This is a genomic window from Arthrobacter sp. 147(2020) (genome assembly GCF_013116715.1).
In the GTDB taxonomy this organism is placed as follows: Bacteria; Actinomycetota; Actinomycetes; order Actinomycetales; family Micrococcaceae; genus Arthrobacter_D.
This window is the reverse complement of sequence record NZ_JABFOM010000003.1, coordinates 57277-113988: the sequence shown is the minus strand read 5'-3', so window position 1 is coordinate 113988 and position 56712 is coordinate 57277. Positions and strand designations below refer to the sequence as shown.

Annotated in this window: 55 protein-coding genes (2 of these 55 cut by a window edge); 28 read left to right on the top strand and 27 right to left on the bottom strand. The window is 65.3% G+C overall.

Annotated elements, in window-relative coordinates; translation table 11 throughout:
* Window positions 1-669, bottom strand: the 5' portion of a protein-coding gene (locus HMI58_RS03985) for a glutamate--cysteine ligase (protein WP_171618228.1). It extends 471 nt beyond the left edge of the window; only the first 669 of its 1140 coding nucleotides appear in the window; the start codon lies at window positions 667-669; its stop codon lies off the left edge, out of view.
* Between the two features lie 109 nt (window positions 670-778).
* Here HMI58_RS03985 and HMI58_RS03980 point away from each other — a divergent pair, with 109 nt between their 5' ends.
* Window positions 779-2488 carry a glycoside hydrolase family 3 N-terminal domain-containing protein gene (locus HMI58_RS03980; protein ID WP_318779121.1) on the top strand — a complete coding sequence of 570 codons (1710 nt, stop codon included), beginning with the start codon at window positions 779-781 and terminating at the stop codon, window positions 2486-2488.
* Between the two features lie 37 nt (window positions 2489-2525).
* Complete coding sequence (locus HMI58_RS03975) at window positions 2526-3323, top strand: alpha/beta hydrolase (RefSeq protein ID WP_171618227.1); 798 nt, start codon at window positions 2526-2528, stop codon at window positions 3321-3323.
* A 71-nt stretch (window positions 3324-3394) separates the two neighbouring features.
* Here HMI58_RS03975 and HMI58_RS03970 read toward each other — a convergent pair whose 3' ends face one another.
* The 4 genes from HMI58_RS03970 to HMI58_RS03955 all read right to left on the bottom strand — a co-directional run bounded on the left by HMI58_RS03970 (window position 3395) and on the right by HMI58_RS03955 (window position 8706).
* On the bottom strand, window positions 3395-4726 hold the full coding sequence (locus tag HMI58_RS03970) for an extracellular solute-binding protein (protein WP_171618226.1): 1332 nt from the start codon (window positions 4724-4726) through the stop codon (window positions 3395-3397).
* Window positions 4727-4806: 80 nt separating this feature from the next.
* Window positions 4807-5742: a carbohydrate ABC transporter permease gene (locus tag HMI58_RS03965; protein WP_318779122.1), complete on the bottom strand. Its 936-nt coding sequence runs from the start codon at window positions 5740-5742 to the stop codon at window positions 4807-4809.
* Entirely contained in the window at window positions 5739-6674 is a 936-nt protein-coding gene (locus HMI58_RS03960; RefSeq protein ID WP_171583955.1) for a sugar ABC transporter permease, read from the bottom strand. Before HMI58_RS03960 ends, HMI58_RS03965 begins: the two co-directional genes overlap by 4 nt.
* Entirely contained in the window at window positions 6652-8706 is a 2055-nt protein-coding gene (locus HMI58_RS03955) for a beta-galactosidase (protein WP_171618277.1), read from the bottom strand. Before HMI58_RS03955 ends, HMI58_RS03960 begins: the two co-directional genes overlap by 23 nt.
* 250 nt (window positions 8707-8956) lie before the next feature.
* Between HMI58_RS03955 and HMI58_RS03950 the strand changes: the two genes are divergently transcribed.
* Window positions 8957-9973, top strand: coding sequence for a LacI family DNA-binding transcriptional regulator (locus tag HMI58_RS03950; RefSeq protein WP_171618225.1), 1017 nt, complete (start codon window positions 8957-8959; stop codon window positions 9971-9973).
* 21 nt (window positions 9974-9994) lie between these two features.
* Here the strand turns inward: HMI58_RS03950 and HMI58_RS03945 are convergent, their stop codons facing one another.
* From HMI58_RS03945 to HMI58_RS14800, 4 genes are all read right to left on the bottom strand, one after another.
* Complete coding sequence (locus tag HMI58_RS03945; protein ID WP_171618224.1) at window positions 9995-10432, bottom strand: hypothetical protein; 438 nt, start codon at window positions 10430-10432, stop codon at window positions 9995-9997.
* Window positions 10433-10633: 201 nt separating this feature from the next.
* The gene (locus HMI58_RS03940) at window positions 10634-11887 is read right to left on the bottom strand and encodes a methyltransferase domain-containing protein (protein ID WP_171618223.1); all 1254 of its coding nucleotides are present in this window, start codon (window positions 11885-11887) and stop codon (window positions 10634-10636) included.
* Window position 11888: 1 nt separating this feature from the next.
* Entirely contained in the window at window positions 11889-13514 is a 1626-nt protein-coding gene (locus HMI58_RS03935; protein ID WP_171583959.1) for a peptide chain release factor 3, read from the bottom strand.
* A gap of 89 nt (window positions 13515-13603) precedes the next feature.
* A complete protein-coding gene (locus tag HMI58_RS14800) occupies window positions 13604-13732 on the bottom strand; it encodes a hypothetical protein (RefSeq protein WP_275690914.1) in 129 nt (42 codons plus the stop codon).
* 226 nt (window positions 13733-13958) lie between these two features.
* On the opposite strand from HMI58_RS14800, the gene groES reads away from it, so the two are divergent.
* From groES to HMI58_RS03910, 5 genes are all read left to right on the top strand, one after another.
* Window positions 13959-14255 carry a co-chaperone GroES gene (groES, locus tag HMI58_RS03930; RefSeq protein ID WP_019481570.1) on the top strand — a complete coding sequence of 99 codons (297 nt, stop codon included), beginning with the start codon at window positions 13959-13961 and terminating at the stop codon, window positions 14253-14255.
* Window positions 14256-14390: 135 nt separating this feature from the next.
* Window positions 14391-16004: a chaperonin GroEL gene (gene groL, locus HMI58_RS03925; RefSeq protein WP_171618222.1), complete on the top strand. Its 1614-nt coding sequence runs from the start codon at window positions 14391-14393 to the stop codon at window positions 16002-16004.
* 135 nt (window positions 16005-16139) lie between these two features.
* Window positions 16140-16505 carry a hypothetical protein gene (locus tag HMI58_RS03920; protein WP_171618221.1) on the top strand — a complete coding sequence of 122 codons (366 nt, stop codon included), beginning with the start codon at window positions 16140-16142 and terminating at the stop codon, window positions 16503-16505.
* 132 nt (window positions 16506-16637) lie between these two features.
* Window positions 16638-18164, top strand: coding sequence for an IMP dehydrogenase (gene guaB / locus HMI58_RS03915; protein WP_171583963.1), 1527 nt, complete (start codon window positions 16638-16640; stop codon window positions 18162-18164).
* Window positions 18165-18283: 119 nt separating this feature from the next.
* On the top strand, window positions 18284-20179 hold the full coding sequence (locus tag HMI58_RS03910) for an ABC transporter ATP-binding protein (protein WP_171618220.1): 1896 nt from the start codon (window positions 18284-18286) through the stop codon (window positions 20177-20179).
* A gap of 9 nt (window positions 20180-20188) precedes the next feature.
* Here HMI58_RS03910 and HMI58_RS03905 read toward each other — a convergent pair whose 3' ends face one another.
* Complete coding sequence (locus HMI58_RS03905; RefSeq protein ID WP_225667875.1) at window positions 20189-20509, bottom strand: hypothetical protein; 321 nt, start codon at window positions 20507-20509, stop codon at window positions 20189-20191.
* A gap of 70 nt (window positions 20510-20579) precedes the next feature.
* Window positions 20580-21095, bottom strand: coding sequence for a MarR family winged helix-turn-helix transcriptional regulator (locus tag HMI58_RS03900; RefSeq protein WP_318779123.1), 516 nt, complete (start codon window positions 21093-21095; stop codon window positions 20580-20582).
* A gap of 176 nt (window positions 21096-21271) precedes the next feature.
* Here HMI58_RS03900 and HMI58_RS03895 point away from each other — a divergent pair, with 176 nt between their 5' ends.
* The 3 genes from HMI58_RS03895 to HMI58_RS03885 are packed head-to-tail and all read left to right on the top strand — an operon-like array spanning window position 21272 to window position 24732.
* Window positions 21272-22411 (top strand): GuaB3 family IMP dehydrogenase-related protein, encoded by a 1140-nt coding sequence (locus HMI58_RS03895; RefSeq protein WP_171583965.1) that lies wholly within the window; start codon window positions 21272-21274, stop codon window positions 22409-22411.
* Between the two features lie 49 nt (window positions 22412-22460).
* Window positions 22461-24185, top strand: coding sequence for a glycerol-3-phosphate dehydrogenase/oxidase (locus HMI58_RS03890; protein WP_171618219.1), 1725 nt, complete (start codon window positions 22461-22463; stop codon window positions 24183-24185).
* A 55-nt stretch (window positions 24186-24240) separates the two neighbouring features.
* The gene (locus HMI58_RS03885) at window positions 24241-24732 is read left to right on the top strand and encodes a PTS sugar transporter subunit IIA (protein ID WP_171583967.1); all 492 of its coding nucleotides are present in this window, start codon (window positions 24241-24243) and stop codon (window positions 24730-24732) included.
* A 17-nt stretch (window positions 24733-24749) separates the two neighbouring features.
* On the opposite strand, the gene HMI58_RS03880 is transcribed toward HMI58_RS03885, so the two are convergent.
* From HMI58_RS03880 to HMI58_RS03860, 5 genes are all read right to left on the bottom strand, one after another.
* On the bottom strand, window positions 24750-25433 hold the full coding sequence (locus HMI58_RS03880) for a DUF3887 domain-containing protein (RefSeq protein ID WP_171618218.1): 684 nt from the start codon (window positions 25431-25433) through the stop codon (window positions 24750-24752).
* A gap of 5 nt (window positions 25434-25438) precedes the next feature.
* Window positions 25439-25792, bottom strand: coding sequence for a hypothetical protein (locus HMI58_RS03875; protein ID WP_171618217.1), 354 nt, complete (start codon window positions 25790-25792; stop codon window positions 25439-25441).
* Window positions 25789-26865, bottom strand: coding sequence for a serine hydrolase domain-containing protein (locus HMI58_RS03870; protein WP_171618216.1), 1077 nt, complete (start codon window positions 26863-26865; stop codon window positions 25789-25791). Before HMI58_RS03870 ends, HMI58_RS03875 begins: the two co-directional genes overlap by 4 nt.
* Before the next feature lie 78 nt (window positions 26866-26943).
* Complete coding sequence (locus tag HMI58_RS03865) at window positions 26944-28725, bottom strand: ABC transporter ATP-binding protein (protein WP_171583971.1); 1782 nt, start codon at window positions 28723-28725, stop codon at window positions 26944-26946.
* On the bottom strand, window positions 28703-30424 hold the full coding sequence (locus HMI58_RS03860; RefSeq protein WP_171583972.1) for an ABC transporter ATP-binding protein: 1722 nt from the start codon (window positions 30422-30424) through the stop codon (window positions 28703-28705). Before HMI58_RS03860 ends, HMI58_RS03865 begins: the two co-directional genes overlap by 23 nt.
* Before the next feature lie 128 nt (window positions 30425-30552).
* On the opposite strand from HMI58_RS03860, the gene HMI58_RS03855 reads away from it, so the two are divergent.
* The 4 genes from HMI58_RS03855 to HMI58_RS03840 all read left to right on the top strand — a co-directional run bounded on the left by HMI58_RS03855 (window position 30553) and on the right by HMI58_RS03840 (window position 37756).
* Complete coding sequence (locus HMI58_RS03855; RefSeq protein ID WP_171618215.1) at window positions 30553-31434, top strand: SURF1 family cytochrome oxidase biogenesis protein; 882 nt, start codon at window positions 30553-30555, stop codon at window positions 31432-31434.
* A complete protein-coding gene (locus tag HMI58_RS03850) occupies window positions 31431-31925 on the top strand; it encodes a DUF3817 domain-containing protein (protein ID WP_171583974.1) in 495 nt (164 codons plus the stop codon). The genes HMI58_RS03855 and HMI58_RS03850 overlap by 4 nt, the downstream gene beginning before the upstream one ends.
* Window positions 31926-32075: 150 nt before the next feature.
* Complete coding sequence (guaA, locus tag HMI58_RS03845) at window positions 32076-33626, top strand: glutamine-hydrolyzing GMP synthase (protein WP_171618276.1); 1551 nt, start codon at window positions 32076-32078, stop codon at window positions 33624-33626.
* Window positions 33627-33709: 83 nt separating this feature from the next.
* Complete coding sequence (locus tag HMI58_RS03840) at window positions 33710-37756, top strand: DUF4011 domain-containing protein (RefSeq protein WP_171618214.1); 4047 nt, start codon at window positions 33710-33712, stop codon at window positions 37754-37756.
* Window positions 37757-37767: 11 nt separating this feature from the next.
* On the opposite strand, the gene cpaB is transcribed toward HMI58_RS03840, so the two are convergent.
* From cpaB to HMI58_RS03825, 3 genes are all read right to left on the bottom strand, one after another.
* Window positions 37768-38463 (bottom strand): Flp pilus assembly protein CpaB, encoded by a 696-nt coding sequence (cpaB, locus tag HMI58_RS03835; protein ID WP_171618213.1) that lies wholly within the window; start codon window positions 38461-38463, stop codon window positions 37768-37770.
* Between the two features lie 109 nt (window positions 38464-38572).
* Window positions 38573-38920 (bottom strand): FmdB family zinc ribbon protein, encoded by a 348-nt coding sequence (locus HMI58_RS03830; protein WP_171583977.1) that lies wholly within the window; start codon window positions 38918-38920, stop codon window positions 38573-38575.
* A gap of 127 nt (window positions 38921-39047) precedes the next feature.
* Window positions 39048-39689 (bottom strand): 5-formyltetrahydrofolate cyclo-ligase, encoded by a 642-nt coding sequence (locus tag HMI58_RS03825; RefSeq protein WP_171618212.1) that lies wholly within the window; start codon window positions 39687-39689, stop codon window positions 39048-39050.
* 106 nt (window positions 39690-39795) lie between these two features.
* Here HMI58_RS03825 and galU point away from each other — a divergent pair, with 106 nt between their 5' ends.
* The 5 genes from galU (at window position 39796) to HMI58_RS03800 (ending at window position 44273) form a co-directional block, all read left to right on the top strand.
* Entirely contained in the window at window positions 39796-40692 is an 897-nt protein-coding gene (gene galU, locus HMI58_RS03820) for a UTP--glucose-1-phosphate uridylyltransferase GalU (protein WP_171583979.1), read from the top strand.
* Between the two features lie 9 nt (window positions 40693-40701).
* The gene (locus HMI58_RS03815; RefSeq protein WP_171618211.1) at window positions 40702-41373 is read left to right on the top strand and encodes a GNAT family protein; all 672 of its coding nucleotides are present in this window, start codon (window positions 40702-40704) and stop codon (window positions 41371-41373) included.
* Window positions 41374-41401: 28 nt separating this feature from the next.
* Window positions 41402-42406, top strand: coding sequence for a hypothetical protein (locus HMI58_RS03810; RefSeq protein ID WP_171618210.1), 1005 nt, complete (start codon window positions 41402-41404; stop codon window positions 42404-42406).
* Complete coding sequence (locus HMI58_RS03805; protein WP_205207869.1) at window positions 42378-43658, top strand: phosphotransferase; 1281 nt, start codon at window positions 42378-42380, stop codon at window positions 43656-43658. Before HMI58_RS03810 ends, HMI58_RS03805 begins: the two co-directional genes overlap by 29 nt.
* Window positions 43659-43760: 102 nt before the next feature.
* Entirely contained in the window at window positions 43761-44273 is a 513-nt protein-coding gene (locus tag HMI58_RS03800) for a hypothetical protein (protein ID WP_171618168.1), read from the top strand.
* 175 nt (window positions 44274-44448) lie between these two features.
* Here HMI58_RS03800 and HMI58_RS03795 read toward each other — a convergent pair whose 3' ends face one another.
* Genes HMI58_RS03795 through HMI58_RS03780 form a run of 4 tightly spaced genes read right to left on the bottom strand, consistent with a single transcriptional unit; the run spans window position 44449 to window position 47722 of the window.
* Window positions 44449-45120 (bottom strand): response regulator transcription factor, encoded by a 672-nt coding sequence (locus tag HMI58_RS03795; protein ID WP_171583982.1) that lies wholly within the window; start codon window positions 45118-45120, stop codon window positions 44449-44451.
* Window positions 45117-46778 (bottom strand): HAMP domain-containing sensor histidine kinase, encoded by a 1662-nt coding sequence (locus HMI58_RS03790; RefSeq protein ID WP_171618209.1) that lies wholly within the window; start codon window positions 46776-46778, stop codon window positions 45117-45119. The genes HMI58_RS03795 and HMI58_RS03790 overlap by 4 nt, the downstream gene beginning before the upstream one ends.
* Entirely contained in the window at window positions 46771-47199 is a 429-nt protein-coding gene (locus HMI58_RS03785; protein ID WP_171618208.1) for a hypothetical protein, read from the bottom strand. Before HMI58_RS03785 ends, HMI58_RS03790 begins: the two co-directional genes overlap by 8 nt.
* Window positions 47200-47248: 49 nt before the next feature.
* The gene (locus HMI58_RS03780; RefSeq protein WP_171583985.1) at window positions 47249-47722 is read right to left on the bottom strand and encodes an Lrp/AsnC family transcriptional regulator; all 474 of its coding nucleotides are present in this window, start codon (window positions 47720-47722) and stop codon (window positions 47249-47251) included.
* A gap of 138 nt (window positions 47723-47860) precedes the next feature.
* Between HMI58_RS03780 and HMI58_RS03775 the strand changes: the two genes are divergently transcribed.
* The 3 genes from HMI58_RS03775 to HMI58_RS03765 all read left to right on the top strand — a co-directional run bounded on the left by HMI58_RS03775 (window position 47861) and on the right by HMI58_RS03765 (window position 50064).
* The gene (locus HMI58_RS03775; RefSeq protein ID WP_171618207.1) at window positions 47861-49108 is read left to right on the top strand and encodes an MFS transporter; all 1248 of its coding nucleotides are present in this window, start codon (window positions 47861-47863) and stop codon (window positions 49106-49108) included.
* A gap of 86 nt (window positions 49109-49194) precedes the next feature.
* Window positions 49195-49833, top strand: coding sequence for a helix-turn-helix domain-containing protein (locus HMI58_RS03770; protein ID WP_171618206.1), 639 nt, complete (start codon window positions 49195-49197; stop codon window positions 49831-49833).
* 30 nt (window positions 49834-49863) lie between these two features.
* Window positions 49864-50064 carry a hypothetical protein gene (locus HMI58_RS03765; protein ID WP_171583988.1) on the top strand — a complete coding sequence of 67 codons (201 nt, stop codon included), beginning with the start codon at window positions 49864-49866 and terminating at the stop codon, window positions 50062-50064.
* 28 nt (window positions 50065-50092) lie between these two features.
* Here the strand turns inward: HMI58_RS03765 and HMI58_RS03760 are convergent, their stop codons facing one another.
* Window positions 50093-50560 (bottom strand): Lrp/AsnC family transcriptional regulator, encoded by a 468-nt coding sequence (locus tag HMI58_RS03760; RefSeq protein ID WP_171618274.1) that lies wholly within the window; start codon window positions 50558-50560, stop codon window positions 50093-50095.
* 106 nt (window positions 50561-50666) lie between these two features.
* The gene (locus HMI58_RS03755) at window positions 50667-51104 is read right to left on the bottom strand and encodes a MarR family winged helix-turn-helix transcriptional regulator (RefSeq protein WP_205207868.1); all 438 of its coding nucleotides are present in this window, start codon (window positions 51102-51104) and stop codon (window positions 50667-50669) included.
* Window positions 51105-51184: 80 nt separating this feature from the next.
* Between HMI58_RS03755 and HMI58_RS03750 the strand changes: the two genes are divergently transcribed.
* The 4 genes from HMI58_RS03750 to HMI58_RS03735 all read left to right on the top strand — a co-directional run bounded on the left by HMI58_RS03750 (window position 51185) and on the right by HMI58_RS03735 (window position 54834).
* On the top strand, window positions 51185-51616 hold the full coding sequence (locus HMI58_RS03750; RefSeq protein ID WP_171583990.1) for an NUDIX hydrolase: 432 nt from the start codon (window positions 51185-51187) through the stop codon (window positions 51614-51616).
* Between the two features lie 9 nt (window positions 51617-51625).
* Window positions 51626-52678 (top strand): ribosome small subunit-dependent GTPase A, encoded by a 1053-nt coding sequence (gene rsgA, locus HMI58_RS03745; RefSeq protein ID WP_171618205.1) that lies wholly within the window; start codon window positions 51626-51628, stop codon window positions 52676-52678.
* A 62-nt stretch (window positions 52679-52740) separates the two neighbouring features.
* Complete coding sequence (locus tag HMI58_RS03740; protein ID WP_171618204.1) at window positions 52741-53958, top strand: pyridoxal phosphate-dependent aminotransferase; 1218 nt, start codon at window positions 52741-52743, stop codon at window positions 53956-53958.
* A 21-nt stretch (window positions 53959-53979) separates the two neighbouring features.
* Window positions 53980-54834 (top strand): PPK2 family polyphosphate kinase, encoded by an 855-nt coding sequence (locus HMI58_RS03735; protein WP_171618203.1) that lies wholly within the window; start codon window positions 53980-53982, stop codon window positions 54832-54834.
* Between the two features lie 70 nt (window positions 54835-54904).
* On the opposite strand, the gene HMI58_RS03730 is transcribed toward HMI58_RS03735, so the two are convergent.
* Window positions 54905-55156, bottom strand: coding sequence for an exodeoxyribonuclease VII small subunit (locus HMI58_RS03730; RefSeq protein WP_171583994.1), 252 nt, complete (start codon window positions 55154-55156; stop codon window positions 54905-54907).
* Entirely contained in the window at window positions 55153-56505 is a 1353-nt protein-coding gene (xseA, locus tag HMI58_RS03725; protein ID WP_171618202.1) for an exodeoxyribonuclease VII large subunit, read from the bottom strand. Before xseA ends, HMI58_RS03730 begins: the two co-directional genes overlap by 4 nt.
* 181 nt (window positions 56506-56686) lie before the next feature.
* Here xseA and HMI58_RS03720 point away from each other — a divergent pair, with 181 nt between their 5' ends.
* Window positions 56687-56712: the beginning of a hypothetical protein gene (locus HMI58_RS03720; protein WP_171618201.1), read on the top strand. It continues 847 nt past the right edge of the window; the window shows 26 of its 873 coding nt (coding positions 1-26); the start codon lies at window positions 56687-56689; its stop codon lies off the right edge, out of view.

Below are 56712 nucleotides of genomic sequence, written 5' to 3'. Positions count from 1 at the left end.
GATCACACCGGTGGTGAACATGTCCTGCACGTAGGACTCGTACTCCGCCCAGGAGGGGAACTGGAAGGGAAGCCCGGCCGTGGGCAACTGCTGGAACATCAGGGAGCGCTGCGAGGCGTAGCCCGTGTCGTCGCCACCCCAGAACGGCGACGACGCCGACAGCGCCTGAAAATGCGGCACATAGTTGACGAGCCCGTCGAGCACCGGCATGGCCTTGTCCCGGCGGTCCAGTCCCACGTGGACATGCACGCCGTAGATGACCATCTGCTGGCCCCACCACTGGGTGCGGTCGATGAGTTTGAAGTAGCGTTCCTTGTCGGTGACCGGCTGCGACCTGGGCACGCTGAACGGGTGCGATCCGGCCGAGAACAGTTCCACGCCCATCGGGTCGGTCACCTCCCGGACCGCGGCCAGTGAGCGGGACAGGTCCGCCTTGGCATCGGCGACCGTGTGGCAGATCCCGGTGACCAGCTCCACCGTGTTCAGGAGCAACTCCTGCTTGATGTGCGGGTGCTCCTCATCCTCCTGGAGTTCCGGATGGTTGGCCGCCACACCCCTCAACACCTGGTTGGCCACCGACACCAGATCACCGTTGTAGCGGTCCACCAGGGCCAGCTCCCATTCCACTCCGAGGGTGGACTGTGCTGACTGCGCGAATTCGATCTTCATCTAGGTGGCTCCTGACCGGTACCGGACTGTAAGGGGAAATGTGCCTCGGTAGCGCGGCATCCGCGGAAGAGAACTGTCCCAATATTAGTGCAGGAGTAGCATCGATAGGGTGAAAAGCGCAGCCCACCGGGCGAACACTGGGGATCGGTCACACCGTCGGGGCTCACGCCAGGCGGGAATGGCGGTCCTGACCGTCCTGTTCCTATCGGCGTGCACCCCCGGTGGGGGCGGCCCCATTGCCCCCTCCGCGACAGCGCCGACGTCGTCGGGCCCGTCAGCTTCCGCAACCGTTACCCCCGGGTCCACCGCGACCGCCGGTACCCGGCTGCCCTGGGGTCCCAGTACCAAGAATTACGACGACGCCGCCGCGGCAGTTGCTGGCATGACCACCGAGGAGCTGGCCGGCCAGGTGATGGTCGGCTTCTATGCCGGCACCGACCCCGCAGGACAGGAGCAGGCGATCCGCGACCTTCACCTCGCGGGCAGCATTGTGATGGGCGACAACGTGCCGCTCACCGCCAACGGCGCGGTCGACCCGGTGGCCATGACCGCAGTGACCCGCGGTTTCACTGAGGCGGTGGCCGCGGATGGCAGGACCTGGCCAGCTGTGGTGTCGGTTGACCAGGAGGGCGGTCAGGTTGCACGGCTGGGTTCCCCGCTCACGTCCTGGCCCACCCCGATGACCTACGGCGCGGCAAATGACCCAGCCCTGCTGGAAACCTCAATGGCCGCTATGAACTCGGAACTGGCCGGTCTTGGCTTCACCATGAACCACGCCCCGTCAGTGGATGTCACCACCGGCCCCGACGACCCCACCATCGGGGCGCGGGCCTACTCGGATGACCCGGAGCTGGTGGGCGACCTGGGTCCCGCGGCCGTGACCGGGATGCTCGCAGCGGGAGTCCTGCCCAGCGTCAAGCATTTCCCCGGGCACGGCTCGGTCCCCGCCGACTCGCACCTGGAACTGCCGGTGCAGACCGCTTCGCTGGCGCAGCTCGAGGACCGCGACTGGGCACCGTTCAGGGCTGCAGCCGACGCCGGGGTGCCGGTGATGATGATGGGCCACATCGCGGTGGAAGCCCTCGACCCCGGGGTGCCGTCCTCCGTGTCGGCCCCGAACTATGATGCGCTGCGCGATCTGGGCTTCGACGGGGTGGTGGTCACCGACGCCCTTAACATGGCAGCGGTGGAGCAGCTCTACCCGGGTGGCGAGGCGGCAGCACAGGCCCTGGCGGCCGGCGCCGACCTGCTCCTGATGCCCACGGACGCCTATGCGGCCCACGCGGGGATTGTTGCAGCGATCCAGGATGGAACCCTCCCCGGCGAACGGCTGACCGAAGCCGCCACCCGGGTGGTCACCCTGATGATGTGGCAGGCCGAACTGGCCGCCGATGCCGAGACAGCCGCGCCCGGGGACCATGGACCGGCCAGCGAAAACGCATCCGCTGCTGGCATCACCGTCCTCAGCGGAGCGTGTGAGGGGGATCTGCTGAACGGGACGGCGTCAATCGTTGGGGGCACCGCCGCCGACGTCGAACGCTTCACCGCGGCAGCTGCCGAGCGCGGGGTCACCGTAGGAGCCGGCGGTACCTCAGTCGCCCTCGTGGGGGCGGATGGTGCGGGCGCCACGGCGGACCTTGCCGTGGGACTGGATGCGCCGTGGGCCCTGGATACGGTGGACGCTCCAGTGGAGATCGCCGCGTATGGAAACTCGCCGGGCGCCTTCGCCGCGGTACTGGATGTGCTCACTGGCGCGGCATCCGCTCCCGGGCGACTGCCTGTAGCAACGATGGGGTACGACGCCGGAACGGGCTGCTGAGCCGCTCGCCGGAAAGCGGCGAGCGTACCCTTGGATCATGCCAACCGATGCGCCGCCACCCGCGCGGAGAACGAAGCGGCGGCGACTCCGGCGGGTACTGACCGTGCTCGTCCTGGTGTTCCTGGCCGTGGTAGTTGCCGCAGCGGCGGTGGTGCTCACGCCGTCGCCGGCCGAGGAGACCACTGAGGCAGCGGTCCGGGCGGACCCGGCGGTCCAGGTGCTCGATCGGGACGGGTACCTTGCCGTGCTGCCGGCCGGAACAACACCGGAGACCGGAATCATTTTCTACCAGGGCGCACGGGCCACTCCCGAGGGGTACCTGGCGTCGTGGGCCCCGATCGTCGAGGCGACGGGAGTCGCTGTCTACCTGGCCGAGATGCCGTTCGGGTTCGCCTCGCTGCGCGACGACGCCGCGGCGGGGATCGTTGCCGCCGAACCGGACGTGACCTCATGGTGGATCGGCGGTCACTCCCTGGGCGGGATTACTGCGGCACACTACTTCGACACCCACCCGGAATTTAAAGGGCTGCTGCTCTGGGCCGCGTTTCCCGACGACGAGGTGGTCCTCACCGGCGCCGCCGGCCGTGAGGTACTGGCGGTCACGGGCAGCAGGGACGGCATCGTTCCCACCCAGGTGGTCAAGGAGCGACTCGCCGACGCCGGGATCAGCGCCGACGTCGTCGAAATCGAGGGCATGGAACACAGCCAGTTCGGTGCCTACCGGTCCATCTTCGGTGATGGTGACCCGACCATTTCCGACGAGGCTGCACGCCTGGCTCTCGCTCAGGTCACGACCGATTTCCTGCACGCTGCGGGCCAACACCCTGCGGGTTAACGGCGACGAGACCTGGAGCGGCATCGATCATGCCTCTCCAGGTCTCGTCCTCAGCGGTTAGCTGACCTGTGTCACTCGTTGACAGGGATTGACTGGGCCTTCAACGCGTCGATGGTTTGCTGCTGTCCTTCAGCGAGCGCATCCATCAGCGTGCCGGACCCGCCGATTGCTGCACCAAAACCGTCAGAGACGTCGGTGTAGGTCTGCGTCATGGTTGGTCCCCAGGTGAAGTCGGGATCCACATTGGCCGACGCTTCAGCGAAGACATCGTAGATTTCCTGCCCACCGTAGAACTCCACTCCACCGGCAAAGGCGTCGAGATCGGCTGCCGACTTCGCTGCCGGGTACAGCCCGCCGAGTTCGTTGGCCAGCGCGAGGGCCTCAGGGTCGGTGTTGAGCCACAGGGCGAACTGTGCGGCCTCGGCGGGGTGCTCAGAGCCCTTCAGCACTGCGGTGGAGGATCCACCCCAGTTACCGGCCTCCTGGGAGTCAGCTTCCCACTGGGGCATCGGAGCGACAGCCCACTGGCCGGCGGTGTCGGGTGCGCCGTCGGAGAGCGTTGTGGCCCCCCACACTGCGGAGACCCAGGTCCACTGCTGGCCCTCATTGAAGGACGCGTTCCACTCATCGGAGAAGGACGGCAGGGTGGAGACCAGGTCCTCGGACAGCAGGTCCTGCCAGTAGGTGGCGACCTCTTCGGACTCGGGGCCGGTCAGGTTGACGTCCCAGCTCTCGCCGTCGTTGGCGAACCACTGGCCACCGTTCTGCCAGACCATTCCCGCGAACCAGTTGACGTCGGTCTTGGGGAAGTTGGTGATGTAGGCGCCCTCGGCCTTGATCTGCTCGGCGGCGGCAGCGTATTCCTCCCAGGTGGTGGGGACCTCGATGCCTGCTTCCTCGAACAGGTTGGCGCGGTAGTACATCGCCATGGGGCCGCTGTCCTGCGGGATGGCATAGACGGAGCCTTCTTCGCCGAAGGTCACCTGGCCCCACGTCCAGTCAACAAACTGGTCCGCTGACCCTGCGACGTTCTCGCACTCGGCGATGTTCTCCAGGCCGTCCTGGACACGGAAGTTGGGCAGTGCGTCGTACTCGATCTGGCCCAGGTCGGGGGCGTTGCCCGCCTGGATCTGGTTGAAGAAGTTCTGGTAGGTGCCGGAGTTGCCGTTGGGGCCGGTCTGGACAGTGACCTGGATATCCGGGTTCTCCTCGTTCCATAGCTCGACGACCTGGTCCATTCCTGGAACCCAGGTGGTGAAGGTGAGCTCGACCGGGCCGTCGGAGGCCTCGCAGGCTGCTGCCTCGGCTCCGGCGTCGGTACTGTCCCCGCCGGCTGAACAGCCGGTGAGAGCCAGCGCAGAGATGGCAAAGGCCGCGGTGACTTTTCCGTAATGCGCGCGCATTGTCTTTCCTATCGGTGGTAGTGCAGTGCGGAAGCGGACGCTCCCGCACCAGTAGTGCTGGTCATATGAATCTGTGGGTGTTACTTCACGCCGCCCGCGCCGAGTCCGCTGCTCCAGAAACGCTGAAGCGCGAGGAACGCGATAATCAGCGGCACGATCGAGACGAGCGCTCCAACGATCACCAGGATGCGGAGTTCGGGGATCTGGCTGATCTGGCTGTTCCAGGCGTACAGGCCCAGGGTCACGGGGAAGAGTGCCTGGTCGCGAAGCATGATGAGCGGCAGGAAGAAGTTGTTCCAGATCGCGACGAACTGGAACAGGAAGATCGTCACCAGTGCCGGTGCCATCAGGCGTGTCGAGACGGTGAAGAAGGTGCGGATCTCTCCCGAACCGTCGAGCCTCGCGGCTTCGAGCAGTTCGCCGGGGACGCTGGCCGCCGCGTAGATCCGCGCCAGGTAGACCCCGAACGGGCTCACCAGGCTGGGCAGAAACACCGCCCACATGGTGTTGGTCAGGTTGGCCTGGCTGAAGATCAGGAACAGTGGCAGGGCCAGGGCGGTGGCGGGAACGAGGACACCGCTGAGCACGATGTTGAAGATCGCTTCGCGCCCCTTGAACTCGTACTTGGCGAGGGCATACCCGCACATGGCGGCAACGATCGTGCCGATCAGTGCACCGACGCCGGCGTAGATCGCCGAGTTGATGAGCCATCGACCGAAGAGCCCGTCCCCGTAGGTGAACAGCCGCGCCAGATTGTCGAAGAACGTCCCGAAGGAGTTGGCGGTGAACCACAGGGGAACGGTCGAGGTGATCTCGCTGCCCGTTTTCGTCGACGTCGTGAGCAGCCACCAGATGGGTGTCAGGAAGTACAGGGTGAAGACACCCATGACCAGCATTGCGGCGCTGCGGGACATGATGCTCTGGCGTGGCCCGCGGCCGTGGTCCACGGCCCCGTCCGGTTCGGTGGGGCCTGCTCCGCGTGGGCGCCGAGGGGCGGTGGTGGAGGAAGACATCACTGGGTAACCTTCCGCTGGGTCGACTTCAGGAAGACGAAGGAGAGGATGAACGTGGCGAGTGCCAGGACCACCGAGAACGCCGCCGCGAGGTTATAGTTCGGGACCGAAGCGGTGGTGTAGACGGCGAGGTTGGGGGTGAAGGTGCTGTTGATCGCCGAGCTGAAGCTGCGGAGGGTCTGCGGTTCGGCGAGCAACTGCAGGGTGCCGATGATCGAGAAGACGGCGGTGAGGATGATGGCCGGGACCACGAGGGGAATCTTGATGCGCCAGGCGATCTGGACGTTGTTCGCGCCGTCGAGCCGGGCTGCCTCATAGATTTCTGTCGGGATGGCGAGAAGTGAGGCGTAGATGATGAGCATGTTGTACCCGACATAGACCCAGGTGACGATATTGGCGATCGCCCACAGAACGAGTTCGGCCGAGAGGAAGTCCACGTTCGACGTCACAGCGCCGAAGGGGGACAGCGACGGTGAGTACAGGAACCCCCACATGATCGCGGCGATGACCCCGGGCACGGCGTAGGGTGCGAAGAACGCCAGCCGGAAGAACTTCTTCCCCTTCAGCAGTGGCGAATCCAGGAGCAGCGCAAACAGGAGGGCGAGACCGAGCATGATCGGCACCTGAACCGCGCCGAAAAGCAGGACCCGGCCCACTGAGGTCCAGAATGCGCTGTCCTGAAAAACCTGCTCGTACTGCACCAGGCCGCCGAAGACCTGGCGGGGGGCGCCGAACGTCCCCTCACGCTCGACGGTGAGTAGCGACTGCACGATCGCGTAGACGATCGGGATGGCGTAAAAGGCGAGGAAGAGGACCGCGAACGGCGCGATGAACAGGGCCACGGCGCGGCGCTGCGCTCCGGCCGAACGGTTCTTCCTCGCGACCGGGGGCGCCTTCGGAGCGTCGGCCGTGCTAGGGACTGTCATTGCCTGCATCCTTTCGGTCCGGGGTGGAGCCGTCGGTGTCGGGGATTTCTGGGGTGGTGCGAACGACGCGGACCGCACCGGCGGGAACGACGACGACGCCGTTCACCGGCTCAGCGGTGAGAAGTTCGACGCCGCTGACCCGGTGCTTGCGGTCCTCGGCGGAGTGATTGATCAGGAAGAGATACTCGTGGCCGTCCCCGCGGCGGGTGACCGCTTCGAGGCCCGCCTGCGCGTCGGGGAGGAGGATGCAGGCTCCCACCGCGGCGCGGAGCAGCAGGTCCTTCAGGACACCCGGGTCCAGCACTGTCGCCGCGTACCAGGCAACGCCTGCGCCGAACTGGTTGCGGGTCACCGCGGGCGTTCCCGCATGGGCGCCGGTCGCGTAGCTCAGATGTGCTTCCGCAGTGGTGAGGCGTAGCGCCTCCGACCACAGTGCGGCGGGGGAGCCGTTGTCCAGCGTGAGCGGGTGCGCCGGGTCGAGGGGAAAGAACTCTTCAGTGCGGATCCCCAGCAGGTCCCTGAAGGCGCCCGGGTAGCCGCCAGGGCGGACCCGCTCGTTCTCGTCGACGATCCCGCTGAAGAAGGTGACGACGGCGGATCCGCCGCCGTCGACGTAGTCGCTGATGACCGCCGCGTGCTCGTCGCGCACCAGGTACAGGTTGGGCACCACTACCAGCTGGTAGCCGGCGAGATCAGCGCCGGGGGCCACCACGTCGACAGTGAGTCCGGCCTCCCACAGCGCCTGGTAGACAGCGTGGACCTGATCCAGGTAACTGATGTCACCGGACGGGTGCGACTCCTGGTCGTGGGCCCACCATGCCTCCCAGCTGAAGATGATCGCGACCCCGGCGCGCACCGTGGTGCCCGCGACTTCGCGCAGCTTCCGGAGGGAAGCGCCGAGCTCGACGACGTTGCGCCAGGTCTGTGAGTCGGTGCCGGCGTGCGGCAGCATGGCCGAGTGGAACTTCTCGCTGCCCTGGAGCGACGCGCGCCACTGGAAAAAGCAGAGTCCGTCGGCGCCGCGGGCGAGGTGGGCGAGGGAATTACGCAGCATCTCCCCGGGTACTTTGGCAATGTTCCGCGGCTGCCAGTTCACCGCGCCCGTGGAATGCTCCATCAGTAGCCATGGTTTCCCCTGGGCGAGCCCCCGCGTGGTGTCGGCGGCGAAAGCCAGTTCGGCCAGAGGCGCGTCGAGCCGGTGGTCGAGGTAGTGGTCGTTGGCAATGACGTCCATCTCGGGGGCCCAAGCCCAATAGTCCTGAGTCCGGATGTGAGCGGTGACCATGAAGTTGGTGGTGACAGGGATGGAGCTGTGGCTCCGGATCATGGCGGCCTCGGCCCGGTAGTACTCGAGCAGGCTATCGGAGCTGAACCGGTGGAAATCGAGCACCTGGGTGGGGTTGTGGGCCGAGATGGTGGCTCGTGGGGGGAGGATCTGGGACCAGTCCGAGTACCGCTGGCTCCAGAAGGAAGTCCCCCAGGCCTGGTTGAGCGCCACCACGGTGGTGTAGCGGTCCTGCAGCCAGAGGCGGAACGCAGCCGCGGAGGCGTCGCAGTAGCACAGGGCGTTGTGGCAGCCGAGTTCATTCGACACGTGCCAGAGTCTGACCGCCGGGTGGTCCCCATACCGCCGTGCCACCTGTTCCACGAGTCGCAGGGCGCGCTCGCGGAACACCGGCGAGCTGGGGCACCAGGCCTGACGCCCGCCCGGCCATCGGCGGGTGCCGTCAGCCATCTGCGGGAGGATGTCCGGGTGCAGCGTGGTCAACCAGGGCGGTGGCGAGGATGTGCCGGTGCCCAAGTTCACCGAGATGCCGTTGGCGTGCAGGAGGTTGATGACCTCGTCGAGGCGGTCCACCTCGAAGCTCCCCTCGGAGGGTTCTAGCTCCGCCCAGCCGAAGATGTTGATGGCGACGAAGTTGACGCCCGCTTCTTTCATCAGTCGAACGTCCTCGACCCACACGGACGGGTCCCACTGCTCCGGATTGTAGTCACAGCCGAAGACCAGGTCTCCGGTGCCGGAGAGGTCAGTGACGGTCATCGTGCTCGGTTTCAACCCGGCTCCTCGTAGTCGTGCATGGACGTTCATGCCGAGGGCGACCGGGGTGCTGGTGAAGCGCTCTGTGAACGCTCCCAGACCCGTGCGGAAAGCTCGCCTTCGAGATTATCTGTGAACGTTCCCAGAGTAAGGCACGTCACATTTGGTTGTCAACGAAAGCTGAAGCGCCGCTGCAGCCGGGCCCCGGCTTGACGAGCCTCAGGCCAGCGGATCGCTCGGCTAAAGTACAGGTATGGAGTCAACTCGCACGCGCATCAGGAGGGCAACCATCAATGATGTTGCCTCGGCGGCGGGGCTGTCCCGTGGAACGGTGTCCCGGGTGGTCAACGGGGAACGCTATGTGTCCGAGGATGCGAAGCTTGCCGTGGAGGAAGCAATCCTGAAGGTGGGCTACGTCCGGAACTCGGTGGCCCGGAACCTGGTCCGGCAGCAGTCGGGCGCCATCGGGTTGATTATCCATGAACCCCATTCGCTCCTGTTCGAGGACCCAAATATCGGGTCAATCCTGCTGGGCGCGAACGCGGTGCTCTCGGCCGCCGACTACCAGTTGGTCACCCTGATTATCGATTCCGCGCGTGATAGCCGACGGGTTGCGGACTACCTCCAGGGCGGTTTGGTGGACGGCGCGGTGATCGTGTCGGCCAGGGAATCCGATCCGATTGCCTTGGCTGTCAAGAACCTGGGAGTGCCAGCGGCGTTTGTGGGCCACCCGCCGGGCATCCCGGATATCCCCTATGTGGCGATCGACAACGCGGCCGCAGCGGAGGCCATCACGTCCCGCCTTGTCGGGACCGGGCGAACCCGGGTGGGGATGATCGCGTGCGCGCTGGACCGGGACTCCGGCCAGGACCGCCTGGCGGGGTTCAAGGCGGCAATGGGGGAGCTGTTTGACCCGGAGCTGGTGGTGGAATACCCGCTCTACACCTACGGGTTCGGGCTGGAGGGGATGCAGGAACTGTTGCGTCGCCGCCCTGACCTGGACGGCGTGTTTGCTGCTTCGGACGCCGTGGCGGCGGGGGCGATGACTGCCCTGCAGGAAACCGGTCGCCAGGTGCCGGGGGACGTGGGAATCGTCGGTTTTGACGACAGCAGTTGGGCCTTGCGGTGTCGGCCTCAGCTCTCCACGGTCAGGCAGCCCGCCGACCTCCTGGGGGAGCGCGCGGCGGAGCTGGTACTGGCCCAGATCCGTGGCCTGCCCAGCCCGGCAGAAGTGCTCGAAACGTCAGTGATGTGGCGGGGCTCGGCCTAGATAACCGGGCATGGCCGGGCATTACCTCCGCAATCGCCGCCGGGCCTGACTGATCGCCACCGTGCACTCACGGATTTCGCAGGCACAGTAGAACATGTCGTCCGGGTACCTGTGCCGCACCCAGCGCAGCAGACGGTCGGTCAGGCTGATCTGTGTGCGCGCGTCCGCCGGATCCCGCATCAGCCACCTGTCGTTGAGGAAGTCCGGCAGGCAGAACACCAGATCGTGGGCAGTGAACAGCCGGCGGAACGCGCCGTACGGGTGGAACTCACGCTCCGCCGCGAGCAGGGTCCCAGCTGCGGTGCCCAGCACCGCGTCAGCGTCGACTGACTCCAGATAGCAGGACAGGTGCACCATCACCCGGTAATATCGGGCGCCGACGGAGGGGCTCCGGCCAGCACCGACATCCTGAAGGAAGGATCGCAGAATGACATCAATATGAGGAATGTCCGTTTCCATGCCCAACTGTCCCATCCGGTACCGACAGTTAAAGGCCACAACGATGGGCGGACTGCAGGTGTCCGGTTTGCGATCCTGCCGACTCGGTGAGCAAGCTGGACAAGAAGGGTCAACATGGGCATTGGTGAGGAAGATGTTGGACACGGATGTCCAGGTTGCCCACCAATATGACGAAGGCGGCGGCGCAGGGCTTCTGGTGGCCTACCCGGCGACGGGTTCGACCACGATGGCCACCCTGTCCTCGCCGATCCGGGTCAGCACCAGGGTGGCCTTCTTCTTGCCACCAGCTCTTGCTGACTTGCCGGATCCTGCCAGGAGCTGCTTGCGCAACTCCTCAGGGGTCACCGAGGTTCCACGTTTCTTGATGTCGAGAATACTGATGCCCTGCTCCCGCACCCAGGTCTTGAGGGCGCGGACGTTGTACGGCATCACGTCGATCACCCTGTAGGCACGGGCGAACGGCGTGTCTTGCAGGGTCGGGGCGCAGATGTAGGCGATCCGTTGATCCAACAGGTGGCCGCCTAGCTGCCTGGCGACGTCGGCCACCAGGCCCGCGCGGATCACGGCGCCGTCCGGTTCGTAGAGGTAGCCCTCGGGAGCGCCGAGGGGTGGCCGGCCGTCGTCGTCGAAATCGGAGCCGCTGGTGAGCTCGGCGGCTCCATGCGCGCTGATCACGAGCGCCGACCGGCGGACGTCCGGCCGCTTCAGGGAGTTGAACCAGAGCGCCACCTCGGTGACGTCCCCGTCCACCGACACCCACTGCGCCTCACAGCCCGCAGGCACCGCGGTGTGCGGGATGCCCGGGCCCAGCTTGACCCCAACGGCGGTGCCGCTGTCGGCCAGCCGTTCCACGAACGAGAGGGGAGGGGAGAAAGCCTCCGGGTCGAACAATCGTTTGGTGCCCGAGGTACTGGTGGTCCGGCGGGCAGGGTCCAGCCACACGCCGTCGTACCCGGAGAGGTCGAACGACTCGGCGTCGCCGCCCACCACCGTGGCATTCGGCCAGGGCATCAGGTTCATGGTGGCAGCGGCGGCGGTGGTCTCATCGATCTCGACTGCTGTCACCTGCCGGTCCAGGCTGGCGAGGGCCATCGCGTCGGCGCCGATCCCGCACCCCAGATCGGCCACGCGTTCCAGTCCGGCAGTGACGTAGCGTTCGGCGTGACGGGCGGCCACCCCGAGGCGGGTTGCCTGCTCCAGTCCCGCAGCGGTGAAGAGCATGCGGGCAGCAAAAGGACCGAATTTCGCCTCCCCCTTGGCACGGAGCCTCGACTGGGTGAGGGCGGCCGAGATGACCTCCGGATCGTGCCCGTCCCGGCGCAGGGAGGTGCTGAGGCGCAGGGTGTCGGCGTCATCGTAGGGGGCCAGTGAGTTCAGCAACTCCCACCCCTCAGGGGTCAGGAGCGGCGCGATTGGATCCGGGGAAGCGGCCGCGGCGACGGCGTCAGCGGCCATCTCAGTAGCCCCGGGCGTCCCCGGCGTCAGTGCCGATCACTGACAGGGAAATCTCCGGCGAGTTCTTCTCCACCCGGCGGAGTGCCCAGACGTCGTTGAAGAGGGCCAGATATTCGCCGTCGGACCGGATCAGCACTTCGGTGCCGCGGATGGCGCTGAGCGCGGCCTGGGCGTCGTGGGTGGTGAGCCTGGCCAGCGAATACTGCAGCGGTTCCATCCGCATGGGCGCGCTGAAGTCGTGTTCCATCCGGTCCGCGACCACTTCGAACTGCATCGGTCCGACCGCTGCCAGCACTGGCGCCTGGTCTCCCCGGAGATCAGAGCGGAGTACCTGGATGATTCCCTCGTGGCCGAGCTGTTCGATCCCGCGCCGGAACTGTTTGAAACGGCTGGGGTCCTTGGACCGGGCCACCCGGAAGTGCTCAGGGCTGAACAGGGGGATCGGTGGGTACTCGACCGGCTCCTCGACGTAGAGGCTATCGCCCATCCGCAGGGCGGAGGCGTTGACCAGCCCGACGACGTCGCCCGGCCAGGCTTCGTCGATCACCTCGCGTTCGCGGCCGAACAGCTGCTGCGCGTACTTGGTGGCGAAGGTTTTCCCCGAGTTGGCGTGGGTGACCACCATGCCGCGTTCGAAGACGCCGGAGCAGACCCTGATGAAGGCCACATGATCGCGGTGGGCGCGGTTCATGCCTGCCTGCACCTTGAAGACGAAGCCCGAGAAGGGTGCATCCACAGGGCGGGGATTGCCGTCAATGTCCTTGCGGGGTGAGGCGGCGGGCGCCAGGTCAACCAGGGTGTCGAGGATGTGCTGGACGCCGAAGTTCAGGACCGCTGACGAGAACAGCACCGGCGTCCCGGTTCCGGCGTGGAAGCTCTCCTTATCGAAGGGCTGATTCGACTCGATCACCAGCGACGCCTCGTCGAGGGCGTCGGTCCAGGCGTCGCCCTCCTGGGCAAGCGCCTCGTCAGGGGTGAGGTGCTCCTCCGTGGCGAGGGAGGCGCCAGCGTTTTTCCTGGTGAAGCGGACGAACTCGTCGCGTTTCAGGTCCCAGACACCGCGGAAGTCGCCGGCAATGCCGACGGCCCAGGTGAGGGGCATGGGGATCAAACCGGTGCGCTCGGTGATCTCGTCCATCAGGGCCAGGGTGTCGAGCCCGGGCCGGTCCCACTTGTTGATCACGGTGATGATGGGGATGTTCCGTTGACGACAGACTTCGAACAGCTTCATGGTCTGGGTTTCGAGGCCCTTGGCGGCGTCGATCAGCATGACCGCGCAGTCCACTGCCGCGAGCACCCGGTAGGTGTCCTCGGAGAAGTCGGAGTGGCCGGGGGTGTCCAGCAGGTTGATGACGGTGTCCCGGTAGGAGAACTGCAGGGCAGTGGAGCTGATCGAGATGCCGCGGTCCTTTTCCATCTGCATCCAGTCGGAGACGGTCTCCCGACGGTTCTCCTTGCCATTGGTGGCACCGGCCGTCCCGATCACCCGGGCATGCAGCGCCAGGGCCTCGGTCAGGGTCGACTTGCCGGCGTCGGGGTGCGAGATTACCGCGAAGGTCCGACGGCGGGAAGCCTCCTGGACAATGCCGCTGTTGCTCCGGGCGGTGGCCTGTACCTGCTGGGTCACGAAACTGCTTTCGAAAGAGAGTGGGATGGCCAGTAAAGGGCCAGTTGCCCAGTCTACTGGGCGGAGTCTAACGGCGTCGAAGGCAGACGTTAGGCTCCAGCCGTGGAGGACCGCGAGACGCACCAGCGCCGATCCTGCCGGAGGTCGAGGCGGTGTTTCCCCGCGATCCTCGCCGCCGTCGTCGGGATCTCCGCGGGAGTGGGCAGGGCATCGATCATCAGCAATGTGAATCCGTGAACCATCCGGACCGGAATGGGGCTGCGCTCGCAGCGCAATCTGGCACTCGCCTTGACCGAGTGCTAACCAATGCATAAAGTCAGACTTGGCACTCTCACCATGAGGGTGCTAACTCCTTCAGGGAAGCGTGAGCCGGCACCGCGACGACGGTCAGCGCCATCCGAAGGCCTTAATTCCATTTGTCACCCAAGCGAAGGAGAGGTCCGCGTGCCGGTCTCTATTAAGCCTCTTGAGGATCGTATTGTTGTCCGCCCACTGGAAGCCGAGCAGACCACTGCCTCGGGTCTGGTCATCCCGGATACTGCCAAGGAAAAGCCCCAGGAGGGCGAAGTTGTTGCAGTAGGCCCAGGTCGCGTTGACGATAACGGAAACCGCGTCCCCGTCGATGTAGCCGAAGGCGACATTGTCATCTACTCCAAGTACGGCGGAACCGAAGTCAAGCACGCCGGCGCAGAGTACCTCGTACTCTCGGCTCGCGACGTTCTGGCGATCGTCGTTAAGTAGTTTTCCCTCGAGTGGACCCCGGCCGTAAAGGCCGGGGTTCTCTCGTCAGTGCGTCATGACGCACACAGCAGCACCAGGATTTGCACACGCACAATCTGCCCACGCAGATGTGCACAATGGAAGAGGAAACACATCATGGCAAAGCAGTTGCTGTTTGACGACGCTGCACGCCGCGCGCTGGAAGCGGGAGTCAACAAGTTGGCTGACACCGTCAAGGTGACGCTCGGCCCCCGCGGCCGCAACGTCGTACTGGACAAGAAGTGGGGAGCCCCCACCATCACCAACGACGGCGTGACCATTGCCCGCGAAATCGAACTGGACGACCCGTTCGAGAACCTTGGCGCTCAGTTCGCCAAGGAAGTGGCCACCAAGACCAACGACATTGCCGGTGACGGCACCACTACTGCGACAGTTCTGGCGCAGGCACTGGTCAGCGAAGGCCTGCGCAACGTTGCAGCCGGCGCGGCCCCCTCGCAGCTCAAGCGTGGCATCGAGGTCTCCATCGAGGCCGTCGCAGCCCGCCTGCTCGAGAACGCCCGCGAAGTAGTCGGTCAGCAGACCGCCAGCGTTGCCTCCATCTCTGCCCAGTCCACCGAGGTCGGCGAGCTCATCGCTGAGGCCTTCGAGAAGGTCGGCAAGGATGGCGTCATCACCATCGAGGAATCCTCAAGCACCCAGACCGAGCTGGTCCTCACCGAGGGCATGCAGTTCGACAAGGGTTTCCTTAGCCCGTACTTCATCACCGACGCAGAGCGTCAGGAAGCAGTGCTCGAAGATGCACTCATCCTGATCAACTCCGGCAAGATCTCCTCGCTGCAGGAATTCCTGCCGCTGCTGGAGAAGGCGCTGCAGGCCGGTAAGCCCCTGTTCATCATCGCCGAGGACATTGACGGCGAAGCGCTGTCCACCCTCGTGGTGAACAAGATCCGCGGCACCCTGAATGTTGTCGCCGTCAAGGCGCCAGGCTTCGGCGACCGCCGCAAGGCCATGCTGCAGGACATCGCCACGCTGACCGGTGCGCAGGTCGTTTCGCCTGACCTCGGCCTCAAGCTGGATCAGGTGGGCCTCGAGGTGCTGGGTTCGGCTCGCCGGATCACCGTCACCAAGGACACCACCACCATCGTCGACGGCATCGGCACCGAGTCCGACGTCGCTGACCGTGTTGCCCAGATCCGCGCTGAGGTTGAGCGCACCGATTCTGACTGGGACCGTGAGAAGCTGCAGGAACGCCTGGCCAAGCTGGCAGGCGGCATCGGAGTCATCAAGGTTGGCGCAGCCACCGAGGTTGAGCTCAAGGAAAAGAAGCATCGCATCGAGGACGCCGTGTCAGCCACACGCGCGGCTCTCGACGAGGGCATCGTCGCCGGTGGCGGCGCTGCGCTGATCCACGCGTCAAAGGCGCTTGACACCGATTCAGCCGTCCTCGCCCTTGAGGGTGATGCGGCGACCGCGATCAACCTGGTGCGCCGTGCCCTGGCACAGCCGCTGCGCTGGATTGCCGAGAACGCTGGTCACGAAGGCTACGTCGTGGTGCACCGTGTCGAGGAACTCGAGCCAGGTCACGGTTTCAACGCCGTCACCGGCGACTACGAGAACCTTATCGACGCCGGCATCATCGACCCCGTCAAGGTCACCCGTTCGGCGCTGCGGAACGCGGCGTCCATCGCGGCCCTGATTCTCACCACCGAAACACTGGTGGTCGAGAAGCCTGAGAACGACGACGAAGACGGCCACGGCCACAGCCACTAGCGGCACCGGCCTTGCGTCCCCCGGACGCAGGGCCACTCAGTAACGACGACACCCCCGGTTCTTCGACCGGGGGTGTCGTCGTACGCTGGGTAGCACCAAGCGTCAGGTTCCAGTGGCAGAGGGGATTATTCACCGATGGATTTCTCTGTGGGACTCATCAGCTTCGTCGCAGGCGTGATCATGACCCTGTGCGGCGTGAACGCCTACCGTGGTCGCTGGCGGACCTGGCTGCAACCGGGTCTCATTCCGCGCGTGGACAGCTATGTTGGCCTGGGCTTGCTCTTTGGCGGGATCGGCTTTGCCCTGGCGCCGCTGGCAGCCCTTCTGGCGGATGTGAACGCCCCGCGACCGCTCACGGTTGTAGCAGTCGGGATGACCATGACCGGCATCCTGCTGTGGTTGCTGAGCACCGCCTGGCTACCGCGGTTCATGCGCCCCGCGTGGGTGAGGGCCGAACAGGATGCGCCAAGTCGTCCTCCCGGATCAGACGACCGCCCGTGAGCGACTTCACGCCCCGCCAAAGCGCCCGCGGAATAGGGTGCGCCCGGCAATGGTTTTAGGATGAGAGTCTGGCAGTCCGATCATCCGAGGGCCAGCTTCTACCAACAGACCATCTGAGAAAGAGGCGACGCAGTGAGCCACCCGTCCCCGCGTAACGAAACCCACGACCCGTTCGGATTCGTTGGCCTGACGTACGACGACGTCCTGCTCCTGCCTGGCCTCACCGACGTGATCCCTTCCGAAGCCGATACGAGTTCGCGGGTATCCAAGCGCATCACCGTCCAGACCCCCCTGCTGTCCTCGGCCATGGATACGGTCACCGAGGCGCGGATGGCCGTCGCGATGGCACGCCAGGGCGGTCTCGGGGTCATCCACCGCAACCTCTCCATTCAGGACCAGGCCGAACAGGTGGACCGGGTGAAGCGTAGCGAATCCGGAATGATCACCCACCCGGTGACCATCGGACCTGATGCCACCCTCTCCGAACTCGATGAGCTGTGCGGGCACTACCGTGTCTCAGGACTCCCCGTGGTCGACGACGCCGGCCACCTGCTGGGCATCGTCACGAACCGCGACACCCGCTTTGTCTCCGAGCACGAGTGGCCTCACCGGCTGGTCCGCGCCGTCATGACCCCCATGCCCCTCGTGACAGGTCAGGTCGGGATCAGCGGTGAGGAAGCGATTGGCCTGCTGGCCAAGAACAAGATCGAGAAACTTCCGCTGGTCGACGGCGACGGAGTCCTCCGGGGCCTCATAACCGTTAAGGACTTTACAAAGGCCGAGCAGTATCCGCTCTCCACCAAGGACGAGGAGGGCCGCCTGCGGGTCGGTGCCGCTATCGGATTCTTCGGGGACGGCTGGGAGCGAGCCATGGCCCTGGTGGACGCCGGCGTTGACGCACTGTTCGTTGACACCGCCAACGGCCACAGCGCCGGTGTACTCGACATGATCGCCAGGCTCAAGGCCGAGAAGTCACTGGCCCACGTCGACATCATTGGCGGTCAGGCCGCCACCCGTGAGGGCGCACAGGCCCTCATCGATGCCGGAGCCGACGGCATCAAGGTGGGGGTAGGCCCCGGGTCGATCTGCACAACACGTGTTGTTGCCGGGGTTGGAGTTCCCCAGGTGACCGCCATCTACGAATCCGCGAAGGCAGCCATTCCAGCGGGGGTGCCAGTCATTGCCGACGGCGGCCTGCAGTACTCGGGCGACATCGGGAAGGCCCTTGTTGCTGGTGCCGACACCGTCATGCTCGGGTCGCTGCTGGCGGGCTCCGCCGAAGCGCCGGGCGAGCTGATCTTCGTGAACGGCAAGCAGTACAAGACCTACCGGGGGATGGGGTCCCTGGGCGCCATGCAGACCCGCGGGAAAAACACCTCCTATTCAAAGGACCGCTACTTCCAGGCGGATGTCACGGGCGATGACAAGCTGATCCCTGAGGGGGTGGAGGGGCGGGTTGCCTACCGCGGCCCGCTGGCCTCTGTCGCCTACCAGCTGGTCGGGGGCCTCCGCCAGACGATGTTCTACACGGGCGCTCGCACCATCGACGAGCTGAAGGCGAAGGGCAAGTTTGTCCGCATCACTTCGGCTGGCCTGAAAGAGTCACACCCGCACGATATCCAAATGACCGTCGAGGCGCCGAACTACGGCACCAAGTAGCCAGCACGTCCCGCTGGAAGGAAGTAGCGGGCCTCCGTGACTGATTCGGGCCGTGCTGGCCAATGGCCACGATGGACTGTGCGCAGGTGACCTGCCGCGAGAATGAAGAACGGTGAGCCATGACCGACAGTGAGCTTCGCCCGCCCCGGGATCCCCGGCCGCGTCTTTCCCTGGGCCCGTATGCCCGGGCTGTGGGACAGGTTCTGCGGGTGAGCTTCAAGGCTTCCCCGGGCGCTGTGATCATGAAAGTGCTCGGATCGCTGATTGCGGCGGTACTCCCGCTGGTAACTACCTACTTTGCTGCGCTGACCACCACCGCCCTGGCCGAGGCTTACGCGGGTAATCCCGATGCCGGACAGCGGGCGGTGGTCTATGTGCTGATCACCGCTGGGCTGGGATTGCTCTGGGGCGCGTTCACCAGTGTGGACCGCTACATCCAGCAGGTGATGAGTTTCAGGGTCGGTGCCGTGGTGGGGGACCTGATGTATGAGCGCTTCCTGGCGCTTGAGTTCTGGCGGTACGACGATAAGGACACCGTCGACCTCTACGACCGGGCCAAAAGGTTCTCGGACTCCTACGCCCGCGTCCTCGACCGGATTGCCGCGATCTTCACGCAGCTGGTGTCGGTAATCCTCGCCATTGGTGCGCTGCTGCTGGTCAGCTGGTGGGTGGCCCTGATTGTCCTGATCGCGATCATCCCGAGCGTGTATCTGCAGTTCAAGCTTTCCCGCGAACAGATGGCCCACTGGAACACCCAGGTGGACTCCCGCCGGCAGCGGCGGTTGATCGAAACGAACCTGATTCGTCCGCAACACATCGCGGAGATGAGGCTGTATGGGGTAGTGAAATACCTGATGGACCTGCGCTCCCGGCTGCGCGACGCCGACGAACTGCGTCGCCTCGAGTTCCAGAAACGGTATATCCCCAAGCAGCTGCTCGCCGATGCGCTCCAGTACGGTGCCGAGGTGGTGGCTCTGATCTGGGTGGTGGGGCAGATTATCGCTCGTGCCCAGCCGGTCGGCCAGTTCCTCTATATCCAGCAGATCGTCAGCCGTGCCCTGTCGACGGCGAACCAGCTGGTGACCTCGCTCAGTTCCATCGACGAGGACCTCGCCAACCTGAAGGACTACGAGGAGTTCATGAAGTTCCCGACGGCGGTCGGCGGCGGGAAACCCCTGGCAGGGCCGCCCGCCGAGGTTCGGCTCGAGGACATCACCTACACGTACACAGCGGGGAGCACCCAGGTCCTCAAAGGGGTCTCCCTGACCATCAGGGCGGGGCAACACATTGCGATCGTGGGGGAGAACGGCGCCGGAAAGTCGACGCTGATCCGCATTCTGGCCGGCCTGTACCAGCCCGAGTCCGGCCGGGTCCTCCTGGATGGGCAGGATCTCCGGACCTTCGACATTGCTTCCTGGCACCGGCATCTGGCAGTGATGTCACAGGACTTCCTGAAGTACGAGTTCGCGACGGCAGCCAACAACATCTACTTCGGCGACGTCTCCCAGCCCAGAGAGGACCAGCGGGTGGAGCGCGCCGCAGCGGATGCTGAGGCCACCGACTTCATCGATCGCCTGCCAAACGGCTTCGAGAGTCATGTCAGCAACTGGATGGAGGACCCGCGGGGCCGCAAGGGGAGCGGGCTGTCCGGCGGCCAGTGGCAACGGCTCGCGATGGCCCGCAACTTCTACCGCGGGGCGCCCTTCATCGTGATGGATGAGCCGACGTCGGCGATTGATGCTCTCGCCGAGCACCGCATCTTCAGCCGGCTTTTCGCCGATAAGGACCACACGATCATTGCCATCAGCCACCGCCTCGCGACCATCGAGAAGGCCGACATCATCTACATGATGGAGGAGGGGGAAGTAGCCGAATCAGGCACCCATGAGGAGTTGGTCAATCTGCGGGGACGGTACTTCAGGATGTTTGAGAGCCAGCTGGGGCTCGATCCGGATCCTCGTGACCCGGATTCCCTTGACACCGACCCGACAGTCCCGGGTCCCGCCGGGTGGTGACCACCCTGCTCAGGCGGGAGCCTTGTCCTTGGGGTCCGGCGCGGTGGCCTGGGGTTCGGGAAGTGACTCCCTGGGGTTGGATGGCACTACCGGCTGCACTGCGCTGACATCCACGGGCGGCTGATGGTCCTCGGCGGCACGGAAGTCCAGTTCGGCCTGCAGTTCCTCGTGCCGTGATTCAGTCTCGGGGTCCGGTTCCTGATCGACCGTGTATTCACGATCCAGCTGGCGGTGGACTTTGCTGTTGAGGATCTCAACCTGGCTGTCTTCCAGCGGTGCCAGATCGGCCGGGAACGGTTGTTCCGGTGAAAGCCTGCTCTTGTCGCCCATAGCCTGACCTTTCGCCAATGGTGTTCGAAAACTTTTCGCACAGGCAGTCTACGTCCAATGGGGGCCCGTGTTAGCCAGCGGCGCGGGAACCGGAATTCCGTCCCGCTCCCAACTCCTCGATCAGGTTCCGGAGCTCGGCACGGAGAGTTTCGGACAGCAGTCCGCCCCCTGCTATGAGGGACTGCTCAATCTTCTCGGCACTGGCGAGGGCCCGCTGGCCGGAGTCAGACACCGACACCATCTGGATCCGCTGGTCAACAGCACCCCGGACACGGTTGACGTATCCGTTCGCCTGGAGCTTCTCGATGGTTTTGCCCATGGTCTGGTTTTGTACCCGAATCAATTGGGCCAGCTTGGTCTGGTTGATGGGGCCTTGATCCTGCAGTACCCGCAGGGCGGTATAGCCGGCGTGGGTGAGCCCCAGATCGACCAGCGCCGCATTCCATGCATGGTCGACGAGGCGTGCCGCGGTGGTCAATAGCCTCCCGGTGGGCCATTGCTCCAGCTCCTGCATGTCGACACTTCCTTCAGTGGTGGGATCGGTGGACTCAGACCGTTCGGGCTCCGCTTCCGGGATGCCATCCACCCTAGCCTCCTCGACGCCGGAAAGGAAAGCACGCTTAGCAACTGTCGCTGGATTTCGGTGACACCACTGCCTCCCATAATGGCCCCCACTGTGTATGCCATCTGGGTTATATAGCCAAATCCGGCCTAGAACATGCCGCGGAGTCCTTGCGGGCTGCGCTGGGATAACCTTGGTGGGTGACTAACGAGATTGAAATTGGCCGAGGCAAGCGCGGACGCAGGGCATATTCGCTCGATGACGTGGCGGTGGTCCCTTCCCGCCGGACCCGTGACCCGCACGACGTGTCAGTGCAATGGCAGATCGACGCCTACCAGTTCGAGATGCCGGTCATCGCTGCTCCGATGGACTCGGCGATGTCCCCGGCAACCGCTATCGCGATGGGCCGGCTCGGTGGATTGGGGGTACTCAATCTGGAAGGCCTGTGGACCCGGTACGAGGATCCACAGCCTGTCCTGGACGAGATCGCCCAGCTGGGCAGCGAAGCTTTTAGCCCGGCTGCCACGCGCAGGATGCAGGAAATCTACAACGCGCCCATCCAGGAGGGCCTGATCACCAGCCGCCTGGCCGAAATCCGCGAGGCTGGTGTCACCGTTGCGGGTTCGCTGACCCCGCAGCGTACCCAGCAGTTCTACAAGACCGTCGTGGCTGCCGGGGTCGACATCTTCGTGATCCGCGGCACCACCGTCTCGGCCGAGCACGTCTCGAAGAACGATGAGCCGTTGAACCTGAAGCAGTTCATCTACGAGCTGGATGTGCCGGTCATCGTCGGCGGAGCCGCCGGCTACACTCCCGCCCTCCACCTGATGCGTACCGGGGCAGCCGGGGTCCTGGTCGGGTTTGGCGGGGGAGCGACCACCACCACCCGCCGCGCCCTGGGTATCCACTCGCCCCTTGCCTCGGCGATCTCCGACGTGGCAGCGGCCCGCCGTGACTACATGGACGAGTCGGGCGGACGCTACGTCCACGTCATCGCCGACGGCGGGATGGGCACCAGCGGCGACATCGTGAAGGCCATTGCTATGGGCGCCGACGCCGTGATGCTGGGTTCGGCCCTCGCCCGGGCCGAGGAAGCACCCGGCCAGGGCTGGCACTGGGGCCAGGAAGCCCACCACGATGAGCTGCCCCGCGGCGACAGGGTCAACATTGGCACCGTCGGTCCACTCAAGGAGGTGCTGTGGGGGCCATCCCACCACACCAACGGAACCTCCAACGTGATCGGCGCCCTGCGGCGGGCCATGGCCACCACCGGATACTCGGATCTGAAGGAGTTCCAGCGGGTGGAAGTGGTCCTTTCCCCCTACCTTTCCAACGGCTGATTGCTAAGGTTGGGGGACGTAGTATCGAACCCGACGAAGGATCGCCGCCATGTCATCAGGAGCACTCAGCCCGAAGAACCGTGAAGACGCGCTAGCAGCGCTGAAAGCCACGTCGGAAGCCGGCAAGGAACTGGACATCCTGATCGTCGGGGGAGGCGTTGTCGGCGCCGGCTCGGCGCTGGACGCCGTCACCCGCGGCCTGGATGTGGGGATGGTTGAGGCCCGCGACTGGGCGTCCGGCACCTCCTCACGGTCCTCGAAGCTGATCCATGGCGGACTGCGCTACCTCGAAATGCTTGACTTCGCCCTGGTGCAGGAAGCACTGAAGGAACGGGGGCTGCTGATCCAGCGGATCGCCCCGCACCTGGTCCGCCCCGTACCGTTCCTCTACCCGCTGACCAAACGGTTTTTCGAACGCCCCTACGTCGGGGCCGGGATCCTGCTGTACGACACGATGGGGATGACCTCCGGCAACTCCCGCGGGGTCCCCATGCACAAGCACCTATCCCGGCGTGGCACCCTGCGCGCTGCGCCCAGCCTGAAAAACGACGCAATGGTGGGCTCCATCCGCTATTACGACGCACAGGTGGACGATGCACGGTATGTCGTCAACATGGTGCGCACCGCCGGGCACTACGGTGCCAAGGTCGCCAACCGGGTCACCGTCGTCGACTTCCTCCGCGAAGGCGAACGCGTGGTGGGCGCCCGCGTGAAGGACCAGGAAACCGGCGAGCAGTTCGACATCCGCGCGAAACAGGTCATCAACGCGACCGGTGTCTGGACGGACGAAACCCAGGCGATGGTCACCGACCGTGGTCAGATGAAGGTCAGGGCCTCCAAGGGCATCCACCTGGTGGTGCCGCGCGACCGCTTCCAGTCAACTGTCGGGCTGATCCTCAGGACCGAGAAATCGGTCCTGTTCGTCATTCCCTGGGGCCGGCACTGGATCATCGGGACCACCGACACTGACTGGGATCTGGACAAGGCCCACCCTGCGGCGTCGTCCAAGGACATCGATTACATTCTGGAGCACGTCAACAAGGTACTGCGCCGCCCCCTGACGCGGGAAGACGTGGAGGGCGTGTACGCCGGACTGCGCCCGCTGCTGGCCGGTGAGAGCGATTCCACTGCGAAACTCTCGCGGGAACATGTCGTGGCCCACCCGGTCCCCGGGCTGGTGGTCGTCGCTGGTGGTAAGTGGACCACCTACCGCGTGATGGCCAAGGACGCAGTCGATGAAGCCACCCGAGCGCTGGACGAGCGGGTTCCCGCCAGCTGCACCGAAACCGTCCCGCTGCTCGGCGCCGAGGGGTACAAGGCCGCCTGGAACAAGCGGGCGAGAATGGCCGAAAGCTCGGGCGTGCATGTGGCACGGGTCGAGCACCTTTTGCAGCGCTACGGCACCCACGCCGAGGACATCCTGGCACTGATCCGCGAGGACCGGTCCCTGGGCGAGCCGCTGCCCGGCGCCGACGACTACCTCGGCGCCGAGGTGGTGTACGCGGTCACCCACGAAAACGCACGCCACATCGACGATGTGCTCACCCGGCGTACCAGGATTTCCATCGAGTCGTGGGACCGCGGGGTCTCAGCGGCTCCCGCCGTCGCCGCGCTGATGGCGCCCTTCCTTGAGTGGAGCGACGCGCAGGTGGACCGCGAGGTCAAGCACTACCTGGCGAGGGTGGAAGCGGAACGGCTCAGCCAGGAGCAGCCCGACGATATCCTGGCGGACAACGCCCGGATGGGAGTCGAGGATATTGTGCCGCTAAGCTAGGACCGCGGTCTGGACGCCGCGCCGCCTGTCCAACGCAACCCGCGAGAGGTCTACCGTGACCGAGCGATCCCTGGAATATCATGACGCCATCCTGACCACCCCTGACTTGGTGATCCTGGAAATGGTCGCCGCCGACAAGGAGGACGCGGCGGCGCAGCTGGCCACCAAACTGTTCGAGGCGGGGAGGATCTCCGACCTCGACGGTTTCCTGGAACAGGTCAACTCCCGCGAACACCAGATGGCCACCGGGCTTCCCGGTGGGGTGGGACTGCCCCATGCGCGCAGCGACTACGTCACCCAGACCAGCATCGCGGTGGGCATCACCAAGTACGGGCATAGCCTCGACTTTGGCGCGGTGGACGGCCCGGCGACGCTCATTCTCCTGATTGCCACGCCGTCGCAGTCCTTCTCCGAGCACCTTGAGGTGCTGGCAACCCTGGCCAGGTCACTGTTCAAGGAAAATTTCAGGGAATCGCTCAGGCGGGCTCACGACACTGAAGTGATCGCTGAGCTCATTAACTCGACTCTGGTGTTTTTCGACCACTGACGTTCTCCCGGCCTGGCTCAACCGGGGAGCATGCTGGGGTCAAGAATCAGCATCCCCGCAACCCGACCGTCGCCGTCGAACGCTATCCGGCCGGCCATCTCGCCAGCTTCGAAGATCAGTTCCAGGTCCACGATCTGCAGCGCCCCGTTCTTTCTGGTGGTCACCTTCCCGGGGAGCTCGTACCGTCCAACAGCCTCGACTAACGAGGACCACACCGAGGAGAGGCCCTCCACAGTCACCGCCTCCAGCATGACCGGAGCAAAATGGTCCCTCACCGCGGCCCAGTCCTCGTCGGCGCACTGGGCGAAAATGCGTTCCGCGACGCCGATCAGGGCGGCCATGCTGCGGCGCTGGGTCTTCTCGGCGGCAGGGACGCGGCCGACGGGCTGGCCGAAGCGCTGGAATGCTGCCTGCCTGCTGATGCCAAGCACCGCGCCAATGTCCTGCCAGGTGGTGCCGTGGCGGCGTGCCTGGTGGACCGTTTCGCGGAGCAGGTGATCCACGCCGTCGTTCAGTTCAACGATGGCCCGCAGCGCATCGGGGGCGGTCAGCCCAAACGGTTCGTACCCCAGGAGGTCGCGTACGGTTCCCGTCCGGGCCTCGACCATCTGCAGGGCCTCGGCGGTTCCCGGCTCCGGCTCCTCACGGGAGGGCTGGCCACGGTAAACGTGATCGTCAGGCGGGGAAGCGGGGGCTGGCACAGTAGCTATGTTAGGCGAACGGCCAGCACCGCGGTGGTGCCGACCATGGTGAGGGCGAGGGTGGTCCAGTCCCGGCGGCCCACGGCGGCCGTCCGGTCCCGCAGGGACTCCCATCGCACCGCAAGCATGATCGTGCCCGCCAGGACGAAGGCTGCGGCGAGATACCAGAGCGCGGGCGGGACGACAGTGAAACGGGTCAGAAGGGCGCCGAAGACCAGCCAGCCGGTTGCGGCCAGGGAATGGGTTGCCAGGGCGACCGCCGATTCGCTGCGGCCCCTGACCACGACCGAGTATACGTAGGAACCGGTGATCCAGAGGACGATTGCCGGAGGGAACCACAGGAGGAGGAGATCTATCACTGCGCCCCTCCCGTCATCAGTGCCGCACCCAGTTCATCCACCGGGCCGGACATGTTGCTGAGCACGATTGACGCCCGGTCGGAGTCCAGGTCGAGAATCAGCATGCCCGCGAAGCCACCGGTCTGCCCGTTGTGCCAGCGGTATGCGTCAGCCTCCGGATCCGAGGGAGTGCCGATGAACCAGGCCAGCCCCATCGGTGTGTCCTCGGCGGAGTCGACCGGGTCCAGGGACCGGGAGCCCGGAGCCGTCCCGTCGAGGAGCGCGCCGGCCAGCAAAGCGAGGTCGGCACTGGTCGAGCGGACGCCCCCGGCAGGAGCCATGCCGCCCATTGTCCACGGCTGGGCGGCCTTCCCTGTCGTCGCATAGCCCTGGACTGCCTGAGGCCGTAGCTCCTCGGGTTCCGCTGGCACATAGGTGTCCTTCATCCCGAGGGGGTCGGTGATCCGCTCTCTGAGCAACTCCGGGTAGCTGAGTCCTGCCTGCGCCGCGAGCGCCTGCCCCAGGAGGGCGGCGCCGAAGTTTGAGTACTCGAACGTGCCGGCAGGATCAACTCCGGCGTTCCGGGCCCGCTCCAGCAGGACGGCGGGGGAATCCGTATAGGGGTTGCCGGCCGTGTAGTTGGTCAGGATAGCCCTGAGCGTGAACCCGAGGTCAGCCGGTAGCCGCGGGAGGCCAGAGGTATGCGTCGCCAGTTCCCTGAGCGTCACCTCGGGGACGGGTGAACCCTTGACATCCAGAAGGTCGCCCACCGGGGTGTCGAGGGTAACCTCCTCCCGGTCGACAGCGTCGGCCAACAGCATTCCGTTGAGGACCTTGCTGATGGAACCAATCTCGAATTCGTCAGCCGGATCCGCGCCAAAGCCCGCGAAGGTACTCCCATCCGGACCCACCACTGCCGTAGCTATCCGGTTGGTCCCCGCCGGCCGGTGCAGCTCAACGATCCGTGCCAGCGCGGGATCCCCGCTGGTGTGCGGCTCGGCGCCGGGAAGACGCGGCGCCGAGGCCGCAACAATTGCGACAACTGCGACAAGGCAGGTGAGGGGAAGCAGGCGGGAACGCCAACGTAAAGTCATGTGTAAACCCTAGATTTACAGTTTCTAAACGTCAAGACTGGATTTACAAACTTTGGGCAGCCTTGCGGGCTTGGCGAGCTACTCGGAGCGCCAGGACTTCCATAGGGCAGCGTAGGAGCCGTCCAGTGCCAGGAGCTCGTCGTGGGAGCCCAGTTCGGTGATGTTCCCGCCCTCCACCACTGCCACCCGGTCGGCGTCGTGAGCTGTATGCAACCGATGGGCAATGGCGATCACCGTGCGTCCCTCCAGCACGGCGTTGAGGGAGCGTTCCAGGTCGCGGGCTGCCTGCGGGTCAATAAGGGACGTTGCCTCATCGAGCACCAGGGTGTGGGGATCAGCGAGTACCAGCCGCGCGAGTGCCAGCTCCTGGGCCTGGGCGGGAGTGAGCTCGTGAGCGCCCGAGCCGACCTCCGTCTGGAGCCCTTCCGGGAGCCCGAGGGCCCAGCCGAGGGCGCCGACGTCGTCCAGCGCCTGAACCAGTTCAGCTTCCGTCGCGTCGTCCTTGCCGAGCCGGATATTGTCGGCCAACGATCCCACGAAGACGTGGTGCTCCTGGGTGACCAGGGCAACCTCTCGCCGGAGGGCGTTCAGCGGGCGGTCAACCAGCGGCACATCGCCCACGGTGACCGTACCCGCGGTCGGGGGGTGGATGCCGGCGATGAGCCGGCCCAGTGTGGACTTGCCCGCTCCGGAGGGTCCGACCATTGCGAGCCGTTCACCGCGGCGCAGTTCCAGGTCCACGCCGTGGAGCACATCGTGCCCCGGGCGGTACGCGTACCTTGCCTTGGAGACGAGGATGTCCTCGTTCAGGGGCTCGTGGTCGGTAGCGTGCCGGTCAGGCTGCACCTCCTTGATGCCGACGATACGTGCCAGCGAAGCGGCGCCCACCTGGATCTCGTCTGTCCACATGATGAGCAGGTCGACCGGGTCGATCAGCCGCACAGCGAACAGGGCAACCGTTGCCACGACCCCGGGCGTGACCACGTCCAGGGAGGCCAGCCAGCCGCCCCAGAGCAGCACGCCGGCCACCGGCAGCCAGAATGCGAAATCGGCGGCGGGGAAAAGCACTGTGCGCAGCCAGAGGGTGTACCGCTCGGCGCGGTAACTGCCCGTGAGGGCTGAGTCGATCCGCTCGCGGCGCAGCGCTCCCAGTCCCAGTGCGTCAACAGTGCGCGCGCCCTCGATGGTCTCGGTGATTGACCCGTTGACGACGGCGTAGGTTTCCCGTTCCTTCTGGTAGCCGGCCGAACTCCGTTTCAGGTACCACCGGGTCACCGGGTACAACACCGGGACTCCCACCAGCAGTGCCAGCGCAAGTACCGGTGACGTGATCACCGCCGCGCCGATGGTGAGGAGAATGGTGACAATCGAGACCACCACCTGTGGGACGCCGAAACGCACGGTGTGGGACACGGCGTCGACATCGTTGGTGGTGCGGGAGACCAGGTCGCCCGTCCCCGCCTTCTCCACCGTCGACAGCGGCAGGGAAGTGACCTGCTCCATGAAGTCCTCCCGGAGTTCGGCGAACACGGTCTCGCCGAAGACCATGCCGGCGCGTACCGCCAGGCGACGCAGCAGCGACTGCGCAATCAGGAAGGCCAGCATAATCAGGGAGATGGTGGCGATGTAGTTCGAGGTGGTTCCCTCCACCACCGCATCCACGACGCGGCCGAGCAGCACCGGTCCCACCAGGCCGGCGATCGCAGACCCCACGTAGAGGGCGACGACGCGGGAGAGCCCGCCGCGGTGGTGCCTAATCAGCCGCGCTGCCTCGGCACGGACCTGGGCCGGCTCGGCGACCGGAAGCTTCCCGGAGGTGTCGGTGCCAGCTGCTGTTTCACTCACTTCGGATGACCACATTTCGGTAGGCGGGCTGGGACGACAACAGTTCCTGATGGGTTCCCTCGGCGGCCACCTGGCCGTCCTCGAGATACACGACGTGGTCCATCACACCGAGCATGAGAGGACTGGCGGTCACCACCACGGTGGTCTGGTCGACACCGCCCCGCATCCCCTTCAGGCGCGCGGCGATACGGGACTCCGTGTGCGCGTCCACAGCGCTGGTCGGTTCAATGAGGACCAGGGTCTCCGCCTCGGTCAGGAGGGCGCGGGCAAGCACGAGGCGCTGCCGCTGGCCGCCGGAAAAGCTCCGCCCACGCTCGGTGACCTCATGATCCAGGCCGTCGTCGACGCCGTCGAGAATGTCCAGGGCGCTGGAGGCGTCAAGCGCCGCAAGAATTCCCGAATCGCTGTGCCGGGACCGGGGATCCAGCTGGGACCGCAGGGAGCCCGTGAAGAGCTGGGGGTTCGCCTCGCTGACCACGATGCGCTGCCGGATATCGCGGAGGGCGATGTGCTGCAGGGATGCCGTTCCCCAACGGACTTCAGCCGTCTCGAGTACCTCATCCTCGAAGCGCCCCAATCGTGTTGCCAGGTCGGCTGAGGCTGCGGTGTCAACCGAGACCACGGCGGTGATCCGGCCCGGCTGGATGACGATTCCGGTCCGGGCATCGCGCAGCAGGGACCCGGGTGGCGGGGCCGGCAGCGTGGCTGCCTGGTCGGCGACGTCGGGATCGACGCTGAGCACGGCAATAATCTTCCGCGCGCCGACATGCGCCCTGATGAACCGGGCCACGCTGTCAGCTGCGGCGCGGATCGGGGTCATCAGGAAGATCGAGTAACCGTAGAGTGCAACCAGCTGCCCGGGTTCGATGTCTCCTGACAGTGCCAGGTTTGCCCCGACCCAGGTGAAAAGGACGCTGAAGGCGCCGGCAATGAACACCTGGGAGGCTTCAAGATCGGCGAGCGAATACGCGACCCGGATACCCGAATCCCGGGTTTTCACCGAGCGTTCCCGGTAGCGGTTGACGAAGATGTGTTCCCCGCCGATGCCCCTGAGGACCCGGAGTCCCGCGACGGTGTCGGCGCCAACGGCAGTCATTTTGCCTGACGCCTCACGCTGCTCACGCTGCCGGGCCTGGAGGGGGCGGACCACGAACAGCAGCAGTCCACAGCAGGCCGGGACGCCGACGAGGACGATGATTCCGAGAAGCAGCGACGTCTGGGAGATCAGCACGCACACCACCAGCCAGGCCATGACTGACCCGGCCAGCCTGGCCGATACTGCGTAGATTTCGCCGAGCCGGGTGGCATCCGAGGCGGCAGTGGACACTACCTCCCCGGTCGAAAGCTTCCGCGGCAACGCATCTCCGGTGCGGGTGATCTTGTACCCGATCAACCGGATGGAGTGGAAAGCCGCCTGCAACCATCCACTGATCGCGGTCCGGTGCTCCAGGGTGCCAGCAACGGCCTGAAGCACGGTCAGCCCGATCAGGACCCCTACCCACAGCAGGAGCCGGTCGAACTCGCCCGCAACGATCCCCTCGTCGATGGCCCGGCCCAGTACGAAGGGCATCACCGCCTGGGCGACCATCCAGACAGTGCCGAACACCACCCCCGCGAGGAGGGTGGCTTTCTGCTTCGATGCCAGCCAGAGCAGGTAGCGGGAAGGGGAGCGGAGATCCGGTGTTCCGGGATCGGGGTAGGGATAAGAGCGCACGATCAACCATCCTAGCCCGCAGTACGGCTAAGTGATAGACATTTCCCAATCACTTGTGGTGTGTGTCGTGATACAGGTCGCCGGGCGGGCATTCGGTTTTCTACACGATGACGAAGTACCGTTAACATGTGCTCAAAACCGCCCTGAAACCCCGCTGGATCCTGTCGCTGATCCTTGCCATGGTGATTGCGGCGGTCTTTGTACTCCTCAGCCAGTGGCAGTTCTCCAGCTCGACCGGTGACGCTCCGCCGCCGGAAAGCACCACGGAGAGGGAGCGTGCACTGACTGACGGCTTCAGTCCCGGCGTCCCCATGACCGCGCCTGTCGCCGACCAGATGGTCACTATGGACGGGGAATTCCTGCCGGACACCACCGTGCTGGTGCAGGACCGCCTGCAGGGAGACCGGCAGGGCTTCTGGCTGATCTCGGCCTTCGCCGTCGATGGCGTCCCCGAGGGCGCAGTTGATGACCCGGCCGGTCCGCCGGTGATCCCCGTGGTGCACGGCTGGATCCCGGACGCGCAGGCCGCCGCCGAGGTACCCGAACCCGTAGGCTCCGCGTCGGTGGTGGGGAGGCTGCTGCCCGCCGAAGGCCCGGTCGCCGAACGGCCGGTCGCCGGCCAGATCCCCACTCTCGCCACCGCCGAGCTCACCAACCGCTGGGACCGGCCCATCTACGCCGGTTTCGTGGTGTCTACCGCCACAGAGGTGGGCGGCCTGGATTGGGCCCCTGAGGCTCCGCTGGAGGTCGTGACGGTCGGGCCGCAGCCGCAAGAGACACCGCTCAACTGGCTGAATATTTTCTACGCGGTGGAATGGTTCGTCTTCGCCGGGTTCGCCTTCTTCCTCTGGTGGCGGCTGGTCGCCGACGACTACCGAAGGACCCTCGAGGAGGCCGAGGACAGCGCCGCAGAGGCGGGCAACACGAACGACGACGACAGCAACGACGGCAGCACGGGACACCCTGACCCCGCAGCGCAGGGCCCAACGACGAGTGAGGCACGACAGTGAGTACACCCAACGTGAACGGACCGGCAACAGGAAGCGGCACCTCCGGTGCCGCCCGGAAACCCAAGCGGCGGTTCGGCGGTACCCATGCACAGATCCTTTCGGCGCTGACCTTCTACAAGGTGCTCGCCTACGCCACCGGCATCATGCTCATGCTGGTCGTCGTGGAAATGATCGCAGCCTACGGGATGGGATCACACATCATGATCGGCGGACCTGAGGGTCTCTTTTCCCTGACGGACAAGAACTCGTCCGAGACTGCCGGAGGATTCAACTTCTCCACCACGGTCCTGATCGTCCACGGCTGGATGTACGTGGTCTACCTGATCGCCGACTTCCGGCTCTGGCAGATGATGCGGTGGCCGTTCAAGCAGTTCATCGTGATGGCTCTGGGCGGCGTGGTGCCGCTGCTGTCGTTCATCGTTGAGCGCCGGATCCACCGGCAGGTGGAGCAGGAGCTGGCAGCACACCCCGAAGCAGCCTCCCGGTACTAGCGGGCATCAGGGCGTAGTGATGTGCGATCGGGTGCCCGTGGCGACTATTGTTGACGCGTGACTATTCCCGCATCCGGACCCGGAATTTCAGGCCATGCCGACTCCACCCCAGACTCCGCAGAGGAGACCAGCGAAACAGGCCACCGGCCGGTGCTGGTGGTGGACTACGGCGCGCAGTATGCCCAGCTGATCGCCCGGCGGGTCCGCGACGCGGATGTGTACTCCGAGGTGGTTCCCCACACCCTGAACACTGCCGACCTGCTGGCAAAGAATCCGGTAGCGATCATCCTCTCCGGTGGACCCTCAAGCGTCTACGCTGAGGGAGCGCCCCGGGTTGACCCCGAACTGTTCACCGCCGGGGTTCCCGTCCTGGGGATCTGCTACGGCTTCCAGGCGATGGCTTCGGCGCTCGGCGGAACCGTCGCCAAGACCGGCCTCCGCGAATACGGGTCAACCGACGTCGCCGCGACGTCCAGCACCGGATCGCTGTTGGACGGAGTCCCGGAGCACCAGAACGCCTGGATGAGCCACGGCGACAGTGTGCAGGCCGCACCCGAGGGCTTCGAGGTGCTCGCAAGTACCGCAGGCGCGCCGGTTGCCGCGTTTGCCGACGAGTCCCGGCGCCTTTATGGCGTGCAGTGGCACCCCGAGGTGAAGCACTCGGATCATGGGCAGCAGGTGCTTGAGAACTTCCTCTTCAAGGGTGCCCGCCTGGACGCGAACTGGACCACCGGCAACATCGTTGAGGAACAGGTGGAACGCATCCGCGAGCAGGTGGGAGACGCCCGCGTGATCTGCGGACTCTCCGGCGGAGTGGATTCGGCGGTCGCTGCGGCCCTGGTGCAACGGGCGGTCGGAGACCAGTTGACCTGCGTTTTCGTCGACCACGGGCTGCTCCGCGAAGGGGAAGCCGAGCAGGTGGAACGGGACTTCGTCGCCGCCACCGGGGTCAACCTCTACGTAGCCAACGAGCAGAAGCGCTTCCTGGATGCCCTTGCCGGCGTCAGCGACCCGGAAACGAAGCGCAAGATCATCGGGCGTGAATTCATTCGCGCCTTCGAGGAAGCCGAGCGGGCGATCATTGCCCAGGCGCAGGCACACGGCGAGAAAATCCGGTTCCTCGTGCAGGGCACCCTTTACCCCGACGTCGTCGAATCCGGTGGCGGTGAGGGTGCGGCGAACATCAAGAGCCACCACAACGTGGGAGGCCTCCCCGAGGACCTGCAGTTTGAACTGGTCGAACCTCTCAGGGCGCTGTTCAAGGATGAGGTCCGGGCGGTCGGAGCCCAGCTGGGCCTGCCCGCCGAAATTGTTGGTCGTCAGCCGTTCCCCGGCCCCGGGCTGGGGATCAGGATAGTCGGCGACGTCACCCAGGAACGGCTGGACCTGCTCCGCCGTGCCGACGCAATTGCCCGCGCGGAGCTCACCGCCGCGGGACTGGACAACGAGGTGTGGCAGATGCCGGTGGTCCTCCTCGCCGACGTCCGCAGCGTCGGCGTCCAGGGGGACGGCCGCACCTACGGCCATCCGATTGTCCTGCGTCCGGTATCCAGCGAGGACGCGATGACCGCAGACTGGTCCAGGCTGCCCTACGACCTGCTGGCCCGCATCTCGAACCGCATCACCAACGAGGTCGAGGGCGTCAACCGGGTGGTACTGGATATCACCAGCAAGCCGCCCGGCACCATCGAATGGGAGTAGCCCGTCCCACCCGGGAACGGGTATTTGCCCGCCCCCGGTGTTGCGGCCCCGCCGCAGCGCCCTAGTCGGATAGCTTGGAAGACATGCCCCTCTGGTCCAGACCGTCGAAGATAATTGTAGAAAAGGAGACCGCCGTGTCAGTGCAGGAACCAGGGGACTCCGCTGGGACTTTTCTGCTGCCGTGGCTCCAAGAGCTCGGTGCACACGCCGGGACGGACACCCTGCTGCACTTTTCGCCTGCGTCGGCGAACAGCATTGATCTCACCCACGCACACCCCTCCGGTCTGGCTCAGCTGCTCGCTGGTCGTCGTACCCGTCTGTCCACGCTCCTGCGTGACCCCGCCCAGTATGCCGCGGCGATGAAGACGGCGCAGGTGCTGCGCGCGAAGATCTACGAGCTGGGCACCGAACGCGGCATCGACGTCGGATATCTGGCGGCGGGCACCGCTGCCTGGCGCAGTGTCGACGACGACGGCAGGACTGAACCGTTGACCGCCCCCGTGATGTTGACGGCTGTTTCACTGACGGTTCACGCCTCCCAGGACGACTACGAACTGCAACTGACCGAGCACGCCCGGCTCAACCCGGCGCTGGTCAGGCACCTGCGTGGTGTCCAGGGCATCCCACTCGACGCCGAAGCCATCGCACGGCTTGCCTACGGCACGGCCCGCTTCGATCCGCTGCCCGTGCTCGACCGCCTCCGCGCCGTCACCGAGGGCGTCCGTGGAATGGCGATCGAACATCATCTCCTTGTGTCCACGTTCGCGGATCTCGGAGACCTTGCCGACGACGCCGCCATTCGGCCCGAGCACCCGGTCCTGGCCGCCCTGATGGAGGCAGCACGCGACGGACAGACGGCGCCGTCGTCGTCCGCGCCCGCCGACCTCACCGGCCAGGTCACACCGGTTGACGAACGCCACCCCGCTGAAGAAGTGCTCATCCGGGACGCAGACTCAACGCAGCAGGATGTTCTGGACCAGATCGGCCAAGGGCACTCGCTGGTGGTTTCCTCGCCGCCGGGATCAGGACAGACCCAAACGGCGTTGAACGCGATCGCAGGTCTCACCGAGCAGGGCAAGAGCGTACTGGTGGTTGCTGAACGCCGCGGAACCCTCAACGAACTGGTGGAGGAGCTCGACACCCTCAACCTGGGGTCCCTGGTGCTGCAGCTGAACGCCAACATCAATGAACAGCAGCTGAAGGATCAGCTGATTCGCGCCATCGTGAGGAACGAGAAGGCTACCCAGCCCGAGCTGGACGGCCTGCATCAGACCCTGGTGGAAAACCGGCATCAGCTGCAGGATCACGTCAAGTCACTGCACAACGTCCGCAGCCGGTGGGGCTGCTCGCCCTACCAGGCGATGCAGTCGCTCGCCGAACTGACAGCGCTGGACCCGGCCCCCGCCACCACCGTCCGGCTGCTCCGCAGCGTGATGGATAGCATCCCTGACCGCGCCGAACTCACCGAGCGCCTTCGCCGGGCTGCCGAGCTCGGCAGCTTCAGCGCGTCAGCCGTCGACAGCCCGTGGTACGGGGCCAAACTGCTGAACCGGAAGGAAACCGAGCGCGCCCACGAGCTAGCCGTTGAACTGGCGCGGGATATCCCACTGCTGCGGGAAAAGGTGCTGCGCGTCGCTGACTATTCGCAGATCCGGCTGGGTGGTTCCTTCACCGAATGGGGCGAGCAGCTGCAGCTTCTCGCGGCTGTCCGCGGAAGCCTGGACAAGTTCACCCCGGACATCTTCGACCGGCCTGTCACCGACCTCATTTCGGCAACAGCGCCCTCGTCGTGGCGCCGGGAACGGGCCATCGAGATGAGCTCGATGACCCGCTCACGGCTCCGCAGGGTTGCCAAGGAATACGTGCGTCCCGGTGTCCACATCGCTGACCTCCACGCATCGCTGCTAGAGGTGCAGCAGCAGCGCACCCTCTGGACCCGGTACGCAACCACTGAACGGCACCCGGCCGTGCCCACCGGACTCGCCGAGATCAACAGCTTCCACCAGAAGATCAGTCTGCAGCTGGACGAGCTCAACCGCGTGCTCGCCACCACGCCTGGCCACATTGACCTGGCAGACATGCCGCTGGACGGCCTCAGTTACCGGCTGGCCGGGCTCGCGAAGGACGAGGAGACGCTCGCGACCCTCCCGGAACGCACCCTCCTGCTCGATGAGATGCGTGAGCACGGATTGGGCGACCTTCTCGACGACCTGGCACACCGCGAGGTAGGTCCGGAACAGGTAGGCTCCGAGCTGGAACTCGCCTGGTGGCAGTCCGCCCTGGACGCCATGATCAGCGGCGACGACTATCTGGCCATGTCCGACGGCGGCAGCCTCCGGCGGTTGGAGGCCGACTACCGCCTGGCTGACAACGCGCACATCGCCTCCGGACCAGGCAGGCTCCGGTTTGCCCTCGCGGAACGGTGGCGGTCAGCCGTCGCCTCCCAGCCCGCCGAATCGGAGAAGCTGCGTGACCTGCTGCGCACCGGCACCCTCGACCTTCCGGGACTGAGCGCCCAGAACGATGAGCTGGTGACCGCGCTCATGCCTGTCTGGGCCGCGAGCCCCCTGATGCTGCCCATGGTCCTGCCAGCAGGTAAGACCTTCGACGCCGTGATCATCCTCGACGCCGAGTCGATCTCCCTGCAGTCGGCCATCCCGGCGATTGCACGCGCCCGCCAGGTCATCGCCTTCGGTGACGACCGCCTGGGCGGGCCCCAGGGTTTCAGCGTCGGCTCTACCGCCGGTGCGACGCCTGAAGCCGACCAGCTGACGAGTGCCTTCTCGGCCCTCGCGACCATTTTCCCGACGGTCGACCTCAGCGTGGTGTATCGGTGCGTCGACAAGGCGCTGACCAGCTTTCTCAGTGACACCTTCTACGAGGGCAGGCTTTCACGTCTGCCCCACGGCTCCGAGATAACTGGGGCCGGTCGCGCGCTCACAGTGGAGTATCTGCCGGACGGCACGGGCATGCCCAGCGCCGACCAGGCTGGCGTGGAGAGTGTCGACGCCGAGGTGGGCCGCGTCGCCGAGCTGGTGTTTGAGCACATCCGCCTCCGGCCCAGCAGCTCGCTGGCCGTTGTCACGGCCAGCGCCCGCCATGCCGGGCGGATTGGGCAAGCTATCCGACAGCGGATGGCCGATCTCCCTTGGTCTGCCGACTTCTTTGCCCCCGGACGGGAATCCTTCCGGGTGGTCCCGGTCGAGCGGGCAGCCGGCATCACGCGCGACTGCGTGATCTTCTCCTTGGGATTCGGCAGGACCCCGCACGGTAGGGCCCTCCACAACTTCGGCCAGCTTTCCGGTCCCGACGGCCGGGGACGCTTCGTTACCGCAATGACCCGGGCACGTCACCGGCTGCACGTGGTGACCTGTTTCCTCCCCACTGACCTCGATCCCGATCGGCTCGAGCACGGTGCCCTCGATTTTTATGGGCTGCTCGAACGCGAACTGGGCGAACCGACCGCCAAGGCAGCACCCGGCGAGGAGTCGTCGGAGAAGGCGCCGAACCCGGATCCGCTGGTCGCTGACCTGGTGAGCCGGCTCCGCGAACGTGGCGCCCACGTCCTCGACCACTACGACGGGGTCCTCGATATCGTAGCGACGGGGAGTTCCCACGCCGTGGCCACTTCTGCGGACCAGGCCCAGGGCGCCCAGATTCCACCGATGGCAATCGAATCGGATGGCACGGAGCGGTACCGGACCATGACCGTCAGGGAACGCAGCAGGCTCCGCCCGCAGCTGCTCGAGCGGATGGGGTGGCGGTACATGCCGCTGTGGACCATCGAAGTTTTCACCGACCCGAATGGATGCGCAGATCTGGTGAGCAACTATCTTGGACTCCCCGCCGTGCCGGAAGGCGGGCGCCGTCCGGTGTCCGGTCCCGCTTCCCGGCTCGGTCGAACGAGCGAAGCAATTGTTGAGGACGCCCGGATGCAGGTCAAGAGGCAGTCAAAGGCCACCTCCGACGACGGTGCTCCGGCCAGCGTTATGCCTGGCGCCACGGGCGCGACATCCCCCGGGGATCTTCTCCCGAAGCATGCTGCCGAAGACGAGGGCAGGTCCTGGGGTGACTCCGAGGATTCGCACGGGGATTGGCTGAAGGACCAGCGCCCTCCGCACTGGGACTGAGGCAGTTCCGCTTACTTCGCTGGCGGTGGGGCGCTCGTAAGCACCAGGTGAACGCTCCCTGAGCTCGATGCTCCGGCAAGGGTGGCGGCGTCGGACGGATCTGCAGCTACCACCACCAGTCCCTCGGTATCCGTGGTGCCGGGCCATCCCGGCGCGGATCCGGCGGCTGACGAACCTGATGTCCAAAGCACGGGTGCGCCCCGGACGAGGACGCTGGTAGTGGCCGGGATCTCGAAGCCATTCCCGGTGCTCAGGACCACATCCACATGCTGCCCGGGGGAGAGCAGTTGCACAGTGGTTTCATCGGCGGGGCGCAAGGGGACCGCGACGGACCCCGGCGGGGAACCGGTAAGCAGCCCGGTGCCCACCAGAAAGGTCTCGGCCAGGACGGAGCCCCGATGCAGGGGAGTGGCCAGTTGTTCCCCGATCACGGCCGCGCTGTCTGTAAACGACTGGAGCGGAATCGCTTCCGGCGGCAGGTCGACAGTGGTGAGGTGGGCAGGGGCGAGGACGGTACCCACTGGGAGATCCTCGGCGGCCGCAACTACCCGGGACAGTGATTGTTCCGGCGGGATGATGGCCTCGACGGTCACTGCCGCGGCAAGGCAGAACAGTACTGCGGCGAGAAACCGGCGATGGCGGAAGGCAAATCGTCGGGCTCCCAGGGTGAACCCGGTACGTCTCCGGGGGCTTTTGCCGTTGACCATTCACCAACGCTACGGAAGCCCCGCACCCAGCGGGAAGGGTGGACCCGGAATGTGGGCAAGTCCTACAGCGAGGGCTGTGTGGAGGACGGGTAAGGCGTGCTGGCGGAGACTAGCTCGCGGCGGCAGTCGTCTTGGGGCTCTCCGAAGGCTTTTTCACTGTCGTCGAGGCATCCTTGCCCGGGGAGCCCGTGGCTGAGCCGGACCCCGTGGTGGACTGCTCGGAGGTGCTGCCCGATGACGGGCTGGTGCTGCTGGTCCCCGGGTCGACTGACTTCTTGCTGTCACGGGAGTCGTTACGGTAGAAACCCGATCCCTTGAACACCACTCCGACGCTGTTGAACTTCTTCCTCAGCGACCCCTCACATTCGGGGCACACAGTGAGTGAACTATCAGAAAAGGCCTGATGGATGTCGAAGGCATGGTCGCAGTCTTTGCAAGCGTATGCGTAGGTTGGCAAAGCAAATCCTCCTGGGCGAGCGTGATTCCTGGGTCTAGATCCCCAACCCGGTTCGGCTGGCACTCTAGGGGTCCGAGTGCTAAGTCTACACTGCCCGATGGGCAGTTTGCGTCGAAGTGGCGGTCGCCTATCCGGCGTCGCGACGGGTGTTGAGAGGGTGATAGGCCGACGGTGTGAAGGTACCGGCCAGCGGCATATCCAGTGGAGTAGTGGCCAGCGAGCCGGCCGGCAACAGCTCGTGGTCATATACGTAGGCGAGGGTCGGTACGTTCGGATCGACTGCCCGCAGTTGTGCGAGAAACCGATCGTAGTAGCCACCCCCCTGGCCGAGCCTGCCACCGTTGTGGTCCACCGCGAGTCCCGGAACCAGCACGAGGGCCACTGCGCGCTCCCCAGCGAGCAGGTCGCTGAAATGCCGGCGTGCCCCCACCGGCTCCAGCACCGGGGCGCGGGGGCTGCGCCGCAGTTCGACCTCCGCCGACCAACTGCACCAGCTGAGTTGGTAAGCGGGCTCGCAGATCGGCACCACCACCTGGTAGCCACGCGCGGTCAGCGATGTCAGGAGTTCACGGGTTCCTGGCTCTGGGTCCACTGACAGGTAGGCGGCGACCAGGCGAGGGCGGGTGGAACCCAACGGAAGCCAGTCCAGGACCTGGTCCCGGAGTCCGACGGCGGCTGCCAACCGCTGCTCCGCGGACATCGCCAGCCGGGCCGCCCGGAAGTGCTGCCGGGCAACATCCTTGCCGGTCGCCGATGAAAGAGGACCCATACCAGCACACTTTACCGAGTCCCACGGGTCCGCCACAGCGATCCGACGATTCCGGTCAACAGTGGGCTTGCATAGAAAGGTCACTGACGTTATGTAGGGTGGTGTCATGACCTCACGAGTGAATAAGGCTGTCATCCCCGCAGCGGGACTTGGCACGCGGTTTCTCCCCGCCACAAAGGCGATGCCCAAGGAAATGCTTCCCGTAGTGGATAAGCCTGCGATCCAGTACGTGGTCGAAGAGGCTGTCAACGCCGGAATGACCGACATTCTGATGATTACCGGTCGAAACAAGCGTTCGCTCGAGGACCACTTTGACCGGGTGCCCTTCATTGAGCAGACCCTCGAAGCGAAGGGCGACCTCGAGAAGCTGGCGGCAGTTCGCCGCCCTTCCGAGCTGGGTGACATCCACTATCTGCGCCAGGGGGATCCAAAGGGACTCGGCCATGCCGTCCTCCGCGCCAAGCTCCACGTCGGGAACGAGCCGTTTGCTGTTCTCCTCGGTGACGATCTCATCGACGAGCGTGACGTCCTCCTGAAGACAATGATCGAGGTACAGGAAAAGACCGGAGGGTCGGTCATCGCGCTGATCGAAGTCGATCCGGATCAGATCAGCGCCTACGGCTGCGCGGATATCTCCGCCATCGACGGTGAAGACTATGTCAGGGTCAGCGAACTGGTGGAGAAGCCGCCGATCGACGAGGCACCCTCCAACCTTGCCGTCATCGGACGTTACGTCCTGCACCCCCGGGTCTTTGATGTGCTGGAAACCACCGGTCCGGGCCGGGGCGGCGAAATCCAGCTTACGGACGCCCTCCAGACGCTCGCGTCAGCAGAGGGCGAAGGGTCGGGCGTGTACGGCGTCGTCTTCCGCGGACGTCGCTACGACACTGGTGACAAGCTCAGCTACATCAAGGCAGTCGTGACCCTGGCCTCAGAGCGTGAGGACCTCGGACCGGACCTGCAGGACTGGTTGAAGAGCTTCACCCAAAACCTGAACGGCTAGCACGGTACCGTGAGCGGGCAGTTCGCCTGGCCGGTGACCCTTGAAACTGACACGCTCATCCTGAGGCCGGTTCGCCTGCGTGATCGGAAGGAGTGGTCAGCTGTTCGGGAGCGAAACGCCGAATGGCTGGCGCCCTGGGAGGCATCCAACCCCGCGCCGGGTGGATACCTGCCCAGCTACCCCGAGATGGTCCGATCGCTGCGGAAGCAGGCGCGGGCGGCTACCGGCCTGCCCTTCCTGATTACCGAGCGCACCGGGCACCTCCGGGACCCTGCGATTGTCGGTCAGCTGACGGTGTCAACGATCGTCTGGGGTTCGGCGATGACGGCGACGCTTGGGTACTGGGTGGATCGTGACCGTGCGGGGCAGGGTATTGCGCCCACCGCCGTCGCGTTGGTGACCGACTACTGCTTCGACCGTCTCGGTTTGCACCGGATGGAGATCAATATCCGTCCCGAGAACGCAGCCAGCCTGCGGGTCGTAGAGAAACTCGGTTTCCGGGACGAGGGACTCCGCAAGAGCTACCTTCACATCGCAGGGGAGTGGGCGGACCATCGCAGCTTCGCCCTCACCCAGGATGAGGTACCCGGCGGGCTGCTGGCCCGCTGGCAGGCGCAGCGCCAACCGGGTCGGGGCATTCGCCAACCCGGAGGCGACACACCGCCGTCAATACACTCGTGACGAGGGTGTACGACCTACCGTTTTAGACGTGGACTTCTCTATGAACAGCTCGGTGGTGCTTGTCGCGATCGTTGGTCTCTGGCTGATCTGGGTTGCCCCCTACGTACTGCGTATCCGCAGGCCAGCCCTGCTGGTCGAAACGGCCGAAACGTCAGCCCTTATCCCACCCGCAACAGCCGAGAGCAACGTCTCTCAGGGGAGCATCATGGAAATGTCAGGTCACACTAACGACGCCGCCACGCCACGGCCTGCAGGGTCGTCCCCGCGATCCGCATCGAGCCAGCAACGGTTCGTGATCCGACCCGCCCGCACCGCGATTGCCGCGACCGGCGCGCTGGCACTGCTCGCGGCAATTGTTTGTCTTCCCCTGGCCATCCTCGCCGTTGTTCCCGCACTGTTACCCCCGGCCGCGTTCGTCCTCTTCCTGCTTGCAGTGGCTGGCCTCCGGGTGCTGGCGGTCCGGGACCGCCGCCGTCGGGTCAATGCGGCCTTCGCCGAGGCAATGTACGCGCCCGCCGCGACAACCCAGCCCGCACCACTTGCTCTCCATGCTCCCCGCCGGGAGACCAGTCTGTTCGACGCCGAAACCTCCCGCAGCCTCACTGGAGAAAACTCAGTGGCCGAGGAGCATCGGCCAGCCGCAGCGGCGCCCCTGACCGCTACCGAGCTGCGTCAGGCGGCTCTTGCAGTAGCCACAGGTGCGGATTCAGGTACAGCGGGCGAGGAGGGTGCTCCCCTCGACCCGGCAGTCTCCGGCGGATCCACCCCCGCAGCCCACGCGGGCGGCGACACCTGGGAGCCGGTTGAGGTACCCAAACCCATGTACGTTGCGGCTGCCAAGGCCGAGCGGCAAGCACCGGCTCCGCTTGAGCTTCCCGATGCGCCCAAAGCCCAGGCCAGGACCAGCCTGAAACAGGGTGCTGTCCCGCCAGTCGTCGAGAACACCGAGCAGACAACAGCCGACAACGCCACCACAGCACCGCCGACCGGCAGGTTGAACCTGGATGACGTCCTGCAGCGTCGCCGGGCCTAACCCCTCAACGCCTGAGCCGGGAGGGGAAACCGCCCAGCTGCGCCTGCTGGAAGGGGACGGCGCGGCCGAACCCTTGCGGCTCGCACTTCAAACGCTGGGCTGGCGTCCGTCCACCTGGTCGCTCGTCCAGGTGCATCACCGCCCCGGTGCGGGCGCCACCGGTATCTATCAGGTGGACGTCGTAGCCGGTGATGACCAGGTCACCACCGAATTCCTGTGCATCAGCACGGCGGCCCTGACGGCGCCCGCGGAGGGTACCGTCCAGCTGACAGGTGCCGACGGCCTGGCCTTGACCGTGTGGCGTCATCCACATGACCCGCTGCTGCCGGGTCTGGCCTGGGCCTGTGATGCGGCGAAGGTGGGCGCAGCCCTCTTTGAACCTTTGCCGGACAGAAGGAGCGCGGTTGTGCTGCCGGAACTGGCGACCGTCAGCTATCGACCGCTCCGGCGGGCAGTGCTGACCGCCGATCATCTCGGGGAACGCCGGTACCTCAAGGTGTTGCGTCACGGGCAGGCAGGCCGCCTCGCCGAACGCCACCGCCTGCTCACCAGCGCCGGGATTCCAGCCCCCGAACTGATCGAGGTGCCAGCCCCGGACGTGCTGGCCATGCATCGAGCTCCTGGGACGCCTCTTGCCGAACGGTTGATGCGCGACGGGGCACGGTCGATCCAACCACACGCTCTGATCAACCTGCTGCAGAATCTCCCGCCTGAGTCGATGAGGTTACCGGAGCGCCCGGCGTGGGCTGCGCGCGTGCGCGACTACGCCATGGGAGCAGCAGCCGTCCTACCAGAGGAGCAGGCGCGGATCACAGCGCTGACGAACAAGGTGCATCATCTCGTCTCGACGGTCGACGCCGGTCCGAAGGTTCCCTCCCACGGCGATTTCTATGAAGCGAACCTGCTGGTCACGGGCGAGAGCATCTCAGGACTCCTCGATGTTGACGCACTCGGTCCCGGCCACCTGGTGGACGACCTCGCCTGTTTCATCGGCCATCTGGCGGTCCTGCCGTCCCTGGACAGCCGCTACATTCACGTCCCGGCAGCGCTGGACCGGTTCCTGGCGGCATTTGACCACGTTGTCGACCCCTCTGCGCTCCGTGGACGCGCGGCCGGCGTCGCCCTGACACTGGTGGCAGGGGCAAAGCACCGGGCATCGCCTGCAAGCCCTGACGCCTGGCACGCTGATGCGCTCAGGCGGCTGGCGATCGCTGAGTCGTTGGCCGACGCTGCGCTGGCCCGCCGCAGCTAACCGAAGATGAGAGGTCTCTCATCTTCGGTTCCTCTTTGTCTCACATTCGCCGTGCACAGTTGAACTCATAGCCCACACCGCTGATCGGGAAAGGAACCCACCGTGCACAAGCGAAACATCTGGATCGCCACCGGCTCTCTGAGTGTGATGGCACTGGGTCTGGGCGTCGCCGTTGCCGACAGCACCCACGACCCCCGGGATCTGGGCTCGAGCATCAACAGGTCCAGCGATAACGGTGCCACCGGCACTGACGGAGGCAGCACCGGGGGCGGAGCGGACAGTCCCGACGGCTCAGGCAACGACTCCACCCTCAACGGGGACCAGGTCGGTGACGACGGCGGTTCGGCTGATACCCGCAGCCCATCGCCAACCCCTGAGCCCCGGAGCGAGGAGCCCATAGCGCCGACCGCGGCAAGTGCTCCCTCCGCGGTGACACCCGCCGCACCGGCACCCACCCTCGAACCCGCGCCAGCGCCTGCACCAGCTCCGGCGCCAGCCCCCGCTCCAGTGGTGGTCCCGGCGCCAGCGCCCGTCCCGTCACCGGTTGGGCCAGTGGACTCCGGCTATTCGGTACCCAGCGCGGTGTCCGCACCGAGCGCCGCCAGCGGCGGCTGACAGATTCGGGTGTTGGTTCCGTCCAGGGACCGATCCAACACCTCAGGCCGGGATTCCGGAGTGTCCCCCCAGCATTCCGGATTCCCACCCCTCCGGCCCTTTCGAGAGCGGCGCCGGAGGTTTGGCGGCGGTGGCACCCCTCGTGTCGGGTGCCATCGCCGCTCCCGACAGACGTTCAGGGCTCGTCAGAAGAGAGCCTGTACCCCATGCCGCGGACGGTAGTGAACCGGCCGGCTCCGAGCTTGTTGCGCAGATAGCGCACGTAGACATCCACCACATTGGAGCCCGGGTCGAAATCGTAGCCCCACACCCGGGAGAGGAGTTGTTCGCGGCTCAGCACCTGGCCGGGATTTCTCAGAAAAGCCTCGGCCAGCGCGAATTCGCGGGCCGACAAATCCACTTCCTTGCCGTTAACCGCCGCCCGGCGTGTTCTCAGGTCGAGCTGCAGATTCTGGTGGGTCAGGACCGAGCTGTCGGCGGTGGGGGTGTCCTGTCGGAGCCGGAGCCGGACGCGGGCCAGGAGCTCCTCGAACCGGAATGGCTTGGCCATGTAGTCGTCAGCCCCACCCTCCAGGCCGGCCACCGTATCGTCGATGGAACTTCTGGCGGACAGGATGATGACGGGCGTCGTGTTCCTGGACTCCCGTAGGCGTCGCAGAACAGTGAACCCATCCTGGTCGGGCAACCCGAGGTCAAGCACGATCAGCTCAAAGTCACCGGTCTGGGCCAGATGATACCCGTCCCTCCCATTGTCGGCGACGGTCGGGACGTACCCTGCAGACCGCAGTCCCTTGGCGACAAAGGAACTGATGCGGTCCTCGTCCTCGACGATTAGGATCTGGCTCAATCTTGTACTTCCTCTGATGTGTCAGCTGCGCGCTCCTCGAGCGGCAGCACCATGGTGAATGTTGACCCTCGACCGAGAGCTGAGGCCAGGTGAACCCTACCCCCGTGGGCGCTGACGATCGCATTGACAATGGTCAGGCCAAGGCCTGAGCCTTCTGTGCGGCGCCCATGAGCGCCGCGGGCGAACCTGTCGAAGATGCGCGCCTGGTCCTCGCCGGGCACCCCAATACCTTCGTCGCGGACCCACAGCAGCAAGCCCCCGGGGTCCAGGCGGGAGCCCACCGCGATGGTCGAGCCGTCGTCGGAGAACTTGACGGCATTGACCACCAGTTGCAGCCAGGCCTGGGTGATCCGGCGGGGATCCAGCAAGCACGAGGCCTCTGCCCGAGCGTCAATGGTCCAGCGCCGGGAACCGAGGGGACGTGACTTGTCCAGCACATCATCGGTCAGACGGCCCACGTCGACCGTTTCGGGCCGCACAAACCCGGGCCGGGTGATTCCGGCGAGGGTCACCAAATCATCAACGAGGAGCCGCATCCGGTCCAGTTCGTCGAGGGCAATGCCACGCACGGCGGTGACATCGGCAGGGTCCGCCGAATCCTGAAGCTCAAGGTGCCCCTGCACAATGGTGATGGGTGTGCGCAGTTCATGCCCGACGTCGTCGAGCAGTTGGCGTTGGGAGGTGAAGGATCCCTCCAGCCGTTCAAGCATCGCGTTGACAGTGCGGGTGAGGTCCGACAGGTCGTCATTCCCGGAGACCGGGATCCGCTCGGAGAGGTCGGAGTCCCCAATGTGTTGGGCGGTGTCCCGCAGCAGACGGATCGGCGCAAGGAGATTGCCCACCAGCAGCCAGCCGACCACACCGATGAAGACCAGTGTCCCGAAGCTGATCAGGGCGAACGCGGCAAAGGTCTGGTTGAGCTGTCCATGTTCGGCGCGAGCGTCGTAGGCGAGCACGTACTGGGTAGGGCTGCTGTCGGCGGCCAGTTGCACTGGGACAACCAGCGCACGATAGGTGGTCTCGGCCGTGGCGATACTCGAAATGCTGACCCGGCTGGGGTCGGCTTGCGTGGCCACGTATTCGACCAGCTCCGCATCTTCCTCCAGGCGCAGTTGCACCGCCGGATTGGCTAGCAGGACAGCCTCGCCATCGCGCATGCCCAGCATTCCCTCGTTGGGCGCCGGGAGGGTGCGTTGCATGGCAACGAAAATCAGTTCCTGGGCTTCGGTAAAGTCCTCACGGGTTGTCGGGTCAATACCCGTGTCGAGGAGAGACTCGAACTCCAAAAAGTGTCGTTCCAGCGAGTTGTCCATGTCCGAGTTGATGTCGCTGCGCTGCAGCGCATAGGCCGCTGATCCGGCAACCAGCAGCCCCAACGCTGACAGCGCGAGAACAGCCCCGAGCACCCGGGTCCGGACGGTCCAGTTCCCACGCAACGCGGTGGACAGCCGCCGCCAGGTCGACCGCCGCTTCCCTGCGGGACCCGGAGCTGGTTCATCAGCTGGCCGGGGTGGATTCGCGACGGCGGGATTCACCTGCGGTATAGCCGCAGGCCTGGGAGGGGAGCGGGTTGGCCGGGTGTGGGGCGCACCGTCCGGCCTGCTGGAGTGGGTGGAACGCAGTACTTCGGTGGTGGGGCTGCCCTGCGGCCTAATCATCCCCATCGTCCCCAAAGTCGCTGTCGTCGTCCCCAAAGTGGGTGTCGTCGTCTCCAAAGTCGTCGTCGTTGTCTTCAAAGTCACCGTCGTCGCCGCCGCCCCCGCCAGGGCCGGAGTTGTCATCAGTGTCTCCCGGGATCGGCGCTGGGGGAGGCACCACCTCGACCGGTTGCCCGGTCGGCTCGGTAGTGGGATCCGGGGAGGGTGTTTCGGGCGGCGGCGTGGGTAGCGGGGTGGACGGTGCGGATCCTGGGGTGGACGGGGTGGATCCCGGCGTCTGAGTCACGGTTTCCGTGAACGAGGACCCCAGGTCAGCAGGCACGGGATCGGCCAACGACCCGACAATCCCGATCGCCGCTACAACAACTCCGCCCGCGCACGCCACACCCACCACCCAGGTATGGAGCTCCGAAGACATCATGGGTTAAGTATCCCGACAAAAGATGAGATGCACATGAGAGTCCGTCAGATCATTGTTCGTCGGCGAGGGTCCGCAACAGTGGTTCGGTCCGGTAGGGAATGTGTTCGTGAAGGGCGAGGACCGTTTCAGTGCGAATGACGCCCTTGATCCTCAGAATCGACCGGAGGGCCGACTGGAGGTGATGGGTGTCCTTGGCCGTCACACGGCACCAGACATCCCCCCGACCGGAGATCTCGTGGACCTCCAGTACCTGGTGGAGACGGCGTAGGCCCGAGATCACTCCGTCCAGCTCGCGGTGCGATACCTCGATAGTCACGAATGCCGCGACGTCGTAGCTGAGGGCCTCCAGATCAAGCTCTCGCCCACTGGCGCGCAGGGTGCCGGACCGGAGCAGCCGCCGAATCCGCGATTGCGCGGTGTTGCGTGCCACCCCAAGATGGTCGCTCAGCTCACCGATCTGGGCTCGGGGGTCTCGGACCAGCTCCAGGAGAAGACGGATATCGACAAGGTCCAATTTGCTCACGACGTGCACTTCCAGTCAGTTGGATAGCTCAAAACTGATGATTTCGATCAAGTCTAACGACAGATATGTTCCCAATACTCCTCCAGCCCGGAGAATAAGGGGGATATCTGCTGTTGTGTTCTACCGTATGGAGAAGTCGTGAGCGTGCTGAGCGAGCTGCGGATGAAGCCGCCGGAGAGGGCGCGCTGGGCCTGGGATGCGTCGGTAAGGGCCAGACTGGTCCTCGCTGCCGTGGTTATTTCCACCCTGCTCATTGGTGCCAATCTGGCGACGCCGCTGTATCCGCTGTTGCAGGCGGAGCTGGGTATTACTTCCTTCGAGGTCACCGTTGCCTTCTCCGCCTATGTGGTGACGCTGGTAGTGGGCCTGCTGATGGTGGGGCACTGGTCGGATCACGTCGGCAGGCGTGCCGCGCTCGTCCTGGCCATTGTCATCGGGTTTGCCGGTGCCGGAGTATTTGGCGCGGCATCATCGTTGCCCATGCTGGTGCTTGGTCGCTGCCTCCAGGGAGCATCTGTCGCTCTCGCGACAGGGGCCAGTTCCGCGGCACTGCGCGATCTCCTGCCACACCGGCCCGACTGGGCCTCTCGATTCACACTCCTGGCGTCGGCAGGAGGGGTTGCGGCCGGCCCGGTCATCGGCGGGCTGCTGTCCCTCTTGCCGGATCCCACCCGGACGCCCTTCGCGCTGTACTCACTGGTTCTTGTTGGTTTGCTCCTGCCCCTGCTGACCTTGAAGGCCCGGCCGGCAATCCGTGCCGCCGACACTACCTCCCCTTTCAAGGCACTCAGGCCCCGGCGGCCCGTTGTCTCGCGTGCCGCCGGGCGTGCCTTCTGGAATGCATCGGCCGTAGGGTTTCTGAGCTTTGCGGTCTTCGGCTTCACTCTCAGCCTTGCCCCGACCTACTTCGCCTCACTGGCCGGTACTGACTACCGCCCCCTGATCGGCCTCCTCGCAGCCCTGGTTCTCGGATCGTCGGCGCTCAGCCAGTTGATGCGGGTGCGGGGTAGGCATGTCGTCACCATCGGCCTGACCGCCCTGGGTCTTGGCGTGGCACTGATTCCGGTTGCAGGGATGCTGGACAGCGTCATCCTACTGGTGCTGGCCTGCCTCCTGGCTGGTGCCGGCCAGGGAATCGCGTTCCGCACTGTCTTCAACGAGGTCGCACTGAAGGTCGAGCCGTCCCAGCATTCCCAGATCATCAGCACCCTCTATGTGTTGACCTATCTGGGCAGCGCCGCCCCGGTGGTGGGATTGGGTGCTGCTGTGCATCTGTGGGGACTGGATCGCTCAGTCACGGGATTCGCGGCAGTGATAGCGCTCGCCAGTGTCCTGCTGGCTGCCGGTAGCCTCCGCCGATCGCTCAAGTCACGGCTGGTGGACTGATCGCACCGGCGTGCCCTCTAAATACGCAAAGATTTATTTGCAAAGAAATGCTTGCAAAGAAACCTTTGTACTTTTATCATTGAAGTATGAATCTTCGCGATGAGCCAACGGACCGTTCAGATGACCGCACCCTTGATCTGGCCGGGCTCAAAGCACTGTCCCATCCGCTGAGAATCCAGCTCCTGGAACAGTTGTCGCAACTCGGTCCGCAGACAGCGAGTTCGCTCGCAGCCAGTCTCGGGGAATCCAGCGGTGCCACCAGCTATCACCTACGCCAGCTCGCCAAGCATTCGCTGGTTCGGGAGGTCGAGGGACGGGGGTCCGCCCGGGAGCGGTGGTGGGAACGGCCCCCGGGGGCACTCACCCTCTTCTCCAAGGATCTAGCCGCCGATCCAGCGGCTTTGCACGCCTCGAAGATTGTGAACCGGGAAATCGAACACCACCGAGCCGTCCTCCTGCAGGACTTCATGGAGCAGGGGTACGAGTTTCTTCCGGAGAACTGGTTCAACGGGTCAGTCATCGCCACCATGAACGCCCGCCTGACAGCCGAACAACTCGCCGAAGTCACCGAGGAGATGCTCGGCCATGCCAGGGCGCTGCTCGAAAAATACCGCGTCAGCGGCACCACCGATCCGAACGCCCGCGCCGTGCAAATGCACTTCAACGCGTTCCCGATCCTGCAGGGGCAGTTCGACACCCCCGTGCAACGGGATAACCCCTCCTGATCCGCAACGAAGAATCAGAAAGATGTAGCCATGACCACCACTTTTGTTACCTCTGCGCCCTCAATCCGACCCACAGGCTTCGAAGCCCTCTTGATCCGCGTCGGCCACCGCTTGATCTCCACGGGAGAGCGGATGGCCGTCAACCATGCCCGTCACAGCGAAGCGGTGGTGGCCCACGATGAGCGCCGTCGGGATCTCTCGGCACGGCACCACTCAGGACTGCTGCCCTAGGTCTGCCCATGGCTGCGGAGGTTCCTCGTCAGCTGGAGCCAGGGAGCACTCCAGAGTTACCGGGCAGATGGTTGAACACCAGCGTTGTCTCGGTATGGCCTACCACCGGATCCGTCGTCAAATGATCGAGTACCCAGTCCCTGAGGACCTCGGTGCTGGGGACCGCCAGATGCAGCAGGTAATCCACCGATCCCGCCACATGGAAAGTGGACACCACCTCGGGCAGTAGAGGGACCCGGGCGGTGAACCGGTCGATCTCCTCCCGGTTGTGGCCCTTGAGCTGTACCGACACCATCGCCTGCACCGCCCGGCCGACCGATGCAAAGTCGAGCTGGGCGTGGTAGCCGCTGATGATCCCACGTTCCACCAGCTGCCTGGTCCTCAAGAGGGCGGTCGAGGGTGCGACCCCGATGCGCTCGGCCAGCTGGGCGTTGGTAACCCGCGCATCAGCCACCAACTCGCGCAGGATCAATCGGTCGGTGTGGTCAAGCGCCATCGGCTCCCTGGATCGTGCGGGGGTTCCTGATGGTTCGGGTGCGGCATCGTGAGCCATGGGCAAGCCACTTCCTGATGAACTACTGCGGTTGTCTCAAGCCTAGCCCTCACGAGTCGTCCGCGTTCAGTGCCGTGGTGCAGTTGCTGATCAAACGGTCGAGCTGGTGGCGCAGGACGGCGTCGTCGACCCCGTGGTCGACGGCGTCCAGCGCCGCTTCGAGTCCGTGCCAGGCGGCATCAGTCAGTCGCCTGCCCGTAATCGTCAGGTTGACCACGTTCGCACGGGAATCCGAGGCGCTGATCGTGACATCCACCAGCCCGAGCCCCGTCAACTGCTGGATCCGCTGGGTGACTGACGCCCTGCTCACGTCCAGCGACTGGGCTATTTTTTGCTGGGAGGAGGGCCCGGCAATCCGTACGGCTAGCAGCACCAGGAACGGGGCGTAGTGGATGCCGTGGCGGGTGAGGAGATACTCATCCGAGACGCGGTTCACCAGGGAGGTTGCGCGGTGCAGCTTGAACACCGTCGACTGTCGAAGATCCATACTGTTAAGTTGTTAACGTTTCGGGGTGCAGGTCAAGTATGTCGCTGAGCGATTCCTCAAGATCTGGCAGACTTGCCGCCATGAGCGCTGAATGGGACACACGGGTCGGGGCCTATGGCCTGATCATCAACGAGTCAAAGATTCTGCTGGCACATTGGAACGAGGCTGGCTCCACGGGATGGACCCTGCCGGGCGGGGGACTCGAGCTGGGAGAGGACGCGCCCACCGCAGCCGTCCGCGAGATCGAAGAGGAAACGGGATACACGGCGCTGCTGGACGACCTTCTCGGTGTCGATAGCTTGCACATCCCCGGCTCCTCGCGGCACAACGGGTCGGGTCGGCCGATGCATGCCCTGCGGATTGTCTACCGTGCGCACACCACTGGCGGAGTGCTTCGTCATGAGGCTGACGGATCCACCGACCGGGCTGCCTGGGTGGATCTCGCCGATCTTCCGACCCTGAACCGGGTGGAACTGGTCGATATCGCCCTGACGATGGCCAACAGGGAATGAGGGCTGCCGATGGACGAACTGCAGCACTATGGCCTGACCGACCGGATTAGCTCGCTCTTCGGAGCTGCCTTCCCGGATCGGCAGTGCAAACCGGGGCGCGTGGTCAGGGTTGACCGCAGCCGGATGCTGGTCGCGACGGCGCGTGGCATTGAAAAGCATGACGCACGCCCCGACGTCGCTACCGGTGACTGGGTGGCGCTGACGGGTGCTGACTCGACGCACTCAGCGATCGTGGGGGTCATGCCCCGGTACTCGGTCCTGCAGCGCAAGAAGGCTCATGATCCACTCGCTGAGGTCCAGGTTCTTGCGGCGAACGTCGACCTGGTGGGCGTGGTGGTCCCCCTTGATCGGCCCATCTCGTCCAACCGTCTGGAGCGCACCCTGGTGGCTGCCTGGGATTCGGGTGCTGTCCCGCTAGTCATTCTTACCAAGGCAGACCTGAGCAACCGGTTCGATGAGGTGGTTGCGCAGACCGTCGAACGGGCCGGAGCCGCTGAGGTGCTCACCACCTCAGCGGATACCGGCGACGGCCTGGACGAGGTGCTGGCGCGTTTTCGTCCCGGCGCCACAGTCGTGCTGCTCGGTCCCTCCGGAGCGGGGAAATCCAGCTTGGTGAACGCACTGGTCGGCACGGCGGTACAGGACACCGGGGCGGTGCGGGCTGGCGATGGGAGAGGGAAACACACCACGACGTCGAGGGAACTGATTCCCCTGCCGGGAGGCGCGGTGCTAATGGACACGCCAGGGGTGCGTGGGTTTGCCCTGTGGGACGCCGCGGACGGCCTGGATGAAGTGTTCGGTGACATTGAGGAACTCTTCGCCCACTGCCGATTCACCGACTGCCGCCATGGACCGGAACCCGGGTGTGCTGTCCAGGCGGCCCTCGCCAGTGGGGCGCTCGAGGAGCGGCGCTGGCTGAGCTACCAGAAAATGGCGGAGGAGCTGGAACATCTTCACCGGCGCCAAACCGACGTCAGCCGGATCCGGGATCGCGGATCTCACCATCAGGCCAGAGAGTCCGCGATGGCGAAGGACCACCGCAATCGGTTCCGTAAAACGTAACCTCACAGGTGGCAGGGCAGCCAATCACGTGTCCCACGGTGCCTCTGTGGCATCCTGTGTAAATGGCAGAATTCAAGCAGTCGACTAAGCTCCACAACGTTCTCTACGACATTAGGGGGCCGCTGCTCGATCATGCCAAGTTCATGGAGGCGGAGGGACACCGGATCCTGAAGCTCAACATCGGGAATCCGGCGCCATTCGGGTTCGAGGCCCCGGAAGCCATCCTGGTCGATATGATCCGCCACCTCCCGAAAGCGCAGGGCTACAGCGATTCCCGGGGCATCTTCTCCGCCCGGACCGCTGTGGTGCAGTACTACCAAAGCCACGGCCTCACCCACATGGACGTCGACGACGTCTACCTGGGGAACGGGGTCAGCGAACTGATCACCCTCTCGCTGCAGGCGCTGCTCAATAACGGCGACGAGATCCTGGTGCCCACCCCCGACTATCCCCTCTGGACTGCCTCAGTGAGTTTGGCCGGGGGGACCGCGGTGCACTACCTCTGCGACGAGGAGAATCACTGGTGGCCCGATCTGGAAGACCTGGCCTCCAAGATCACCAGCCGCACCAAGGGGATTGTGCTGATCAATCCCAACAACCCAACCGGTGCCGTTTACCCCCGGTCGATCATCGAGGGCATGGTGAAGCTGGCGCGTGAGCACGGTCTTATCATCTTCGCCGACGAGATCTACGAGAAGATCCTGTACGACGACGCCGTCCACATCAACGCGGCCACCGTCACCGGCGACGACGTCCTGTGCCTGACCTTCAGTGGCTTGTCGAAGGCCTACCGGATTGCCGGATTCCGAAGTGGGTGGATGGCGGTCACCGGGCCCAAGCACCAGGCTGCCGATTACATTGAGGGCATCAACCTCCTCGCGAATATGAGGCTGTGTGCCAACGTGCCGGCACAGCATGCGATCCAGACGGCACTCGGTGGCCACCAGAGCATCAATGACCTCATCCTGCCCGGGGGCCGGCTGAGGCAGCAGCGGGACAAGGCCTACCAGCTGTTGAACGAGATACCCGGGGTCAGCTGTGAACTCGCCCAGGGAGCCCTCTACCTGTTCCCGAGGCTGGACCCTGAGGTGTACCCGATCAAGGACGACGAGCAGTTTGCCCTCGACCTGCTCAAACAGCAGAAGATCCTGATTTCCCATGGCCGGGCCTTCAACTGGATCAACCCTGACCACTTCCGCATGGTGACCCTGCCCAATGTTGACGATCTTGAGGACGCCATTGGCCGGCTGGCCGAGTTCCTGAGTACCTACAAGCCCTAGTCCGTCTTCGAAAGGATCACGATGCCGTCAGCGCCCGCGTTCAAGACAAGCCCCACCCAAGGCCTTCTGGCGGGGCCGGATGTGGACCTGGCTTCGATCCGGCCGCGCTCCACCCCGGGGTTTTCAGGTGGCAAGAAGAAGGGCAAAGCCAAACTCGCTGAGGGGAACGCCCAGCTTTCGGACCTGCAGGAAAAACTGTTCGCCGAGAGCAGGTTCGGCAGCGAGATCTCCCTGCTGGTGGTTCTGCAGGCGATGGACACGGCGGGCAAAGGCGGGATCGTCCGCCATGTGGTGGGGGCCGTAGATCCGCAGGGCGTGAAGCACTATGCCTTCAAGGCTCCCACCCGCGCCGAGAAGCGCCATGACTTCCTGTGGCGTGTCAGGAAACAGCTTCCTGGGCCGGGGATCATCGGCGTTTTCGACCGGTCTCACTATGAGGACGTGCTGATCCAGCGGGTCCGCGGGATAGCGGAGCCCGCAACGATTGAGGAGCGGTACGGCATCATCCGCGACTTCGAGGCCGGGCTGACGGAGAGCGGCACCCGCATCATCAAGGTGATGCTTCATATCAGCCCGGAGGAACAGAAGGAACGCCTGACGGAGCGGCTGAAACGCAAGGACAAGCACTGGAAGTACAACACCGGTGACCTTGACGAGCGTCAGCTGTGGGATGAGTACCAGGCGGCCTACCAGATAGCCATCGAGCGGACGGCTACCCCCGACGCCCCGTGGTACGTGGTCCCCGCGGACCGCAAGTGGTATGCCCGTATTGCGGTGCAGCAGTTGATCATCGATGCGCTGCAGGACATGCAGCTGAGCTGGCCGCGCGCCGATTTCGACGTCGCGGCAGAGAAGGCACGGCTGGCGAATTCCTGACCCGGTTCCGCCCGGCGGTCAGCTAGGCAGCGCCACGCCGTGGTTCAGCGTTGTCCGGTGATATGCCGGTTTAGCCCGACTGTTCAGCCTTGTCCCGCGCCGCGGCGAGACGCTTCTTGGCGCCTTCGAGCCAGGATTCGCAGTGATCAGCCAGGGCCTCACCGCGCTCCCACAGGGCGAGCGAGCGCTCCAGCGTCACCCCGCCGGCCTCGAGCTGGCTGACGACGGCGACGAGTTGCTCCCGGGCCTGCTCGTAGGACAGGGAACTGACATCTGCATCCGGTCCGGTCTCACCGGTCGATGGCGCTGTGGGTTGGCTCATGGGATGTCCTTCGGTTCGGTGGAGGGAGATACGTGGCTGGGGGCGAGCGCTGACGCGGCCAGGTCGCCGCGCGCCAACCGGATTTTAAGCAGAGTCCCAGCGGTGACGGTTGCAGCATCACGGGCGACGGACCCGTCAGCCAGTTGGACCACCGCATACCCGCGGTCAAGGGTGTTCTGCGGCGACAGTGCTCTCACCTGTGACCGTAGGTGGTGCACCCGGTCGATGTCGCGGGCCACTGCCGAGGTGACAGCCTGGCGTGCCCGTCCACGCCACCGTTCGACGTCCTCCACCCGCACTGACACCATGCCCTCGGGCTGGGCCAGGACCGGGCGGGATCGCAGATGGGTGAGACGCTCCGTTTCCCTGGACACCAGTGTGTCGATGGCGCGTGACAACTGTGCGCGCGACTGGCGGATCCGCTGAAACTCCTCGGCGACGTCGGGAACCACACGCTTCGCGGCATCGGTGGGGGTGGAAGCCCGCAGATCAGCGACTTCATCGATCAGTGGACGGTCGGCCTCATGACCGATCGCGCTGACAACCGGGGTACGGGTGGCAGCGACGGCCCTGACCATCTCCTCGCTGCTGAACGGCAGGAGGTCTTCCAATGACCCGCCGCCGCGGGTGATGATGATGACGTCGACGCTGGGGTGGGCATCGAGCTCTGCCAGAGCAGCGGTCACCTGGCCCACACACCCCACCCCCTGGACGGCGACTTCGCGGATTTCGAACTCCACGGCGGGCCAGCGAAGACTGGCATTGCGCAGGACGTCCTTCATGGCATCCGATCCACGACCGGTGATCAGGCCAATCCGGTGGGGCAGCAGCGGCAGGGGCTTGCGCAGCCGCGCGGCGAACAGGCCCTCCGCTGCCAGCAACTGGCGAAGGCGTTCAATTCTGGCCAGCAGGTCGCCCAGTCCCACCTGCCGGATCTGCCAGGTCTGCATGGACAACCGTCCGGTCTTCAACCAGAAATCGGGCTTGAGTTGCGCCACCACGCGCGAACCGTGCTCGAGGGGAAGCTCCAGCCGGGACAGCACATTGCCCCGGATGGTCAGGGGCAGCGACACCTCTGCGTCGACATCCCGCAGCGTCACGAAACACATGTTTGACCGGCGGTTGACCTCGATCACCTGTCCCTCCACCCACGCAGCGGGGGCCCGCTCAAGGTGGGCCTTGAGTTTCTCGGACAGAAGATGGAGGGGCCACGGGCGATCGGCGGTGGTCTCGGCGGCCGTGGCGGGCAACGTCGTCGGCCCGCCTTGCCTGGCGTCAACCAGCGGAGGCGTCCCGGTTGGCGCACCCGCAGCGAAGTTTGGCGGCTGCGCCGCTCCTTCGTTCTTCATTAGTTGACACTCCCAACGCTCGTGGCGGGAACAGGCGGTAGACCTTCCACACGCACACCTGTTCCCCTAATGTCTATCAGCTTGCACCCCCTCTGGGTGTCCACGCCGGGTAGGTGTGGAGGAATAGTGGTGTAGGAAGTGCATAATCGATACTTCTGCCACTACAAGCCAGGGACGACACATGCGGACAGTCGGTGCAGCACTCTT

Bases quoted from the DNA above. Each gene is read 5' to 3' on its own strand.
- HMI58_RS03975 (WP_171618227.1), top strand. From the start codon at position 2,526: ATGCCAACCGATGCGCCGCCACCCGCGCGGAGAACGAAGCGGCGGCGA.
- HMI58_RS03970 (WP_171618226.1), bottom strand. From the start codon at position 4,726: ATGCGCGCGCATTACGGAAAAGTCACCGCGGCCTTTGCCATCTCTGCG.
- HMI58_RS03960 (WP_171583955.1), bottom strand. From the start codon at position 6,674: ATGCAGGCAATGACAGTCCCTAGCACGGCCGACGCTCCGAAGGCGCCC.
- HMI58_RS03955 (WP_171618277.1), bottom strand. From the start codon at position 8,706: ATGACCGTCACTGACCTCTCCGGCACCGGAGACCTGGTCTTCGGCTGT.
- HMI58_RS03950 (WP_171618225.1), top strand. From the start codon at position 8,957: ATGGAGTCAACTCGCACGCGCATCAGGAGGGCAACCATCAATGATGTT.
- HMI58_RS03945 (WP_171618224.1), bottom strand. From the start codon at position 10,432: ATGGAAACGGACATTCCTCATATTGATGTCATTCTGCGATCCTTCCTT.
- HMI58_RS03940 (WP_171618223.1), bottom strand. From the start codon at position 11,887: ATGGCCGCTGACGCCGTCGCCGCGGCCGCTTCCCCGGATCCAATCGCG.
- HMI58_RS14800 (WP_275690914.1), bottom strand. From the start codon at position 13,732: ATGATCGATGCCCTGCCCACTCCCGCGGAGATCCCGACGACGGCGGCG.
- groL (WP_171618222.1), top strand. From the start codon at position 14,391: ATGGCAAAGCAGTTGCTGTTTGACGACGCTGCACGCCGCGCGCTGGAA.
- HMI58_RS03920 (WP_171618221.1), top strand. From the start codon at position 16,140: ATGGATTTCTCTGTGGGACTCATCAGCTTCGTCGCAGGCGTGATCATG.
- HMI58_RS03910 (WP_171618220.1), top strand. From the start codon at position 18,284: ATGACCGACAGTGAGCTTCGCCCGCCCCGGGATCCCCGGCCGCGTCTT.
- HMI58_RS03905 (WP_225667875.1), bottom strand. From the start codon at position 20,509: ATGGGCGACAAGAGCAGGCTTTCACCGGAACAACCGTTCCCGGCCGAT.
- HMI58_RS03890 (WP_171618219.1), top strand. From the start codon at position 22,461: ATGTCATCAGGAGCACTCAGCCCGAAGAACCGTGAAGACGCGCTAGCA.
- HMI58_RS03870 (WP_171618216.1), bottom strand. From the start codon at position 26,865: ATGACTTTACGTTGGCGTTCCCGCCTGCTTCCCCTCACCTGCCTTGTC.
- HMI58_RS03865 (WP_171583971.1), bottom strand. From the start codon at position 28,725: ATGTGGTCATCCGAAGTGAGTGAAACAGCAGCTGGCACCGACACCTCC.
- HMI58_RS03840 (WP_171618214.1), top strand. From the start codon at position 33,710: ATGCCCCTCTGGTCCAGACCGTCGAAGATAATTGTAGAAAAGGAGACC.
- cpaB (WP_171618213.1), bottom strand. From the start codon at position 38,463: ATGGTCAACGGCAAAAGCCCCCGGAGACGTACCGGGTTCACCCTGGGA.
- HMI58_RS03825 (WP_171618212.1), bottom strand. From the start codon at position 39,689: ATGGGTCCTCTTTCATCGGCGACCGGCAAGGATGTTGCCCGGCAGCAC.
- galU (WP_171583979.1), top strand. From the start codon at position 39,796: ATGACCTCACGAGTGAATAAGGCTGTCATCCCCGCAGCGGGACTTGGC.
- HMI58_RS03805 (WP_205207869.1), top strand. From the start codon at position 42,378: ATGACGTCCTGCAGCGTCGCCGGGCCTAACCCCTCAACGCCTGAGCCG.
- HMI58_RS03790 (WP_171618209.1), bottom strand. From the start codon at position 46,778: ATGATTAGGCCGCAGGGCAGCCCCACCACCGAAGTACTGCGTTCCACC.
- HMI58_RS03785 (WP_171618208.1), bottom strand. From the start codon at position 47,199: ATGATGTCTTCGGAGCTCCATACCTGGGTGGTGGGTGTGGCGTGCGCG.
- HMI58_RS03770 (WP_171618206.1), top strand. From the start codon at position 49,195: ATGAATCTTCGCGATGAGCCAACGGACCGTTCAGATGACCGCACCCTT.
- HMI58_RS03765 (WP_171583988.1), top strand. From the start codon at position 49,864: ATGACCACCACTTTTGTTACCTCTGCGCCCTCAATCCGACCCACAGGC.
- HMI58_RS03760 (WP_171618274.1), bottom strand. From the start codon at position 50,560: ATGGCGCTTGACCACACCGACCGATTGATCCTGCGCGAGTTGGTGGCT.
- HMI58_RS03755 (WP_205207868.1), bottom strand. From the start codon at position 51,104: ATGGATCTTCGACAGTCGACGGTGTTCAAGCTGCACCGCGCAACCTCC.
- HMI58_RS03750 (WP_171583990.1), top strand. From the start codon at position 51,185: ATGAGCGCTGAATGGGACACACGGGTCGGGGCCTATGGCCTGATCATC.
- rsgA (WP_171618205.1), top strand. From the start codon at position 51,626: ATGGACGAACTGCAGCACTATGGCCTGACCGACCGGATTAGCTCGCTC.
- HMI58_RS03740 (WP_171618204.1), top strand. From the start codon at position 52,741: ATGGCAGAATTCAAGCAGTCGACTAAGCTCCACAACGTTCTCTACGAC.
- HMI58_RS03735 (WP_171618203.1), top strand. From the start codon at position 53,980: ATGCCGTCAGCGCCCGCGTTCAAGACAAGCCCCACCCAAGGCCTTCTG.
- HMI58_RS03730 (WP_171583994.1), bottom strand. From the start codon at position 55,156: ATGAGCCAACCCACAGCGCCATCGACCGGTGAGACCGGACCGGATGCA.
- xseA (WP_171618202.1), bottom strand. From the start codon at position 56,505: ATGAAGAACGAAGGAGCGGCGCAGCCGCCAAACTTCGCTGCGGGTGCG.